The 55,426-nt window shown below is 61.6% G+C and carries 61 protein-coding genes and 1 tRNA gene (2 of these 62 running past the window's edge); 41 read left to right on the forward strand and 21 right to left on the reverse strand.

Translation table 11 applies throughout. The features are described from left to right. Together RJ40_RS06505 and RJ40_RS06510 are read right to left on the reverse strand one after the other, a co-directional pair. Positions 1-42, reverse strand: the beginning of a protein-coding gene (locus RJ40_RS06505; protein WP_265582536.1) for a fibrillarin-like rRNA/tRNA 2'-O-methyltransferase. The gene continues 564 nt to the left of window position 1, outside the view; the window shows 42 of its 606 coding nt (coding positions 1-42); its start codon is at positions 40-42; its stop codon lies beyond the left edge, outside the window. Then, positions 39-884, reverse strand: coding sequence for an NOP5/NOP56 family protein (locus tag RJ40_RS06510; protein ID WP_265582537.1), 846 nt, complete (start codon positions 882-884; stop codon positions 39-41). Before RJ40_RS06510 ends, RJ40_RS06505 begins: the two co-directional genes overlap by 4 nt. A gap of 76 nt (positions 885-960) precedes the next feature. Between RJ40_RS06510 and RJ40_RS06515 the strand changes: the two genes are divergently transcribed. Next, complete coding sequence (locus tag RJ40_RS06515) at positions 961-1,890, forward strand: calcium/sodium antiporter (RefSeq protein ID WP_265582538.1); 930 nt, start codon at positions 961-963, stop codon at positions 1,888-1,890. Here the strand turns inward: RJ40_RS06515 and RJ40_RS06520 are convergent. Further along, a complete protein-coding gene (locus tag RJ40_RS06520; protein ID WP_265582539.1) occupies positions 1,887-3,095 on the reverse strand; it encodes a tripartite tricarboxylate transporter permease in 1,209 nt (402 codons plus the stop codon). The genes RJ40_RS06515 and RJ40_RS06520 overlap by 4 nt on opposite strands. A gap of 84 nt (positions 3,096-3,179) precedes the next feature. On the opposite strand from RJ40_RS06520, the gene RJ40_RS06525 reads away from it, so the two are divergent. The 9 genes from RJ40_RS06525 to RJ40_RS06565 all read left to right on the forward strand — a co-directional run bounded on the left by RJ40_RS06525 (position 3,180) and on the right by RJ40_RS06565 (position 9,712). After that, on the forward strand, positions 3,180-3,878 hold the full coding sequence (locus RJ40_RS06525; RefSeq protein ID WP_265582540.1) for a uroporphyrinogen-III synthase: 699 nt from the start codon (positions 3,180-3,182) through the stop codon (positions 3,876-3,878). Further along, entirely contained in the window at positions 3,871-4,791 is a 921-nt protein-coding gene (locus RJ40_RS06530; RefSeq protein ID WP_265582541.1) for an RNA-guided pseudouridylation complex pseudouridine synthase subunit Cbf5, read from the forward strand. Before RJ40_RS06525 ends, RJ40_RS06530 begins: the two co-directional genes overlap by 8 nt. A 37-nt stretch (positions 4,792-4,828) precedes the next feature. Continuing rightward, a tRNA-Ser gene (locus RJ40_RS06535) sits at positions 4,829-4,913 on the forward strand. Positions 4,914-5,027: 114 nt separating this feature from the next. Then, positions 5,028-5,924, forward strand: a complete 897-nt coding sequence (locus RJ40_RS06540; RefSeq protein WP_265582542.1) for a proline iminopeptidase-family hydrolase — start codon at positions 5,028-5,030, stop codon at positions 5,922-5,924. Continuing rightward, positions 5,924-6,307, forward strand: a complete 384-nt coding sequence (locus tag RJ40_RS06545) for a hypothetical protein (protein ID WP_265582543.1) — start codon at positions 5,924-5,926, stop codon at positions 6,305-6,307. Before RJ40_RS06540 ends, RJ40_RS06545 begins: the two co-directional genes overlap by 1 nt. Before the next feature lie 40 nt (positions 6,308-6,347). Beyond that, positions 6,348-7,559, forward strand: a complete 1,212-nt coding sequence (locus RJ40_RS06550; RefSeq protein ID WP_265582544.1) for a M20 metallopeptidase family protein — start codon at positions 6,348-6,350, stop codon at positions 7,557-7,559. Positions 7,560-7,690: 131 nt separating this feature from the next. Next, on the forward strand, positions 7,691-8,056 hold the full coding sequence (locus tag RJ40_RS06555; RefSeq protein WP_265582545.1) for a VOC family protein: 366 nt from the start codon (positions 7,691-7,693) through the stop codon (positions 8,054-8,056). Between the two features lie 238 nt (positions 8,057-8,294). After that, the gene (locus RJ40_RS06560) at positions 8,295-9,299 is read left to right on the forward strand and encodes a YbgA family protein (protein WP_265582546.1); all 1,005 of its coding nucleotides are present in this window, start codon (positions 8,295-8,297) and stop codon (positions 9,297-9,299) included. Continuing rightward, positions 9,296-9,712 carry a hypothetical protein gene (locus RJ40_RS06565; protein WP_265582547.1) on the forward strand — a complete coding sequence of 139 codons (417 nt, stop codon included), beginning with the start codon at positions 9,296-9,298 and terminating at the stop codon, positions 9,710-9,712. The genes RJ40_RS06560 and RJ40_RS06565 overlap by 4 nt, the downstream gene beginning before the upstream one ends. Here the strand turns inward: RJ40_RS06565 and RJ40_RS06570 are convergent. Then, the gene (locus RJ40_RS06570; RefSeq protein WP_265582548.1) at positions 9,694-10,101 is read right to left on the reverse strand and encodes a rhodanese-like domain-containing protein; all 408 of its coding nucleotides are present in this window, start codon (positions 10,099-10,101) and stop codon (positions 9,694-9,696) included. The two genes, RJ40_RS06565 and RJ40_RS06570, sit on opposite strands and share 19 nt — an antisense overlap. 252 nt (positions 10,102-10,353) lie before the next feature. On the opposite strand from RJ40_RS06570, the gene RJ40_RS06575 reads away from it, so the two are divergent. Both RJ40_RS06575 and RJ40_RS06580 read left to right on the forward strand, forming a co-directional pair. Further along, positions 10,354-11,061, forward strand: a complete 708-nt coding sequence (locus tag RJ40_RS06575) for a DUF1614 domain-containing protein (RefSeq protein WP_265582549.1) — start codon at positions 10,354-10,356, stop codon at positions 11,059-11,061. Between the two features lie 42 nt (positions 11,062-11,103). Then, entirely contained in the window at positions 11,104-11,655 is a 552-nt protein-coding gene (locus RJ40_RS06580; RefSeq protein WP_265582550.1) for an HdeD family acid-resistance protein, read from the forward strand. A gap of 412 nt (positions 11,656-12,067) precedes the next feature. On the opposite strand, the gene RJ40_RS06585 is transcribed toward RJ40_RS06580, so the two are convergent. From RJ40_RS06585 to RJ40_RS06625, 9 genes are read right to left on the reverse strand one after another with little or no spacing between them, the layout of a single operon-like run. Next, a complete protein-coding gene (locus RJ40_RS06585) occupies positions 12,068-12,502 on the reverse strand; it encodes a carboxymuconolactone decarboxylase family protein (RefSeq protein ID WP_265580065.1) in 435 nt (144 codons plus the stop codon). Positions 12,503-12,504: 2 nt separating this feature from the next. Next, complete coding sequence (locus tag RJ40_RS06590; RefSeq protein WP_265580066.1) at positions 12,505-13,443, reverse strand: methanogenesis marker 7 protein; 939 nt, start codon at positions 13,441-13,443, stop codon at positions 12,505-12,507. Then, positions 13,440-14,027 (reverse strand): methanogenesis marker 17 protein, encoded by a 588-nt coding sequence (locus RJ40_RS06595; protein ID WP_265580067.1) that lies wholly within the window; start codon positions 14,025-14,027, stop codon positions 13,440-13,442. Before RJ40_RS06595 ends, RJ40_RS06590 begins: the two co-directional genes overlap by 4 nt. Further along, on the reverse strand, positions 14,028-15,266 hold the full coding sequence (locus tag RJ40_RS06600) for a methanogenesis marker 15 protein (protein WP_265580068.1): 1,239 nt from the start codon (positions 15,264-15,266) through the stop codon (positions 14,028-14,030). Then, positions 15,263-15,715, reverse strand: a complete 453-nt coding sequence (locus tag RJ40_RS06605; RefSeq protein ID WP_265580069.1) for a methanogenesis marker 5 protein — start codon at positions 15,713-15,715, stop codon at positions 15,263-15,265. Before RJ40_RS06605 ends, RJ40_RS06600 begins: the two co-directional genes overlap by 4 nt. Positions 15,716-15,717: 2 nt before the next feature. Beyond that, positions 15,718-16,188 (reverse strand): methanogenesis marker 6 protein, encoded by a 471-nt coding sequence (locus tag RJ40_RS06610; RefSeq protein ID WP_265580070.1) that lies wholly within the window; start codon positions 16,186-16,188, stop codon positions 15,718-15,720. Next, positions 16,181-17,719, reverse strand: a complete 1,539-nt coding sequence (gene mmp3 / locus RJ40_RS06615; RefSeq protein ID WP_265580071.1) for a methyl-coenzyme M reductase-associated protein Mmp3 — start codon at positions 17,717-17,719, stop codon at positions 16,181-16,183. Before mmp3 ends, RJ40_RS06610 begins: the two co-directional genes overlap by 8 nt. 14 nt (positions 17,720-17,733) lie before the next feature. Next, positions 17,734-19,344 carry a methyl coenzyme M reductase system, component A2 gene (atwA, locus tag RJ40_RS06620; protein WP_265580072.1) on the reverse strand — a complete coding sequence of 537 codons (1,611 nt, stop codon included), beginning with the start codon at positions 19,342-19,344 and terminating at the stop codon, positions 17,734-17,736. Between the two features lie 54 nt (positions 19,345-19,398). Further along, positions 19,399-20,226 carry an HAD family hydrolase gene (locus RJ40_RS06625; RefSeq protein WP_265580073.1) on the reverse strand — a complete coding sequence of 276 codons (828 nt, stop codon included), beginning with the start codon at positions 20,224-20,226 and terminating at the stop codon, positions 19,399-19,401. A gap of 53 nt (positions 20,227-20,279) precedes the next feature. Between RJ40_RS06625 and RJ40_RS06630 the strand changes: the two genes are divergently transcribed. The 13 genes from RJ40_RS06630 to dapF all read left to right on the forward strand — a co-directional run bounded on the left by RJ40_RS06630 (position 20,280) and on the right by dapF (position 32,318). Beyond that, positions 20,280-21,242 (forward strand): ribose 1,5-bisphosphate isomerase, encoded by a 963-nt coding sequence (locus tag RJ40_RS06630; RefSeq protein ID WP_265580074.1) that lies wholly within the window; start codon positions 20,280-20,282, stop codon positions 21,240-21,242. Between the two features lie 5 nt (positions 21,243-21,247). Next, positions 21,248-22,447 (forward strand): RuBisCO large subunit C-terminal-like domain-containing protein, encoded by a 1,200-nt coding sequence (locus tag RJ40_RS06635; protein WP_265580075.1) that lies wholly within the window; start codon positions 21,248-21,250, stop codon positions 22,445-22,447. Positions 22,448-22,897: 450 nt separating this feature from the next. After that, the gene (locus tag RJ40_RS06640) at positions 22,898-23,458 is read left to right on the forward strand and encodes a YIP1 family protein (RefSeq protein WP_265580076.1); all 561 of its coding nucleotides are present in this window, start codon (positions 22,898-22,900) and stop codon (positions 23,456-23,458) included. A 37-nt stretch (positions 23,459-23,495) separates the two neighbouring features. After that, positions 23,496-23,987 carry a hypothetical protein gene (locus RJ40_RS06645; protein ID WP_265580077.1) on the forward strand — a complete coding sequence of 164 codons (492 nt, stop codon included), beginning with the start codon at positions 23,496-23,498 and terminating at the stop codon, positions 23,985-23,987. 80 nt (positions 23,988-24,067) lie between these two features. Next, positions 24,068-25,351, forward strand: coding sequence for a condensation protein (locus RJ40_RS06650; RefSeq protein ID WP_265580078.1), 1,284 nt, complete (start codon positions 24,068-24,070; stop codon positions 25,349-25,351). A gap of 399 nt (positions 25,352-25,750) precedes the next feature. Continuing rightward, positions 25,751-26,611: a hypothetical protein gene (locus RJ40_RS06655; RefSeq protein WP_265580079.1), complete on the forward strand. Its 861-nt coding sequence runs from the start codon at positions 25,751-25,753 to the stop codon at positions 26,609-26,611. Between the two features lie 37 nt (positions 26,612-26,648). Then, positions 26,649-27,161 carry a hypothetical protein gene (locus RJ40_RS06660; protein ID WP_265580080.1) on the forward strand — a complete coding sequence of 171 codons (513 nt, stop codon included), beginning with the start codon at positions 26,649-26,651 and terminating at the stop codon, positions 27,159-27,161. Positions 27,162-27,385: 224 nt separating this feature from the next. Beyond that, positions 27,386-28,177, forward strand: coding sequence for a carboxypeptidase regulatory-like domain-containing protein (locus tag RJ40_RS06665; RefSeq protein WP_265580081.1), 792 nt, complete (start codon positions 27,386-27,388; stop codon positions 28,175-28,177). Between the two features lie 71 nt (positions 28,178-28,248). Further along, positions 28,249-28,605: a hypothetical protein gene (locus tag RJ40_RS06670; protein ID WP_265580082.1), complete on the forward strand. Its 357-nt coding sequence runs from the start codon at positions 28,249-28,251 to the stop codon at positions 28,603-28,605. Between the two features lie 44 nt (positions 28,606-28,649). Next, positions 28,650-28,985, forward strand: coding sequence for a hypothetical protein (locus RJ40_RS06675; RefSeq protein ID WP_265580083.1), 336 nt, complete (start codon positions 28,650-28,652; stop codon positions 28,983-28,985). Between the two features lie 154 nt (positions 28,986-29,139). Continuing rightward, complete coding sequence (locus tag RJ40_RS06680) at positions 29,140-29,664, forward strand: hypothetical protein (RefSeq protein WP_265580084.1); 525 nt, start codon at positions 29,140-29,142, stop codon at positions 29,662-29,664. 254 nt (positions 29,665-29,918) lie between these two features. Further along, complete coding sequence (locus tag RJ40_RS06685; RefSeq protein WP_265580086.1) at positions 29,919-31,193, forward strand: uracil-xanthine permease family protein; 1,275 nt, start codon at positions 29,919-29,921, stop codon at positions 31,191-31,193. 303 nt (positions 31,194-31,496) lie between these two features. After that, positions 31,497-32,318, forward strand: a complete 822-nt coding sequence (dapF, locus tag RJ40_RS06690; protein ID WP_265580087.1) for a diaminopimelate epimerase — start codon at positions 31,497-31,499, stop codon at positions 32,316-32,318. A gap of 276 nt (positions 32,319-32,594) precedes the next feature. Here the strand turns inward: dapF and radB are convergent, their stop codons facing one another. Next, entirely contained in the window at positions 32,595-33,272 is a 678-nt protein-coding gene (radB, locus tag RJ40_RS06695) for a DNA repair and recombination protein RadB (RefSeq protein ID WP_265580088.1), read from the reverse strand. After that, on the reverse strand, positions 33,269-34,453 hold the full coding sequence (gene larC, locus RJ40_RS06700) for a nickel pincer cofactor biosynthesis protein LarC (protein WP_265580089.1): 1,185 nt from the start codon (positions 34,451-34,453) through the stop codon (positions 33,269-33,271). Before larC ends, radB begins: the two co-directional genes overlap by 4 nt. Before the next feature lie 44 nt (positions 34,454-34,497). Here larC and RJ40_RS06705 point away from each other — a divergent pair, with 44 nt between their 5' ends. The 3 genes from RJ40_RS06705 (at position 34,498) to RJ40_RS06715 (ending at position 39,296) form a co-directional block, all read left to right on the forward strand. Continuing rightward, positions 34,498-36,915, forward strand: a complete 2,418-nt coding sequence (locus RJ40_RS06705) for a CDC48 family AAA ATPase (RefSeq protein ID WP_265580090.1) — start codon at positions 34,498-34,500, stop codon at positions 36,913-36,915. 115 nt (positions 36,916-37,030) lie between these two features. Continuing rightward, a complete protein-coding gene (locus RJ40_RS06710; RefSeq protein ID WP_265580091.1) occupies positions 37,031-38,575 on the forward strand; it encodes a class I adenylate-forming enzyme family protein in 1,545 nt (514 codons plus the stop codon). 124 nt (positions 38,576-38,699) lie between these two features. Beyond that, the gene (locus RJ40_RS06715; protein WP_265580092.1) at positions 38,700-39,296 is read left to right on the forward strand and encodes an RAD55 family ATPase; all 597 of its coding nucleotides are present in this window, start codon (positions 38,700-38,702) and stop codon (positions 39,294-39,296) included. A gap of 525 nt (positions 39,297-39,821) precedes the next feature. Here the strand turns inward: RJ40_RS06715 and RJ40_RS06720 are convergent. The 3 genes from RJ40_RS06720 to RJ40_RS06730 all read right to left on the reverse strand — a co-directional run bounded on the left by RJ40_RS06720 (position 39,822) and on the right by RJ40_RS06730 (position 42,421). Then, positions 39,822-40,724, reverse strand: coding sequence for a methionine synthase (locus tag RJ40_RS06720; RefSeq protein WP_265580093.1), 903 nt, complete (start codon positions 40,722-40,724; stop codon positions 39,822-39,824). Continuing rightward, complete coding sequence (gene aspS, locus RJ40_RS06725) at positions 40,721-42,010, reverse strand: aspartate--tRNA(Asn) ligase (RefSeq protein WP_265580094.1); 1,290 nt, start codon at positions 42,008-42,010, stop codon at positions 40,721-40,723. The genes RJ40_RS06720 and aspS overlap by 4 nt, the downstream gene beginning before the upstream one ends. Positions 42,011-42,079: 69 nt before the next feature. After that, positions 42,080-42,421, reverse strand: a complete 342-nt coding sequence (locus RJ40_RS06730) for an ArsR/SmtB family transcription factor (protein WP_265580095.1) — start codon at positions 42,419-42,421, stop codon at positions 42,080-42,082. A 95-nt stretch (positions 42,422-42,516) separates the two neighbouring features. Between RJ40_RS06730 and RJ40_RS06735 the strand changes: the two genes are divergently transcribed. The 8 genes from RJ40_RS06735 to RJ40_RS06770 all read left to right on the forward strand — a co-directional run bounded on the left by RJ40_RS06735 (position 42,517) and on the right by RJ40_RS06770 (position 46,493). Beyond that, complete coding sequence (locus RJ40_RS06735) at positions 42,517-42,663, forward strand: hypothetical protein (protein ID WP_265580096.1); 147 nt, start codon at positions 42,517-42,519, stop codon at positions 42,661-42,663. A 24-nt stretch (positions 42,664-42,687) separates the two neighbouring features. Continuing rightward, positions 42,688-43,611, forward strand: coding sequence for a permease (locus RJ40_RS06740; protein ID WP_265580097.1), 924 nt, complete (start codon positions 42,688-42,690; stop codon positions 43,609-43,611). A 35-nt stretch (positions 43,612-43,646) separates the two neighbouring features. Further along, positions 43,647-44,714 carry a permease gene (locus tag RJ40_RS06745; protein ID WP_265580098.1) on the forward strand — a complete coding sequence of 356 codons (1,068 nt, stop codon included), beginning with the start codon at positions 43,647-43,649 and terminating at the stop codon, positions 44,712-44,714. Between the two features lie 3 nt (positions 44,715-44,717). Continuing rightward, positions 44,718-44,987 carry a hypothetical protein gene (locus RJ40_RS06750; RefSeq protein ID WP_322743865.1) on the forward strand — a complete coding sequence of 90 codons (270 nt, stop codon included), beginning with the start codon at positions 44,718-44,720 and terminating at the stop codon, positions 44,985-44,987. Then, a complete protein-coding gene (locus RJ40_RS06755; protein WP_265580099.1) occupies positions 44,974-45,216 on the forward strand; it encodes a thioredoxin family protein in 243 nt (80 codons plus the stop codon). Before RJ40_RS06750 ends, RJ40_RS06755 begins: the two co-directional genes overlap by 14 nt. Next, complete coding sequence (locus RJ40_RS06760; RefSeq protein WP_265580100.1) at positions 45,216-45,668, forward strand: putative zinc-binding protein; 453 nt, start codon at positions 45,216-45,218, stop codon at positions 45,666-45,668. Before RJ40_RS06755 ends, RJ40_RS06760 begins: the two co-directional genes overlap by 1 nt. A gap of 6 nt (positions 45,669-45,674) precedes the next feature. Continuing rightward, positions 45,675-46,010, forward strand: coding sequence for a putative zinc-binding protein (locus RJ40_RS06765; protein WP_265580101.1), 336 nt, complete (start codon positions 45,675-45,677; stop codon positions 46,008-46,010). A gap of 78 nt (positions 46,011-46,088) precedes the next feature. Continuing rightward, positions 46,089-46,493: an arsenate reductase ArsC gene (locus RJ40_RS06770; protein WP_265580102.1), complete on the forward strand. Its 405-nt coding sequence runs from the start codon at positions 46,089-46,091 to the stop codon at positions 46,491-46,493. 269 nt (positions 46,494-46,762) lie between these two features. Here the strand turns inward: RJ40_RS06770 and RJ40_RS06775 are convergent, their stop codons facing one another. Beyond that, positions 46,763-47,656: a cation diffusion facilitator family transporter gene (locus RJ40_RS06775; protein ID WP_265580103.1), complete on the reverse strand. Its 894-nt coding sequence runs from the start codon at positions 47,654-47,656 to the stop codon at positions 46,763-46,765. A 432-nt stretch (positions 47,657-48,088) separates the two neighbouring features. Between RJ40_RS06775 and RJ40_RS06780 the strand changes: the two genes are divergently transcribed. Beyond that, positions 48,089-48,910 (forward strand): MBL fold metallo-hydrolase, encoded by an 822-nt coding sequence (locus RJ40_RS06780; RefSeq protein ID WP_265580104.1) that lies wholly within the window; start codon positions 48,089-48,091, stop codon positions 48,908-48,910. Here RJ40_RS06780 and cofD read toward each other — a convergent pair. Continuing rightward, entirely contained in the window at positions 48,882-49,799 is a 918-nt protein-coding gene (gene cofD, locus RJ40_RS06785) for a 2-phospho-L-lactate transferase (protein ID WP_265580105.1), read from the reverse strand. The two genes, RJ40_RS06780 and cofD, sit on opposite strands and share 29 nt — an antisense overlap. A gap of 49 nt (positions 49,800-49,848) precedes the next feature. Here cofD and RJ40_RS06790 point away from each other — a divergent pair, with 49 nt between their 5' ends. Genes RJ40_RS06790 through RJ40_RS06805 form a run of 4 tightly spaced genes read left to right on the forward strand, consistent with a single transcriptional unit; the run spans position 49,849 to position 54,020 of the window. Then, entirely contained in the window at positions 49,849-51,051 is a 1,203-nt protein-coding gene (locus RJ40_RS06790) for an HD domain-containing protein (protein ID WP_265580106.1), read from the forward strand. Positions 51,052-51,065: 14 nt separating this feature from the next. Beyond that, complete coding sequence (locus RJ40_RS06795; protein WP_265580107.1) at positions 51,066-51,623, forward strand: UbiX family flavin prenyltransferase; 558 nt, start codon at positions 51,066-51,068, stop codon at positions 51,621-51,623. Continuing rightward, positions 51,616-52,857, forward strand: coding sequence for a UbiD family decarboxylase (locus RJ40_RS06800; protein ID WP_265582621.1), 1,242 nt, complete (start codon positions 51,616-51,618; stop codon positions 52,855-52,857). Before RJ40_RS06795 ends, RJ40_RS06800 begins: the two co-directional genes overlap by 8 nt. Continuing rightward, positions 52,857-54,020, forward strand: coding sequence for an aconitase X catalytic domain-containing protein (locus RJ40_RS06805; protein WP_265582622.1), 1,164 nt, complete (start codon positions 52,857-52,859; stop codon positions 54,018-54,020). The genes RJ40_RS06800 and RJ40_RS06805 overlap by 1 nt, the downstream gene beginning before the upstream one ends. Before the next feature lie 232 nt (positions 54,021-54,252). On the opposite strand, the gene RJ40_RS06810 is transcribed toward RJ40_RS06805, so the two are convergent. Further along, on the reverse strand, positions 54,253-55,426 hold the 3' portion of the coding sequence (locus tag RJ40_RS06810; protein WP_265580108.1) for a putative cobaltochelatase. Its footprint extends 872 nt past the window's final position; 1,174 of the gene's 2,046 nt are visible here — the last part of the coding sequence; its start codon lies off the right edge, out of view; the stop codon is at positions 54,253-54,255.

Raw genomic sequence — 55,426 nt, forward strand, 5'->3', positions numbered from 1 at the left:
TCCCTCGCCTGGCGAGACGAGGACACCGTCGAGCCAGATCATGCCAACTCTCCCGCGGCGTCGATCCGCGCCTGCGCCTTATCAAGGAAAGCCTCGTCCAGTTCACCGCGATAACAGTCAATGCGCGCCGCGATGACCAGTTTGGCGGCAAGCACCCGTGCCACCCGCCCCCGAAGGTTCCTGGGGGCATTGTGGACGCGCCGGTGCTGGAAGATCACCCCGTGTTTCGGGGATGGGGCACTGCCCCTGATATGGGCGAAGAGGGCCGAGCGCGCGCCGAGCACCTGGACCGTCGCCCCCGGCATCCTGGAGAGAGGGACAAGCCCTCCCGCAGCGGCCATCAACCTGGCCGCGACCAGGCCGCCGACGAGAGCGCTGGTGTTCGGGAGGACGACGTCCGCCTGCCTGGAAACATCACGCGCCAGACGTCTGCGCATCTCTCCGAGGGCCTCGATCTCCCGGCCCACCTGCCGCAGCGGCGGTGAACGACTCCGCATGATCTTGCCGCCGAGGGCCTTCCCGCCCCGGCGGTATTTCCGGGTGAACCCCGGATCGATGACGGCCTGCCAGTCCACCGCCCGCTCGAGGAGGAGGTTGATGACATGGTCGACCTCGTCGAGAGTCCTGACCATCTGAAGGAGCTCGACGTCCTTTGCAGAGAGGTCTTCCGCGACCTGCGCCCTGGTCAGGGCGATGCAAACGGCCCTGAGCGAGGCGAGATATTCCTGCCGGCCGGAAACGGCGCCGCACTCCTCCGCCACTCTCCAGTCGGGGATGAGGAGTTCGGGGCCAAGGGCCCGGATCCGTCCTGCGAGGGCCTCGGGGTCGGACCCGGCCGGACTGCACCGGCCACCGTCGAGGTCCCCGAACCAGTAGCGCTCCATGGGTACACTGTGGGCATGCAGGGAGCATTAACATAGCAGGCGCGGAAGAGATCTACGGATAGGAATCTGACAGACAATGATCATCGAGGCCATTATCTTCATCATCGGCATCATTCTCCTGGTCAAGGGTGCAGACTATTTTGTCGGCGGAGGGAGCGGGCTTGCGGCACGCTTCGGAGTTTCGGCGGCGACCATCGGGTTCACGGTCATCGCCTTCGGCACCTCGCTCCCCGAATTCGTGGTGAGCGTAAACGCCATCATCTCCCATGACGGGGGGATCGCACTCGGCAACGTGCTGGGCAGCAACATCGCCAACATCGCCCTGGTCCTCGCCCTCTGTGCCATCATCAACCCGAAGATCGTCGGGAGCAGAGCGACCGCAGGGCTGATGCTCAGAGAGACGTGGCTGATGCTCGCCGCCACCGTGCTCTTCCTCCTCCTTGCGATGCGAGGGGCCTTCGACGTCTGGGCGGGGGCCGCGATGCTCATCGCCTTCGTCGCCATCCTTGCGGTCCTCTGGCGGGGTGGCGGGGCCGCGGCCGGAGCCGAAGGTGAGGTCAGGTCACATGGGAGGCGGGACATTATCCTCACTCTCGGGGGACTGCTTGCCGTGATCATCGGTGCGCAACTCGTTGTCGACACCGCGGTGAAGATCGCCGGCGCCCTCGGCGTCCCGACCTTCATCATCGGGCTCTCGATCGTAGCGATCGGCACCTCCCTCCCCGAACTTGCGACCTCGATCGTCGCGATCATGAAGAACGAGGGCGGGATCTCGGTCGGGAACATCCTGGGCAGCAACATCTTCAACCTCCTCTTCGTGATGGGCGTGGGGGCCCTCATCAGCCCGGTGCTGATCGGGAGTCTCACCGATGTGCTCATCACCGCCGCCTTCTCCGCGGCGGTCATCCCCCTCTTCCTGCTCGGCGACCGGATGACCAGACTCTGGGCGGCGGGTCTGCTCGCGGCGTACGCCCTCTATATCGGCGCGATCTTCGGGCTGCTCTAGAAGACCGCCACCCCGAGCGAGGAGAGGATGACCGGGAGCATCACCGCCCCCATACAGGAGACTCTCCTCACCTGGACGAGCGCCGGGACCGTTCCGATCAGGGTCGCCGCCGCAAGGATGAAGAGTCCGAAGGGGCCGCAGAGGAGAAACGAGAGGAGCGTGACCGAGAGGACCACCCCGATATGAAGGGGGGCGAGCCTCACCCTCGCGAAGAGTGCGGCCCCCCTGGAACAGAAGAGCGTGAGGAGATAGGCGACCGTCGCTGCAAGGGCGGCAACGAGCAGGAGAAGAGAGAGCGGCGGGAGATCAAAGGTGGCGAGAGCAACCATCACCCCGTTCCTCGTCCTGCCAAGGGCATACAGGGCCGAAAGTCCGAGGAAGGCGTTGGCGGTGTTCGCGGCGCTGGTGGCAAGAAGATAGCCCCGCCGGTCCTGGCCGTAGTCGATGACCGAGGCGAGGAGGGCGTTGGCGGTGGCATTGGAGAGGCCGGGCAGCCAGCCGACGACCGCCCCCGCAACCGAGCCGGTGAAAGAGCAGCGCAGCACGTCCCGTCTCTCCGGGTACGAGACTTCCCCGGCCTGAGCGGGCATCCGGCCGCCGCTCGCGAAGAGGATGACCGCAACCCCGAAGAGACCGGAGAGGAGGGGCATCAGGACCGAGGTGCTCCCATGCCAGGCGAGAAAGGAATACCTGAAGACGAATAGCCCGAGGAACCCTGAAACCAGGAAGACCGCGGCCGACCATTCGGGGGATTCGGAGAAGACGACCAGAGCACAGGCGACGACAAGGAGGAGGAGCCCGATCCCCCAGTCGATCGCAGGCTGCAGGAGCGGAAGGATGACGAGGAAGAGGAGCGAGAGGGGGAGGGCACAGGCGACGGCACTGGCGCTCCCGAGCGCGGAGATCCGCACCGCCTCCGCACCCCGCCCCTCCAGGCAGAGGGCGTGGGCAGGTAGGACCATCACCGCGGTGTCCGCGTCCGGCACCCCGAGAAAGGTGGACGGGACGCAATCCAGGAAGGTGTGGGTGACGAGGGCGGCGACGAGCGCGGCGGCGAGGGCTTCAGCCCCCAGGGTACCGAGCAGGACGGAAGAGAGGGAGAGAAGGAGGGCGGCCATGGTGTTGACGTGCACGCCGGGCACCAACCCGCTGACCGTTCCCAGCGCCACTCCCGCCAGAATACCGAGGAGGAGGGAGGCGACCACAGAGGAGACTCCACCCCACGTCCATATATATTTCCCGGCCCGGAGGGGAAACGGTGATATCCAGGCCGCACCGAACCTTTCTCGATGTTGATCGCGATCACCCGGCTCCCTGAAAAGGCGGGGAGGGACGCCGCCCTCTGCGCCGAGTTCGGCCATGAGTGTTATACTGTCTCACCACTCAGGGCCGAACTCATCGAAGATGCAATCGCCCGGTTCGTGGCCGAAGCGAACCGAGGCGCCTTCGACTGCATCTTCTTCACCAGCGCCCTCCCGGCAGAGGTCATCGCCCCGAAACTCTCCCTCCCCGACGGCGTGAAGAGTGTCGCCATCGGCCCGCAGACGGCGCGGACCCTTGCGCGGCACGGGATCGAGGCCGAGACTCTTCCCTCCTTCTACTCGGCCGACTTCGCCCCGTACCTCGGCGAGTGGCTGGCAGGGCGGCGGGTCGGGATCCCGCGGGCCGCGGTCCCGAACCCCGGCCTCCTGGACGCGATCCGGTCGGCCGGGGGTGAGGCATGCGAGTACCCCTCCTATCGCCTTATCCCGTCAGGCGAGGCGCTCGACACCGGCCGGGCCGACGCAGTCCTCTTCACCAGCGCCTCCTCGTTCAGGGAGGCGGGGTGGACACGCCGTCCAGGGCAGATCGTCGCCGCCATCGGTCGGGTGACGGCCGCGGCGATGGAGGAAGGGGGTGTCCCCCCCGACGTTGTCGGGGACGGTTCCCTTGCCGGGACGCTTGCGACGCTGAACAAACATGCAGAGGAGAAGAACAACCATGCCTGAACGCCATAGAGTCGCCGGCGTGCCCACCGCCGGACTGGTCGTCGTCGACAAACCGCAGGGGCCGTCCAGCCACCAGGTCTCCGCCTGGGTCGGGGAGATGCTCGGCGTTTCGATCGGGCATGCCGGCACCCTGGACCCGATGGTCTCGGGGGTGCTGGTGATCATGATCGGCCCGGCGGTCAGACTCGCCCCGGTCCTCCTCAAAGAGCGCAAAGAGTATGTCTGTGCCATGCGCCTCCACGGCGACGTGCCCGCTGAGATGGTCGAGGAGATCGCAAAGGAGTTTACCGGCAGGATCTACCAGCGCCCCCCCAGACGGAGTGCGGTGAAGCGGAGCCTGCGGATCAGAAAGATCTACGATCTTGAGATCCTCGATATCGACGGGAGGCTTGTCCTCTTCAGAGTGGTCTGCGACGCGGGGACGTACATCAGGTCGCTCTGCCACCACCTGGGCCAGGCACTCGGGACCGGCGCCCATATGCAGGAACTCCGTCGGACTCGTTCCGGGGTCTTCACCGAAGGGGAAGCACACTCCCTCCATGACCTCAGGGACGCTGTCGAAGCCGCAGAAGAAGGGGACTCCTCGGCACTTGAAGCCTTGATCCTCCCTCCCTCTGCCGGGATCGGCGACCTCCACAGAGTCGTGGTGCGGGACACCGCGGTCGACGCCCTCTGCCATGGGGCCTCCCTCGCGGGGGTGGGCGTAGTCTCAAAGACGAAGTACAAAAAAGGCGAGACGGTCGCGGTCCTCACCGAGAAGAGCGAACTGATCGCCCTGGGCGAGGCGCTTACCAACGCCGACGCCTACGAACCAGGGCAGACCGGTCTGGTCGTCGCACCCAGGACCGTGATGATGCCCCCCGGCACCTACCCCTCTCACTGGACCAGCAGGCCGCAGCAGAAAAAGGGATAGCATTAAAACACCCTGACACAAATAGATTAAGGCACGTGCTGAGGTAGTCTAGTGGTAGGGCGCGGGCCTGGAAAGCCCGTGGGGCGTTGAGCCCCTCGGGAGTTCAAATCTCCCCCTCAGCGTCTTCAAATTAAACTCGATTCTTTTCCTGTTCTGATCCATCCGGTGTTCAATCTTGATCATTTCATTCCCTGATCCGGCATCACCTTCATCATGGCGGCCGCTCAAGGCGGGATATGGATATCCCTGCTGAAGGTTTTGCAGAGGTGCCCGGCGGAAGGATAAAGTTTCATGTTGCCGGGGCAGAACAGAGCGGCACTCCGCTCCTCGTGCTCCACGGTGGTCCCGGTTGCACATGGGACTACCTCGAACCCCTTGCCGTTCTTGGGGGGAGGCCGGTGATCTTCTACGACCAGCTCGGCTGCGGAGACTCGGACCGTCCGGCCGATCCCTCTCTCTGGACATTGGAACGCGCGGTGGACGAACTCGCGGCGGTGCGGGAGGTGCTCGGCCTCGACCGCGTCCACATCCTCGGCCAGTCCTGGGGGACGATGCGCGCCGTCGAATACATGCTTACGCACCGCCCCGCGGGGGTGGAAAGCCTTGTCCTCTCCGCACCCTGCCTCTCGGCATCACGCTGGGCTGCAGACGGAAGGAGATATCTTCAGGCCCTCCCCGAACCCCACAGGCAGGCGATCCTCCGCGCCGAAGAGGCGGGCGTCTACGATGATCCCACCTACCAGGAGGCGATGACGGCCTATTATCGCCGCCATGTCTGCCGCCTCGACCCCTGGCCGGAGTGCCTGATGAGGACATTTGAAAGACTGAACACCGACATCTACCTGCAGATGTGGGGTCCGAGCGAGTTCACCATCACCGGAAGCCTCAGGAACTTCGAGCGTGCCGGCAGACTCCACGAGATCACGGCGCCCACGCTCTTCACCTGCGGGGAGTTCGACGAGGCGACCCCGGCGACGACGGCATACTACCACCACATGATGCAAGGGTCCGAGATCGCCGTCTTCAAGGGTGCGGCGCACGAGCATCACCTGGAAAATACCGGAGAGTATCTTGCCATCGTCAGGGCGTTCCTCTCCAGGGCCGAAGGAGGGGAACACTCCCGCCGATGCTGATGGATCCCGATCATACAATCCCGGCAGACAGCCCCGACCTCGCCCGCACCATCGCCGCACTCGCAAACAGCGGCGGGGGGAGGGTTTTCATCCGCGGCGATACCGATACGGCGCGGACCGCCCTCCTGAACGCCCTCAAGGAGGTCGTGCCGATGCCGACCTGTCCCGAAGGAAACCCCGCCCCCCGTCCGGCACACCAGGGGATCGCCCGCCCGGCAGAGATCTCGATCCAGCAGGTAGGAGAAGAGAACGGTCTGCTGATCATGGTCACCTCCGGCGCCTCACTCTGCACGGTGGACGGGGTAGTCCCTATCTTCGAGAACGGAGTGGTCAGAACCCTCAGCCTCACCGAGGTGGTCAGGCGGGCGGGTTCGGGAGGATAACTCATATACCTCCACGCCAAGAGGGAGGTGGTGATGGCAGGTGCGTGAAGCAGTACGAACCGAGATCGACGACCTGATCAGCCGCAAGCTCCCGGCGCTCGTCGCCCTCTACCAGGACTTCCATGCCGAGCCCGAACTCTCGGGGGATGAGGTGCGGACTGCAGAGCAACTCGCCGAAGAACTCGAAGCCGCGGGTCTCACGGTCACCAGGGAAATCGGGGGGCAGGGGGTCGTCGGGGTGTTCGAGAACGGCCCCGGACCCGTGGTGATGCTCAGGGCCGACATGGATGCCCTCCCGGTCCAGGAGGAGACCGGCCTCCCCTACGCGAGCAGGTGTCCGGGCGTGATGCATGCCTGCGGGCACGACCTCAATATGACCGCCCTCGTCGGGGCGGCGGGCGTGCTTGCCGGCGTGCGGAAGGCATGGTCCGGGACACTCCTTTTCGTCGGTCAGCCTGCCGAGGAGAGGGTCGCGGGGGCGCGGGCGATGCTCAGGGACGGTCTCTTCACCAGGTTCCCGAGGCCCATGTGTGCCGTCGCCGTCCACGCCGGGCCGGACATCCCTTCAGGGATGGTCGGGACACGGAGCGGCGTCCTCTCGGCAGGCGGCGAGTCGATCGACATCACCGTCAAAGGGGTAGGTGGACATGCCGCCCATCCGGATCAGGCGAAGGACACCGTCGTCATCGCCGCCGAGACCGTCCTCGCCCTCCAGACGATCAGGTCCAGGGAGATCGACCCGAACCAGTTCTTCGTGCTCACCGTCGCCGCCGTTCATGGTGGGAGCAAACACAACACCATCCCCGACGAGGTGATGATGAAGGCGAACCTGCGCTATCATCATGAGGCGGTCAGAGAACAGGGGCTTGAGGCCGTCCGCCGGATCACCACGGGGATCGCCAGAACCGCCGGCGTTCCCGAGAACCTGATGCCGGTCGTCACGGTCATCGACGAGTCGGTCCCTCCCCTGGTCACCGACGCCGGACTCACCAACCGGTGCACCGCAACGGTGGAGGAGATCCTCGGCGAGGGGAATGTCATCGAGATCCTACCTCTCCCGGGAAGCGAGGACTTCGCGGTCTACGGGCGAGAAGGGGTGCCGCTCGTCTACTTCAGGGTCGGGACGATGACCGGCGGACAACCCGGGCCGTACCTCCATTCTTCGCGCTTCGCCCCTGACCAGGCCGCGGCAATCAGAAACGCAACGCTGGTCCTCGTTGCCTCGGCCCTCGCCTGCACCGGGAAGGAATAACAGGGGTGGGCGCGGGACCGGGAGGGGTGTCCCTCATCCGCGGTTTTTCGTGCGGAGAGGGATCGGATCGCCGGCGTGGTGCGAGACGACACGACCTCAAAGACTATCATGAATGCGGCAGAGTCAGCCCCATGCCCACAGTCACATGGTTCGAGATCCCTGCCGCCGACACCGGCAGGGCGAAAGAATTTTATCAATCCCTTTTCGGCTGGAATGTCCGGCCGTTCCCGGTAGAGTTCAAGGAAGACTTCTGGATGGTCGAGACCGACGACGGGGTCGGCGGCGATCTTTTCAGGCGGGAATTCCGCGGTCAGCAGATGATGATCTATATCGACGTCCCCTCCATCGAGGCATGCCTCCGGAGGGTCGTCGACCTGGGCGGCCGGGTGCTCACCGGGAAGACCGAGGTGCCGGGGATGGGGTATCTGGCAGTCTGCGAGGATACCGAACAGAACCGTTTCGGGCTCTGGGAGCGCGTGGAAGGATCAGACGAGTGACAGACGTGAAGTCGGCAAGGAGAAGAGAGAGGGGGGGACCGGACCGGGAGCGATCCTCCGGGCCACCGGCGCAAGGTCGGGGCGGTCGATCCGCCTGAGATGCGGGCCTTCTCCCCGAGGACGTCAGCCCGATGATCACAGCAGTCGTTGGAGGAGAAGACTGAGAGTTGCCCGGCCGCCAGGTCCAGGGGAAACGTCTATCTCCCCCGGCCCCATCCACCCCCTCGGGGTGTGGAGCATGCAGACCTTTACGCGGCCGAGGGTGGTGGTGAGCAGGTGCATCGAGTTCGACCACTGCCGGTGGAACGGGGACATGATCAGGAACGAGGTGGTGCAGCGGATGAAAGAACACGTCGAGTTCGTACCGGTCTGCGCTGAATCGGAGATCGGCCTCGGTGTCCCGAGAGAGCCGGTCAGACTGGTGGAAGAGAACGACGAGATCAGGCTCGTGCAGCACGAGACCGACCGCGACGTCACCAAAATGATGACCACCTTCGCCGCCTCATTTCTCGACGAACTCGGAGAGGTGGACGGCTTTCTTCTCAAGTCCAGGTCGCCTTCCTGCGGGACCAGAGGGGTCAAAATATACCGATCTATGGAAGGCGGCGCCTCCAGAGGGACGACGGCCGGGCTCTTCGCGCAGGCGGTCCTCTCCCGCTATCCCGACCTCCCGGTTGAGGACGAGGGGAGGTTGAGGAACCGGCGGATCAGGGAGCACTTCCTCGTCAGGCTCTTCACCCTCGCCAGGTTCAGGGCGGCGAGGGACCGCAGGGAGATGCATGCCCTCGCAGAGTTTCACGCCAGAAACAAACTCCTCCTGATGGCATACAGCCAGAAAGAACTCCAGACGCTCGGGAGGGTGGTGGCAAACCCGGAGAAGCGCCCGGTCGAAGAGGTCATGGAGACCTACGAGGCACTCCTCAGGGCCGCCCTGGAACGGCCACCCAGGGCTGCATCACGGATCAATGTCCTCTTCCATTCACTCGGGTATTTCAAAGATCGTCTCTCCCCGGAAGAGAAGGCCTTCTTCCTTGAGACCGTCGAGCAGTACCGCCGGGACGAAGTGGCGCTCTGCCCGAACCTGACGATCCTGCGCTCATGGATCGTCAGGTTCGGGATCGACTATCTTGCAGATCAGACCTTCTTCTCTCCTCTGCCGCCAGGCCTGATGGAGGTGCCCCCCGACCTCTCGCAGGACCAGAGAGACTACTGGAAAGATGAGCGTGGGGGACGGAGATCGTGAGACAGGATCGAGTCCTGGCCTGCCTCGCCGCCGTCGTCCTTGCGGCCGCACTGATCTCGGGCTGCATCGGAGAGCCCGACGGTTCGCTCCCCCCGCCGGTTGACTTCACCCCTGAAGCGGATGTCGGTGCAGAGGACGAACTCATCATCAGATATTATCCCAACAGCACCGAACCGGCATCGTACACGGTTACCTTCGAGATCGAAGTGAACGGAGAGACCGCGGACGCCGTGGCCGGACGGATCTTCTCCGGGATCTCGGCCGCCGACCCGATCGAACTCCCACCGGTACCTGCCGGGCCCGGTGCCGAGGTGAGCGTGAGGGTCACCATCTTCGACGAATTCAGACGGATCGTGCACAGCGACACCACCACCTTCATCGCCGGCGAAGATCTTCAGGTGACGACCGGATAACCAGCCTCCTTCCAGGCGGCAATCCCCTTCTCCATATTGTAAATCTCGCCAAACCCCTCTTCGGCCATCACCGCCGACGCCTCCGCACTCCTGACGCCGGTCCGGCAGTAGACCAGATAGGCTGTCTCCCGATCGAGGGCCCTGACCTTCTCCCTGAAGTCCGATGCATACCAGTCGATATTGACCGCTCCCTCGATGTGACCGGCGGCAAACTCTTCCGGCGTCCTGACGTCCAGGACCACGAAGCCGGGATCCCCTGCACGCTCCCGGATGAGGGCGTGGGCCTCTTCGACCGAGAGATCGTTCCCTGCAGGTGCTCCCATACATCCTCCGGCCCAGAGTGCCAGCACGAGCAGCAGCAGAGGGGCGGTTCTGTACCGGTGCGACATGATGCACCGATCTCCCCGCCCTGATATAAAGACTCAGGCCGACTCACCCCGCTCGAAGAACCACCCCGTTACAACGAGAAATATCTGATAAAAATCCTGCAAGGATGACGGCATCCAGCGACAAAATCATCGAAGGATCGAATGGGCCCCTCCACCCGGATCGCGGCCATAGGCCGATCTCCTCTCTCACTGGCCCTGAAGATCTCTCATAAAGGGAAGAGTATTATCATAGGTGAGGGGCAGTAGGCGGTGATGATCCTGAGCGGGGTTCCAACCGTCGCCCTCATCCCGATACTCTCGGCAGACCAGATCAGACTTCTCGCCGCGGTCATGGTCCCGATCCTCCTCCTCTACCTCTTCATCCTGATCAGCGAGGAGGCCTTCGAGCTCACCGGCATAAAGATCTCTCACGCGTTTTTTATGACCTTCGGCGCCCTGATTGGGAGTTTCATCGACATCCCCCTGGGGATGATCGACGGGGTGACCCTCGCGGTGAATGTCGGTGGGTGCCTCGTCCCGGTCGCACTCTCCGCCGAGATCCTGATCAAACGGAGGGTGAGCCCCCTGCCGGCCGTTCTTTCGGTGGCGGTGGTGACCGTGGTCTCATACTATTTCTCCTTCCCTATCGCGGGCGAGGGCATCCTGATGCCCTTCTACATCGCCCCGCTCGTCGGGGCGGTCGCCGGAATCCTCTTCACGCGGGCAGGGCCGACCGCAGGTGCCGCTGCCTATATCGGGGGGACGATGGGCACACTCATTGGGGCCGACTTTCTCAACCTGGCAACTCCCGGAACAATCGAGGCGATCGCCGGAGGTGGCCCGGCAGTCCTTTCCATCGGCGGGGCGGGCGTCTTCGACGGGATCTTCCTCACCGGGATCCTCGCCGTCTTCCTTGCGACTCTGGCCGCACGCCGGATCAGACGCTCAACAAAAGACCCGGAGGCACCTCGACACGAATAAATACTCTCTTCTCATTTTTTACGCATAATGGAAGAATTCGAGATGGAGATTGTAGAAATAAACCCGAAGGAATGGGGATCTTTTGTCATACGAGGACTGGCCGCGATCCTCTTCGGGGCGGTGGTCCTTCTCTGGACCGAGATCACCCTCGAAGTCCTGATGATTCTCTTCGGGCTCCTGGTGATCGTCTACGGCGTCACGCTCGCCGCCTTCGGCTCAACACGACCGGTCGGAGAGACGAGGACGACTCTCACCATGCTCATGGGCGTCCTCGTCGTCGTCCTTGGTATCGTGGCGGTCACGATGCCGTACCTTGTTGCAGCTATCATCGTGAGCGTGATAGGCGCACTTGCCCTCATCATGGGTGCCGCCGACCTCGGTATCGCCATCTTTGCGCTGGAAGAACTGTCCCACCGGGTTCTCCTCGCGCTCTCCGGGATCCTTTCCATCATCCTCGGTGCGCTCTTCCTGATCTACCCGCTGATGGGGGGGATCGTCCTGGTCGCCCTGTACCTTGGGATCTTCGCCATCCTCTCCGGGATCCTCTCGGTCGCCGCCGGGATCGCCCTCAGGGGGCAGGCGAAAGAGGCCTGAGTCACTTTTTTAAGAGCGTAAAGAGAAAAACGGCCCTCTCTGATCTGGAGGGGCCGTGCGATCCAATCTCTCTATCCTGGGTTCTGTTGAATTCGGCATGACCCCCGAGTTCAAGCATACGTGATGAATATCTCTCGTTGCAGTTCTCCTGAGTGCAGAGGGATACTTCATTCCTCTCCTCGCAACAGGGCACCTGAAGGATACTGTTCAATTGCTGCCCCCCGGTTATCTTCATCCATGGGGGGTCCGAGGGGCAACGCCCCCCGGTGCGAGACGGCGGTGAAGATTCTACGATCGGGGCGGCACGTCTGATCTTCCGCGTCCGGCGCCTTCCAGTGATGGATGATATGAAATTCCAGCAGGAGGAACCCAAAAGAAGAGCGGATGATTTACCCCGGCCGGGGCGCTGTGCCTACAGGTCTGAAGCCTGAAGATCACAGGAGAGGCAGGCATCTGCCGGCGCCTCTTCGTCCATCACCCGATAGGCATCGGCAAGAACCGAGGCGTTGGACGCAAGGCCGGAGATGAGGATCGTCTCAAGGATCTCATCGCGAGTCGCACCCTTGGCCATGGCCGCCTGGATGTGGTACTCCACGCAGTGGCGACACTTAAGGGCGGCGCCGACGGCAAGGCTGATCAGTTCGATGCACTTGGGGTCAAGGTGACTGGTCTCAAAAACCGAGTTCTTGTACAGCAGGTGGGAGATCAGGACTTCAGGCCGCTCTCCCATCCGCTTGAGGATCAAGGGTGCCCTGCCGAACTCCCCCTCGATCTCAGAAAGCCAGCGTGCTGCAGTCTCCGCGGTGCCCTCCTTGAGGATGGCGGCGAGTTTCTCTTCGTAGTCCATCGTCACACCATGAGATTGGTTTCTGAAAAGGGTTTAATCCTGACCCATATGTAGTTGCGCATCCGTGACGGGAGCACCTCGGCGACATCCCCGACGGTCACGCCCCCTTCGATCTCAATCTCCTTGAGTGACGGTGCATACTCCTCGTACGGAAGTTTCACCCGCAGCCCCGCGATCTGAACCGTGACCGGCGTCGGGTGGGTGACCATATGGACCACAGGCAGTTTCTCCAGGATCACGTCCCTCAACCTGGCCGGCGAGACCGAGAGCGGATCCTTGGCGATCGCCTCCCGCCGCTCGTCGAGCGCCCTGGACACCTCGTCGACCATCGTGTCCAGAGTCGCAAGTTCTTCGGGCTTCTTGGTCCGGTGCATGCACCGCCCCAGGCCCCCGACATATCCCTCAACCGGCGGGTCGACGACCGCCTTCAGTCGCTCAGCATCCGGAGTGCCGGTCAGGACGATCGGGACCGTGATCCCCAGGCGCAGGGCGGGAAACTTCTCCTTGATGCAGGCCTCAAAAGAACCGAGCACATAGACCGCAAGGTCGTGCTCGTTGATCACGTCCCGCTCCTCGACATTGAGGTTTGCGATCCGCTTGCCAAAGCCCCGGGCCAGGCCGACCATATTCGTCTTCGCCCCGGCCCGCCTGAGATACTCGGCCACATCGCAGGAGGCATGGGGAAGGTGATGGATCTCAAGACTCGGCGAGACGACGGCGATCTCGGTGCCCACCAGCGGGGCGACGATCACCTCGCCGCCGAGGGGTTTGCCCACCTCCCGGATCAAGTCGACGTCCTCTCTCGGAACCAGGCACTGGAGGACGACCTCCTGGGCGATCATGTGTTTCTGGACAATATATCCGCCCAGATCTTCGATGAGGTCGACGACCTCGTCGTGGCGGTAGACTCCACCCTTGTAGGTAATAGGAACAAAGATCACAGCACCACCCCGATCTTCTTCAACTGGTCGGCGACGACGGTCTCGACCACCTCCTCGGGGAGGGTGTCCTCGCTCGCCACATAGTAGAAGACCCCCGCCCGGTGGTACTGCCGGCGGACCTTGAAGCCCTCGGGGGCGATGATCTGGAGGGCGTAGACCAGATCCTTATACAGCCCTTCCTCGGGATCGGCAATGGCGATCTCCTCGATCCCCCGCGGGTTCTCGCCGGCGGGCACCGTGACCAGCACCGAGAAGCGGTCGGGCTGATCGACATGCTCCTTGCCGTAGCGTCCCCAGAGGGCTTCGAGCATCGGTGCAAGATAGTTCTCGTTCCCGATCGAGAGGACCGCCCGCCCCTCCTCGTCCACGTTCACATCGGCGGCGTCCCGCACCCTGACCAGACTCCCGATCGGGTGGGTGGTCCCCACCGCCACGAAGAGCGGTACCCCGGGGTCGACGAAGATATGGATCTTCTGGACGATCCTGACCAGGTTGAGGTCAAGGAGGACGTCGTTGGCGACCTCCTCATAGGCCTGCTTTCCCCTCTCCTCGGGAGACTCGACCACGAAGTACTCGATTGCCATCTACTCTCCCCTGATATACCCGGAGGCGAGGAGCGCACTTCCCACCGACCCGATGTACTGGGAATGCGGCGGTACGACGATCTCGGTCTGGAGGAGTTCACCCATCGCACGGACCAACCCCTGGATGAGCGAGGTGCCCCCAACCATGATCACCGGCTCCTTGATATCCACTTCCTGGAGCTGCTGTTCAAAGACCTGCTCGGCCACCGAGTGACAGGCCGCGGCGGCGACGTCCTCGCGGGCGCTCCCCTCGGCGAGGGCGTTGACCAGACTCTGCGTCCCGAAGACAATGCAGTACGAGTTCATCGGGACCGTGTTGCCCATCCCCTTCATCGCGAGGGGACCAAGTTCGGTGATGTCGACCCCGAGCCGCTTTGCGGTCATCTCAAGGAACCGGCCCGACGCCCCGGCGCAGATCCCGCCCATCGTGAAGGTGCCGGGGATCCCGTCCTGGACCGAGATGGCCTTGTTGTCCATCCCGCCGATGTCGATGACCGTCGCCGGACCGTGCTGCCGGTCGGCAAGATAGACCGCACCCTTCGAGTTGACGGTCAGTTCTTCCTGAATGAGTTGCGCATTGAACTTCTTCCCGATGAGATAGCGGCCATACCCGGTCGTTCCGATGGCTTCGATATCGTCTAGCCGGAGACCTGCTTCCTGAAGCGCAAGGTCGACGACCCCGTCGGCACTCTTCAGCACCTCGGTGGTGGGCAGCCACCCGGTCCCGACGATCTCGTTGTCCTTCATCACCACCGCCTTGGTGGTCGAAGAACCTGAATCGATCCCGAGGGTGATCCCTTCCTGCACCTCTCGGGCAAGCAGGGCCCGTCGCCTCGCGATGGTGGTGAGGGCCTCCATCCTGGTGAGGAGAGTGCCCGAGGTCGTCCGTTCGGTGAAGGAGTACGAGACCACCGGGAGGGCCGAGTTCTCGTGGATGTACCGGCGCAGTTCATTCCTGACGATCGCCGCCTCCGCACACCTGAAACAGGTGGCGATGAAGACGGCGTCGGCGTCGATCCGTCCTTCGACCAGGGCCTTTGCCCGGGCGATCGCGAGTTTGAGGTCAGGACTCCTCACATCGAGCCCGAACTCGGAGAAACCCTGCTGCACGTCGGAGAGGGCGATGTCGGGGAAGAATACCTCGGCGTCCACCATCGAGGCCGCATCGTAGATCTCCTTCTGGACACCCGAGTATTCGGGGCCACAGGAGAGTTGGGCGATCCGCACCTTCTCGGTCACGCCGACTCCTCCATCTTCAGTCCGGTCAGGAACTCTTTGACCGCCGCGACAAAACCGACGCCTTCCTCGTCGCTCGTCGGGTATGCAACATCGAGGACCGGGATCCCTTTGTTTCTGAGATGGAACTGGATCAACTCGTTCGTCCTGGCACATCCCATGCACCCGAAGGCATAGTCGGGGTCTTTGATGATGATCGCCGCCTCGGCCTCCTCGATGAGGGGGCCATACACGGCCATCCGTCCCCGCACCCCTGACGGCACCTCGACCGCCGCCCATTTCAACCCTTTCTTCGGTTCTTCCGGGGTGATCTGGAGCGGGGGGCTCTCAAACCCGGGGGTCTGAATCCGTTCTCGTATACCGATCGCCGATCCCAGGGGCTCGTGCCCGAACCTGGCGACCATATCGGAGAGGATGAGGCTCGTCGCCGGATAGATAAACACCTTCACCATTCTTAGGGCTCCTCTGCTTCGATCAATTCCTTCAGTTTCTTCAGGTCGAGCGGGTGTGCCCGCCCTTCTTCCGGCCGTCTGGCAGCGGCCTTTCCTGTTTCTTCGGCGTCCATCCGGGCCACGCGCTCAAGCCCGTGCGAGATGTACCTGACCCGCTGCATCTCGAACTCGTGCCCGAGATACCCGGGCCGCGCTCCGCCCAGGTTTGCCCGGCACCGGCGCTCGTCGCCTGGCGGAAAGCCCCGGTCCTTGATGAATATATGCGTCGGATCGAACTCCCGGATCGCTTCGATGAGGGGTTCGACCTCCTCAGGTGTTCCGGTCACCTGGAGACCAAAGCAGGTCTCCTTGATCATGACCCCTGCAGAGATCTCATAGGCCCTCACCGCGAGATCCTTGGCGGTGAGGAGCGGCGACTCGACGAAGACATACTTCGTGACCGTCCCTTGATATTTCGGGATGTACTCAGCCATATTTCCGCACCTCCCTGATATAGACCTTCTCTCCCTCGGTAAACGCGGTCAGTTTCTCCATGTCGAGCACCCTCCCGATGATGTTCGTGCCGTCAAAGGGTTCTGAGGTCGGCCCGAACTCCGAGTTGTCGCTCGCCCGAGCCCCGACCATCCCCACACCCCGGCGGGACTCGTTGGTCATTGCAAGCAAACCGGCGGGCACGAGATCGTGCGGCGTGTTCTCGGGGATGATGTTGATCTTCTTTTTGATCTTCGGCTTGAAGAGGACGACGTCCTCGAAGGCGAAGATGACCGGCATCGATCCGACAAAATGAGTCTTCAGGCCGGTGGCACGCCTGAAGATGTCGCAGGTCAGAGGGGCGGCCTCATCGTCGAGGGTGATGGTGACGACCTTCTCCACCGGCAGGACCGAGAGGGTCACCGCCCCGGCGGCAAGGGCCTCGAGGGTGGTCCCGGGGTTCTGCCCCACGACCACGAGGTCGTCGCCCTCACCGTCCAGCGTGACCTCGATCCCGCGCCTCTCCGCGATGGCCAGGGCATCGGAGAGGGAGAGACCCACCAGGTCGAAACGCGGCGGATCAACCGAGATCGCAAAACGCTGTCCTTTTCCTGCGAGTTTGACCAGTTCGATCCCGTGGACGACCTGGCCGACAAGGGTGTGGGCCGGATGGCTCGGTACCTCCTCGCGATAGATATAGACCGCACCACGGGAACTTCCGGCCGTCCGCACGGTCACCGCACCCTCGTGTCTGGGCCTCGTCAGGTCTGTCGGGACATCCATCGGGACCATCGTCTCGTCCCTGATATGAGTGCTCGCCGCCCGCCCGACCGAGAACGAACCTGCCTCAAGGGAGAGGAGGAGGTGTTCGACACTCGCGGCGGTGGTGGTGTCCGAACGTCCGTCGGCAAAACCCTCGGCACTGATCTCGACCCTGGTGACAACCTCGGCACCCTCCTCAAGGGGAGTCGCCGGATCGGCGGTCACAAAAGAGGTGGTGCGGTCGGCCCAGGAGACGATGCGCTCGATCCCGGTGATCTCGTCGCCCTGGGTCCAGTGGTCGATGACACCCCGACCAGAGACAACATGGCCGATCACCCCACCGTCGGCACCGGCCCCGAAGTCGGCCCGGTGATCGGTACGGCAGAAGAGGAGGAGCGACTTCACCGGGTCGTATCCGGCACACCCGAGAACCACGTCCCCGCGGCCGTACCGGTGAGGAGTGCGGTCAGGTTTCACTCCGGAGACAAACGGTCCGAACGCGGCGGCATATCGGTCGCTCCACCGCAGGACTCGCGGTCCGGCCTCGCGCAGGGCCGCACCGTCGCCAAAATATTCAGTATAAAGAGGGGTGATCTCGACCACGACCTCGCCGGCCGTCGTCATAAAGCGGATATGCTCGGTCCGGGCCGCTTCACGGGTCGCCGGCCTGATCACTGCGACGACGAACTCCCGCTCCCGGTCAGGGAGGAGGTCGCCGAGCGTCGCGCCCTCCGGGAGATCCACCTGCCTGCCGTCAAGCAGGATCTGCATGCTCTTCTCCTCCTTTATGTCGTGGGCTTGCCCATAATCTCGCGTTCTTCCTCGGTCAGTCTGGCGAGCACTTCCTCGGGTTCGCCGAGGGCGATGATCTTTCCGCCCCGCATCAGGGCGATCCGGTCGCAGATGTCGTGCACGAACTCCATGTCATGCGAGACCACGATAAAGGTCTCGTCCATCTCCTCGCGGGCATGCATGATCGAGTGCTTCACGTCGACCTTGGTGATGGCGTCCATCGTCCCGGTCGGTTCGTCCAGGATGACGATCCGCGGTTCTCTGATCAGCACCTGTGCCAGGGCGACGCGATGACGTTCACCTTCGGAGAGTTCGCTCGGCCGGCGGTCCAGGATATCCCTGCTCTTCTCCTCAGGGAACCCGGCCATCTTCAGGGTGATGACCGCCTTCCTCACTGCAAGTTCCTTGGGGAACTCAAGCCCGATGGCGTCGGTGAGGTTGTCGAGGACCGTCCGGTGGGGATAGAGATCATACTCCTGATGGAGGAGCCCGATATAGCCCTTGGCCCGACCGCGGAACTCGATGCCGGGTTTGGTCATGTCCACCCATCCCTCGCCGATCCGCACATTCATCTCGCCGCCGGTCGGTTCGATGATGCCTGAGATCATCCTGGAGAGCGTGGTCTTCCCGGCGCCGCTCTTCCCGATGATCCCGAAGACCTCCTTCTCCTTCACCTCAAAGGTGACGCCGTCGACGGCCTTGACCATGCCCCGGTCGACTGAGAGATAACGCTTGATGACATCTCGCGCCACCAGCACGTTTTCACCGAGTTCGGCTTCCTCGTACGTCTCGGTGTCGGAGTAACCCTCCATGAAGCGAGCAATGACCTCTTCAGGCTTACCGAGGATCTCGATCTCACCGTCCTTGAGCATGATCGCCCGGTCGGCGACGTCTTCGATGACCTGGGAGAAGTGTGAGGTGACCATCATGCCCATGTCGTTCTTCTCCGCCGCCCCCTTGAGCATCCGGTGGACCAGAGCCGCCGTGCCGGGATCCAGGGTGCCGGTCGGTTCGTCGGCAAAGAGAGTAAACGGTTCCTTGGCAAGTTGCCTGGCAAGCACCACCCGCTGCTTCTCGCCGCCGGAGAGGTCACGGGCGATGTGCATCATCCGGTGGGAGAGACGGACCTCGTCGAGGAGGTCGGCGGCGCGGTTGACCGCCTGCGCCGGGGGATATTTGATGTCCTCAAGGGCATGGAGGACATTCTCGATTACCCGGTCGTTCCCGTACAGCGCAAAGGTACGCTGGAACATGATCGCGGTCCTCGCCATGACCCGCCTCTTCATCGGTTCGTTCTCGGGATCCCAGAGGTCGACGTCGACCGGAACCATCGTCTGGCCGCACTTCGGACATTTCTCTCCGGCCTTGCTCGGGACATCCACCCATCCGCACCCGTCACAGGCAGCGACATGGTAGATCACCTTTCCTTCTGTCGGAGGTTGATCGACGCCCCTGATGAGGTGGAGGAGGACCGTCTTCCCCGATCCGCTCCGGCCGATGATCCCGACGATCTCTCCCTCCTCAACCTCAAAATTGATATTGTTGAGCGCCCTCTTCTCTCCAAAATCCATGCAGAGGTTCTCGACTGTGATCAACGCGGTCATGCTCTACTCCTTTGATTCCTCAAACGTACTCTTGAGGTCAGACCATATTATCCTTTATATTGAGACAATATCACCATCAGAGAGTTCCTGCACAATTGGAACGACTTCCCTGACATTTTTGATGATATAACCGGCCGCTCGCGTCAGTTGCTCTGGCTTGTCTCTCGACTGCTGTTCTGAAAGAATACTGACGTCTGCCCGCCTGAACGCCTTCAGGTCGTTGATACCGTCCCCAACCATCACTACTGTCTCATAGCACTCCTGGAGATCCTCGACAAGTTGTGCCTTGAGCGTGGGTGTGGCGATCCCGTGGACCTGGTCACGCGGGATGCCGAGGTGATCGGCGATCCGTTCGAGTTTGGCGGCCCGGTCACCAGAGGCGATGTAGGTCGCGACCCCCAGTCCGTGGAGTGCCTCGATCGTCTCTTTCGCCCCCTCGAAGGGTCGCCCGCCGGCGGTGACCGTGAACTCGATCCCCCGCTTCGAGAGGTTGAGGATGGCGCCCGAGTCCATCACTACAAGATCCTCCTCCTTCATGATTCCCCAGACGTCCCTGATGCAGGCCTGGAGATCCCCGACCAGGGCCTCGCGGTCACCGTACAGCAGGGATGCAAGTTCTTCGTGCGGCGTGACCTGTCGGAGACAGGAGACCCCGAAACCGACATTCCGCTCACAGAGATACTCGGAGAGGAACTGATCGTCGGGTGCTCCCATCACGTCCCTGCTGTGGGCGTTGAGCGCGATGAGCACCCGGGCGGGATCGCGGCAGGTGAGCAGGGTCGTCTCGACGTCGGGGAGGACTTCCCCGGTCCCGACGTCCCGTGCCGTCCGGTAACTCCGCAGGAGGGTGCCGGCACTGTCAAATACCACTGCAATGCTCATGATACTCACAGGTTAACCTTATGTGATGGGATATTCATCTACTCCCATTAAGTATGTTGCTGAACGAGACCGCCGATCAGATCCGATCGATGAAAATCCGGGGCGCCGGACGGATCGCCCGTACGGCGGCTGCCGCCCTGAGAGACTATGCAGAAACTTTTGAAGGTTCTGATCTCGGATCATTCAGACATGGTATGGACGAAGCGGCCTGCACCCTGCTGGCCACCAGACCGACGGCTGTCTCCCTCCCCAATGCCGTCCGCTTTGTGATGAAGGCGATGGACGGGACAGGCACGGTTCCCGAAGCACAGAGTGCGATCACAAAGGCGGCCGACTCCTTCCTCCTCTCCTCGAAGCATGCGGTCGAGTGGATCGGCGAGATCGGTGCCCGCCATATCTCGGACGGCGACGTCGTCCTCACCCATTGCAACTCGGAGGCGGCCCTGGCCTGCATCCTTACCGCTCACCGGCAGGGCAAAAATCTGGAAGTCTTTGCAACGGAGGTGCGCCCGAGAAATCAGGGGCTGCTCACGATCCGAACCCTGAACGATGCCGGCGTGAAGACAAACTATATCGTCGACTCGGCGGTCCGCTCCTTTATCAACGATGTCGACCTGGTCATCACCGGGGCTGATGCGGTGACGGTGAACGGGGCGGTGGTGAACAAGATCGGCACCTCCCAGATCGCCCTGGCCGCCCATGAGGCGCGGACGACGATGCTGGTGGCGGCGGAGACCTACAAGTTCGCGCCACGATCGATCCTGGGGGAGCGGATCGAGATCGAGGAGCGGCAGACCGACGAGGTGCTGGACCCCGCGGTGGCGGCGACGCTCCCGCATGTGCGGGTCAGAAACCCGGCCTTCGACGTCACACCGGCACGGTACGTGGACGAGATCGTGACCGAGATGGGGGCGATCCCGCCGACGATGGCCTATATCATCATCAGAGATCATCTGGGCTGGGGGATCGAGGAGTTCCACAAGGATTTTGAGTTTAACGAGAGAATGCAGGAGTGAGAAAGATGCAGGACGTTACCGCAACCTACTATTTCCGGCCGCGGGCCGACACCACGCCCGAACAGGCGGCGCAGGCGATCGTCGAGGAGGAGACGACCGGGACCTGGACCGACATCACGACCACCACCGAGTACGTCCGCCGTCTCGACGGGGAGGTGCTCGCCCTCGAACCTTCAGGCAACGGGTATGTGACGCAGGTTCGGTACCCGGCCGAGATCTTCGAGGCGGGCAATGTCCCGCAGTACCTCTCGGTGATCGCGGGCAACCTCTTCGGTCTCGGACGCCTGGAGGCGGTGAGGCTCCTTGACGTCGACTTCCCCGAGTCGCTGGTCCCGTTCAAGGGCCCGAAGTTCGGGCTCGAAGGAGTGAGAAAACTCATCGGGACGACCGACCGGCCGCATGTGGGCACGATCATCAAGCCGAAGGTCGGGCTCAACCCGAAGGACACCGCCGAGGTGGCTTACCGGGCGGCGATCGGCGGGGTGGACCTGATCAAGGACGACGAGACCCTGACCGACCAGACCTTCTGCCCGCTCGACGAGCGTCTCCAGGCGGTGATGGAGCGACTCGACGAGGCGAAGGAGGAGACCGGGCGGCAGGTGCTGTATGCGGTGAACATCTCCGCAAGAGCAGACGAGATCGTGGCGCGGGCCGAGCATGCTCTGGACCTGGGAGCGAACATGCTGATGATCGACGTGATCACCTGCGGGTTCACCGCCCTCCAGGCCCTGGCCGAGGCGCCGTCGGTGAAGGTGCCCATCCATGTCCACCGCACGATGCACGGGGCGATCACCCGCAACCCCGAGCACGGGATCGCGATGCGCCCGATCGCACGGATCGTGCGGATGCTCGGCGGCGACCAACTCCACACCGGCACGGTCTCGGGCAAGATGAGCCATGACGTCTCCGAGTTGAAGGGCGACAACCTCGCCCTCACCGAGCCGTACTTCGGGCTCGAACCCACCTTCCCGGTGGCGAGCGGCGGCCTCCACCCCGGCAAGGTGGCGGCAGAGATCGAAAACCTCGGCACCAACATCGTCCTCCAGGCGGGCGGCGGGATCCACGGCCACCCGGAAGGCACCGAGGCCGGGGCGAGGGCGATGCGCCAGGCGGTCGATGCGTTTATGCAGGGGATATCTGCGGAGGAGTACGCGAAGGAGCACTACGAACTGGCGCGGGCGCTGGAGAAGTGGGGGAACCGGTGAATCTCTAAGGTTCCCTTTTTTTGCGGGAGATGTGGCCGCTCTTTTTTTGATTTTTTGACTCTTTTGAATCAGGCATGAGCCGATAGCATACCTCAGGCATACACGATGAAAATCTCATGCCGCAGATCTCCGGAGCATGGAAGGATCGATCCTTGATCCTTCCCCCTGGAACAGGACAAATGGTAGAGACGCTGTTCCATCGCCGCCCCCCCTATCTTCACCGTGGGGGGTTCCGGGGGGCGCTTGCCCCCCGGCGCGAGATTGCGGTGAAGATTTTGCGATAGGGGCGGCACGTCTGATCATCATACCTTCGCAGCCGCTCGCACCGGGGACAGAGCTCCCCCGAGCAGAACCCGAAGTGTAGAGGATCAGAATAGAACCAGTATATAATAGAAAGAAGATATTTCCAACCATCGAGAATCAATTGATCCCGCAGATGAGGTGTGAATCATGTCAGGAGATCTGCCGATAAAAAATTTCTTCACCAGGCCCGGGTGCCTTTTCGATCAACTCCGGATAAAATCACTTCAGGAGGATCTCCTCTTCTTTTTCACCGTCGTTCTTGCGGCATCAATCCTTTCCACACTCGGGACTTTCCTGTTGTATCCGGATCACGAACCCGCTGGACTCCACCTTATCGGGGGCATGGTGTTCGGCGCATTCGGTCCACTCCAGAGTCTGATCACCTGGGTTGTCATACTCCTGAGCGTCAGTCTCGTCGAGCACTTTTTCCTGCTTTTTGTCGATGAACATCAGGGTTTTGAGAGGACCATGAAGTCGGCAATCTATGCTCTTTTACCAACCGTTCTTTTCTGGTGGACAGCGGTCATTCTGAAAGTCCCCTATGCAGGTCTGCTGCTTCTCCTCTGTTTCACCCTGATCACCTATTTCGGCGTACGAAAATTCCATGAAAAGTCAAAAGACCGCGCTGCATTTGTCTCTCTTGCAACCAGTGCAGTGCTCCTGATCCTCTTCTCAAGGTGGATCTCTGTTCCGGGGTTTGGATTGTGACGGTGATGCATCGCACATGATGAAAGGAGGAAAAAATATGGATCAAACAAACCTGAGAAGGGGAAAAATCCTCGTTCTGGTTGCGGCGGCCCTTGTTGCAGCCGTCATCGTCAGCGTTCTTCTCATCGATCTGAACAGAAAAGCAGAGATCGAGGAACAAAAAGAGGCCATCCGTCAGGTCATCCCGGGGATCGATGAGAAGGATCTGGACGCACTCCTATCCATGCAGGTCTATGCCGCCTACGGACAGATCCGGAAGGGCCAGAACCTCCCGGTCACGCTCAAAGCCGCAGACGCCGTTCTCGAAGATCAACACCGCTTCTATCCTGAGGGTCCGATCTTCGGCTATGGTATCAATTATCTGGGTTGCATCATGATATTTCTCGACGAAAATGTGTCGGAGGATCGGGCGACCATGGACGAGATCTATCAGATCATCGACTCACACGCAAATGCAACAGAGCCCGGCAACACCCCGGTGCTCTTCATCCGTAATCCACAGTTCCAGCTCGACATGGAAAAAGTGTGAATAATCCCCTGAATCCATTTTTCTCACCGTCATCAGAGATCCAGGAAAGCACATATCTCCCCCCGGAGAGATTACACTCTATGTCCCTCCACCCGGCACCCGCCTTCGACCTCTTCAACGTCTACTTCGAGCGCCTCTACGATCCCACGATGCATCTCATCCTCGCCTTCGACGGCGAGGTCGACGAAGCGATCCTCAAAGAGGCCACCCTCCGTCTCCTCGCCGCCAACCCCTATCTCAGGTCGAGGTTTGCCGAGGAAGGGGACGGCATGCCCTGCTGGGAGGAGATTGCAGAGGAGGAGTGGGAGCGGGCCTTCGTGTTCCTCCCACCCGGAGAGCCCATCATACCACCGGCCTCCCTCGACGTCCGCAGGGGGCCCCAGGTGCGGGTGAGCCTCACACGACAGGAAGACGACGACCAGGTCGTCGTCACCTCTCACCACGGCTTCTGCGACGCGAAGGGTCTCATCGACCTCGCACGCCACCTCTTCGAGGTCTACCGGGAGATCAAAGAAGATCCCGACTTCAGGCCTGCACCCCTCGGGTGGTACGACCGGGGGACGGAGCAGATCCTCGCCCGGTTCACCGCAGAGGAGATCAGGCAGGCCCGCGACGAGGAGGAGTCCTTCGTCGACCGGTGGCGCTTCCCGGCCGAGAGGCGGGGGCGAGGGACGCCCACGATCGCGTACCGGACGCTCCCCGCCGAGCGACTCAGGCGGGCAAAAGAGTTTGGCAGACGGCATGGCGCCACGGTGAACGACATCATGATCGGCGCCTTCTTCCTCGCCCTCCAGAAGATACGAGACAACCCCTCAGACCTCGACGCCCCCCGTTCCATCCTCACCTCGGCAGACCTCCGCCGCCACCTCGACCACCCGGACGCGTGCCCGCCCATGAACCTCTCAATCGCCTACGAGGTCACCTTCACCGCCGGAGAAGGTGCCGGCCTTGAGGACGTCATCGGGCAGGTCACCGCGGTGACGAAACAGCGCAAGGCCGACGGCCTCGGCATCGGGTGCATCCTCTTCTACGACGAGATCTATGCAGGCGGCATGCCGGGGGTCAGGGTGTTCTTCGACGAGATGATCCGAAAGTACGAGGAGACCGGCCTCAAGAACCCGGTCTTCTCCAACATCGGCATCCTCGACGCCGAAGAGTTCCTGCCGGTGGACGGGAAGGACGGGGCACCCCTCGACCTCAGGGATATCAGATTCCTCCCCTGCGTCTGTTGGCCGTACGGGTTTCTCATCTCCCTCTCCACCTTCCGCGAGTCGATGACGATCGTCACGGGTTATGAGATGGGGCCGTACTCTGAGGAGACGGTCGAGCGGTTCCTCGACGCGGTGGTGGAGTACCTGCCCTGAACCGCGTGTGCGAGAACGAAATATTGTAGAACCAAGCATGTGTCGAGATCGGCGACTCAGGTACGATGGTCTCTACATAGTTCAATCGAGGACTGATCTATTTTTAGCGGGAAATATGCCCGCTCATTTTTTTTTTGTGTTTCCAGGCCCTGAGATCCTCGTAAGAATTAGATGAACAGCTCACAAGCCACATATAATTAATAAAACATATTTCTGCCCGTGGAGATCAGAATGGTCTCCCGAGTGGGGCCCTCAACACAAGCAAGCACTGAAGGAACCCCTAAAACCCCGGAAGCAATTGATCTTTCCGATCCACTTGGAATTAAAGGTTTGGTTGATGCCTCCGGGAAAACATGAAAGGAGGAAAAAACTATAGAAAAAATGAGATGGACATTTTCCATGCTTATAGCAATGCTGCTGATAGGCATGGCAATTGTGCCGAGCGTTAGCGCAGAAGAGATGGAAACGAATCAAACTCAAAATATCGATGGTCTCCAACCATCAGTAGAAAGCCACATTTATTACGTCAAAGACGACGGCCAATTTAGCCGCCAACATACAAAAGAAGAATATTACGCTGAAAATCAAGAGTATTTCAAATTCCTTTCTGAAGAAATGGGGGAAGACATTGCATACAAGATACTCGACAGGGAATATGAAGAATCAAAGATAATTCCACCTGGAATTCGAGAAGGAATGAACGCACTCAATACTGATGAGTCAGGCTATCAAATCGTTCAGGTAAGAGATGATCCCGTATTCATGTGGCCATATAATAACCACCATCCTACTCCAAATGGTATTGTTGGATGTATCAATGTTATATTCTATAATAAAGACCGATCTGAGTTCGCATATGATCTCAAAAAAACAGCGGGCTGGGAAGGCACTACTGGATCGCCTGAATGGAGTGGTCGTGGAGAGAGTTTGTCTAATTTCGAGTGGACCCAGGCTTCACCGTTAGATAGGAACGCTCACATTCAAGATGGGGACTTTTATCGTGATCGCTACCACCTCATACTGTTCGACGGATATCCATCTCAGGATCTAGATTGGTGTTATGGAAATTGTCATTACGAGAAATGGGACGGCGACCAAATTACACATGTGGCATATCCAAATTGTCTTAACGACGGACGAGACCACCTCGTAGATGCTGTTGAAAATAAGCTCGACTGGTCTTCATCGGGAACCGTTGACTTAAGCAACAGTTGGTCAGGAATGTTCAATGGACGTGCTGCTCTGATCGAACTCCGATAATAACCAATTTTATTTTTTTTAAGGAGAATCGAAAGAAATGAAAAAAATATACACCACTATTCGCCCCTATGCCACCCCCATCCTCATTGGCATCGCAATGCTCGGGTTATTTTATGTACCTGACCTCATCATTCTCCCTCTGTTAGACTTCCTGGATCTATCCCTTCACTTCAGACTCATGACAACCCTCGTCATGTCCTTCATATTCTTCGCCCCGATGATCCTCGCATTCTTTGGGTTAAGAGGGACAAAAGCACCGATAGCGTTTTTCGTTCCATTTATCGCATTCGGCGTTATTAAACAGGTTTTTCGTGCCGTTGGCTATGGTGATATTACCTTGATCTTTAGCCCGTCCTTTCTCCTCACCGGGTTCATGATGGGAGCAGGCCTCGGACTCATCGGACTTGGCGGGAACCAATACCAGAAAAACAAGTGGATATCACTCTTATTAGTCATTGGTGGCGTGATTCTGATGATATTGAAGGGTCCAAATATTTTGTACTTCACCTGGTACATTTTAACCGGCGACTCCTCTGTTATTCCAGTATAACTGCTCTGGATCTAAAAATGAAGGCCCCCAAAATTATCACGACAGAAGAGGACATGCATTATAGTAAGGACAATCTTTGCGGCCCCTTATGGAAAAAAGATCACCCGAACAGCACCTGAAGTGCAGAGAACCCACACAGAACACAAATATAAAATAAAGAAGATAGTCTGGTCTGTGGAGATCGGTTCTGTCCCGGAGCGCCTCCACATACCCAGAACGTGGCGATGACGAAATATTTGATCAGACCCGAAATTACCTGCGAGGTTTGTCCTCACCGATCTTCTCACGGAGAACTCTCAATATTCATCTCTCTCGCCATCCTCCTCGCGCTGATCGCGCTCCCCGCATCATGCTCGGCCCTTCCTTCAGGAGAACAGGCAACCATCACCATAACCTCCCCCACTGACGGGGCTGAGGTCTGGATCGACGTCGTCCCGCCTCACGTCGCCGTCATCGGGGAGGTCAGCGCCCCTTCGGGCATACAGTCCGTGCATGTCCGGAGTGGCGTGGGAGAGGTCTCGTGCGGGAACGGGACGAAGTTCGCATGCTCGGTGCCGGTCGCAACCGGCGAGAACACCCTCACCGTCATCGCCGTCGACACGCTCGGACACCGGGCAGAAAAAAGTTTGAACGTGACCGTCCGTATCGGTCTGCCCCCGCCTCCGGCGATCACCGTCTCGGGCAGGGTGACCGATCCCGGCGGCACCCCGATCGCCGGTGCGACGGTGAGATTTGAGTCGGAATTTTCGCTCGATAATGATCCGATCTCGGTGACGACCATGACAGACGATGACGGGCACTATTTGATCGAAGACGCGATCGGGTACCAGCAGAATCTCACCGTCAGCAAGGAGGGCTATCTCCCCCTCCAGCGCGAAATCATCTTTGAAAACCTTACAAACACACTCGACCTCGAACTGGAACCCCGAAGTCGAACAACGCCCGGATTTGATCTCCGGGTCGGCATCCCCGCACTCCTCGGGGCATTGTTGGTCTATCTGGTCAGGAGAAGGTGAAGACACGCAGGTGTCGGGAAAGAAGAGGACCAACCGGACGGAACCGCACACACCGACATGGAAGACACACGATGATGGACGACATCCCGCAACCCGTAAAGATCCTCGGACTCATCGCGGCACTCTTTACCCTCGGCGTCCTCTCATTCGGCATAACCCTCACCGCCGGAGCGCCGGTCGAGAGCGGTGATCCGCCGGCAGGAATCGTCGAAGATGGGGTGAGTTATCAGGTCGAGTGGACGTCGGAGGTGGAACCCGACGTCACCGTTTCCCTGAACAGCACCATCAACCGGGGATCGATATGGATGTCCGGCGAGTGGCGGCATACGTGCGGAATATACAGTGTCGCCACCTCTGCATCGTCGGACAGCACACAGAAATCAGGGTCGACACCCCCGAGAGATCCTTCATCATCTACCCCTATCTGAAGAATCCAGAGTACTTCGGCGGCCGCTCATACCCGGAGCGCGGCATGGTGATCAGAGAGACGGCCGATGAATACTACAAGAGCGTGGCATGGGTGTGGGCCTTCACAAAACTCGGCGCCACCGTAACCAGGGCATCCCATTATGCCATATGGGATCTCCGCCTCCCTTCTGATCGTTCCTGCCAGATCACCATCACCGACGCAGTAGACACGATCTGGGGTGAGGAGATCGCACAGAGATGGGACATGACCATCGACGCCCTCCCCAACCCTGAAGAGTTGAGCGACGAGGAACTGGCACGGCACGGGATCAGGCAGGAGAACTGGGGCCAGTACTTTGCGACCGGGGCCATCCCCCTGACTCCAGATGGGAAAAAATGACGGGCCATCTTCAAAATCAAGAATAGTGATCCTGAATATTAGAAAAGCAGACCCGAAAAAATAAATCCCATCACTGTGAAGAAGAGGTCTGGTATATGCCTGACCGCCTCATCGATCCCCGCTCAGGAGAACCGCACCCGCGAGGCACAATGTTATGAAGAAAGAATATGTCGCCGTCCTCGTTGTCTCATGTTTCCTGGCCGTAATGGTCGGCCTATTCGTTGCCGGCCAGGATCTCAGGAGTACACACCATACCAGGACCGACAGGACCGATACCCTCAGCGACGAGACATGGTACGATGTGGTCGAAAAGATCCAGGAGCGAGATGAGGTCGTCTGCACCTACGGCACCCTCCCCGACCTCAACAACGAGACACCCCGTCGGGCCTGGATCAGTCGCCTCCAGGCCTATACGGAGATCCAGAAAAAAGAGATGATGCCATACCTCTACCCGCACGGTCCGATACTCAGTCTCGGGTACGATGTCCAGGGATATGTGAAGGTCATGGTCCGCGAGAACTACACCGTCAGCGGGAACGAGACCGGGACATGGTACCGGATACTCAAACAATACGGTGATGAGTGCGGGATCGAGGAGATCCCGGTGAAAGTCGTCGCCACATCCGACCACACTCCAGAGATCAACATACCGGTCACGCTCCAGACTCAGCAGAAGTAAGGAGCTCATCGGTTCATTGACCAATCTCGCACCTGACTCCCACGGCTCCGACCTCACCCCTATGGTCAGCCGGATCTTTTTGTCACTGCAGAACAGAACAAAAATCCATAAAATAACATAAAAAATCATTTCGAAAACGTTATAGGGATTCAATCTCAAACTCCAGGATGGATGAACCTGGAATAAATATCTTATTCCATTTAATCCGTTTTTTCGTTTCATTTTGAGATCTGCGCATCTCAGGAGTAACAGAGATGGACTTCACATACGGAATAGATGATAAACCAGAGTTCGGGAAACTCCTCCTCTTCGGACTGCAATGGCTGGCCGTCAGTGTCCCGGCCATCCTCATCATAGGAGGAGTCGTAGCTGCGTTCGAACCTGACGGATCGGCCATCGCCTACCTGCAAAAACTCTTCCTTCTCATTGCCCTGGTGCTACTGGTCCAGGTACTCTGGGGACATCGGCTCCCCCTCGTCGTCGGACCGGCCACCGTCCTCCTCATCGGCGTCATCGCCAGCATGAGCCAGGGCGTCGGCGTCATCAACTCGTCCCTGGTGATCGGCGGCGTGGTCCTTGCCGTCCTGGCCGCCACCGGCCTCTTCAAGTACCTGAAACCACTCTTCACCCCCAGGGTGATCGTGGTCATCCTCATGCTCATCGCCTTCACCCTGGCACCGGTGATCCTCAACCTGATCACCGGAGAAGGTGCGGTCCCCGTCGTCTACAACTTCGTCTTCGCGCTGGTCCTTGCACTGGTGGTTTTCATTGCCAACGGCCTCCTGAAAGGCGTATGGAAATCGACCCTTGCAATGTGGGCGCTCCTCCTCGGTAGCCTCACCTACTTCGGACTTTTCGGCACGTTCATACCCCCATCTGCAGAGACGGCGTTTCTTGCTCTGCCAGGAGAACTCATCGCACCGCTTGTGGCACCTGAAGCCAGCGTCCTGATCGCCTTCCTGATCTGTTTCCTGGCACTTGCCATCAATGAACTGGGTTCCATCCAGTCGGTGGGCAGTCTCCTGAAGGCCGAGAACATGGACACGCGGGTGAACCGCGGGATGACTGTCACCGGAGCGGGCAATGCGCTCTCCGGTCTCGCAGGAGTGATTGGCCCGGTGGACTTTTCGCTCAGTCCGGGGGTGATCGCAGCCACCGGGTGTGCATCACGCTTTGCCCTCGTTCCGGCCGCACTCGCACTGATGGCAATCGGATTTTCGCCACTCCTCATCGGATACCTTGGCTGTATCCCCTCGCCGGTCATCGGGGTGGTCCTGACCTATGTCATGACCGCTCAGATTGCAGCTGGACTTATGCTCGGAGATGAGAACAACGCATTCAAGTCCTTTGACGACGGCGTGATCATCGGGATGCCGCTCCTGGTGGGCACCGTTGTGGCCTTCATACCGCCGGCACTGGCTGCTCAATTCTCCGCCGCCACCCGCCCCCTGCTTGCAAACGGGTTTGTCGCGGGGGTGGTCCTGGTGTTGATCCTCGAACATCTCGTCTACCGGAAAAGACCCGAGTAATGACTCACAGAGGGGGAACACACCCTCTCTTCGGTTTACCTCCTGATCGATGATCCACTCCGGCATTTACCGTTCCCCGGTCTTCCCGCATGAAGATAGGAGAGTGGGCGGTGCCACACTCTTCATGATCGCGTCCCGGCAATGATATGATATGCAAACCTGGAGCAACTGAAGAGGATGTTGGAGCATAAGGGTTACAAAAAAGTATCCAGAATTCGAGTGATGACTCTCCAGTATGCTCTATTTTGACCTTCACCGACCCGAATGGTTACAGCCAAATCCCCCCACACCCCAGTATATTCTATGGAGATCACGTTCACCAAACTCCACGGCAATGGCAACGACTTCATTCTCATCGATGAGATGAACGGACCGGTCATCCCCGACGAGATGAAAGGGCCCTTCGCCGCCCTTTACTGCGACCGTCGCTTCGGGATCGGCGGCGACGGTGTCCTCTTCATCTCCCCCTCCACGATCGCAGACGTGAAGATGCGCCTCTTCCAGCCTGACGAGAGCGAGGCCGAGATGTGCGGGAACGGGATCCGGTGCCTGGCAAAGTACACCCACGACGCCGGGTACGCCCGGGACACCTGCACCGTCGAGACTCTCGCCGGCGTCATGCCGGTGGAGATGGGCTACGACGATGAAGGCGAGTTCTGGGCGACGATCGAGATGGTCGACCCGGCCTTCGAGCGCTCAACCGTCCCGGCGACCGGGGAGGGAGAGTACAGAGAAGAGATCGGCGGTTTCACCGTCCACGCCGCAAACACCGGTGTCCCCCACGCCGTGGTCTTCGTCGACGACCTCGAAACCGTCGAGATCATGGCCGTCGCACCTCCTATCCGCTGGCACCCCACCTTCCCGAAGGGCGCGAATGTCAACTTCGTGCAGATCGACGACGAGGGTTCGCTCAGGATCAGAACCTTCGAGCGGGGCGTCGAGGGCGAGACCGAGTCCTGCGGCACCGGGGCGACAGCGTCAGCCGTCGTCGCCCACCACCTCGGGCTCGTCGGCAACGAGGTCAGGGTCGAGACTCCCGGCGGTCCCCTCGTGATCGGGTGCGGCGAGAAGACCACGATGACCGGTCCTGCGGCAACGGTCTTCTCAGGCGTTATCGAAGGGTAAAGGGATTCAAAAACCACGACTGTATCGGGTGGGAACACCAACCCTCGCAGCCACCGCCTATCCTCACCTGTGGTGGGTCCGGGAGGTCTCCCCCCGGCGTGCGAGAGTGACAAAAATTCTTCGTTTTTCTGTGGGGCGGCACGTCTGATCGACGTGCCTTTCCATACGCTCAATTTCTCAAAACAGTGGAGCGTTTAGCGGCCCATCGCCGCTTCTGACCTCGCGCCAGGATTTAGACAGGAAGGCAGAGGAGAGATCGTGAAGAGGTCGGCGTCGTCACCGCTCGACCTTTCGGATCCCCTCATTGGTAATCACGTAGTCGAAACAGATGTCTGCAGGACGTGACCGGTGTTTTTCGAGCACCACCCGCCGAACACCGTCCTTCCGCTTCTCGATGCGCAGGATCGCCTTGCAGATATGACCAAGAGCCGTCCCGCCCAGCCCGAAGTAGACATCGGTGTCGATGTCCTGGTAGACCTGGTTGGTGATCAGCACCGGCACCTCATAGCGCTTCGCATATCCAAGGAGGAGCACCATATGCCTGGAAAGCGTTCTGAGGCCATCCCTCTTGGTTCCGAGTTCAGAGCGGTACAGGGCGGTGGCGGAGTCCATCACGATCAGCCCCACCTCCCGCGCCCGCAGGAGGGCCTCGCACTCATTGATCATCATCCCTTCCTGGACGAAGTCGACCGGTTCATAGAGATACAACCGCTCGGCCAGGGCCTCGACCTCACCGCCGGCGATCTGCTCGAACCGCTCGGTCGAGAAGCCCTCGGTATCGATGTACACCACCGCCTCCCCCGCCCGCAGACAGGCGACCGCCGCCATCACCGCAAGCGTCGACTTGCCAGAACCGGGTTCGCCGTAGACCTGGGTGATCGTACGTCGCTCCAGCCCACCGCCGAGAAGATCGTCGAGGGGGGCCGAACCGGTGCTCGCCTTTGAGAGTTTCATTCATCGGCCCCTGCAAGCCTCTTCCAGGCCGCCGCCTCAACGAGGCGGGCGACCGTCCTGACCGGGACATCCAGAGAAGAGGCCCAGGCCCGCACCTCGTCGGACTCGGCCTTCACCGAGGAGACCGTCCCCCCCAGATATCCGACCTTCACATGAACCGTCCGCCGCTCACCCCGCACCTCGGCCTCGACCGACACCTCCCGGCGTTCCAGGACGCTCCGGTGGACCGAAGGGATGCACCGCACCCCGAGCGTGCCGAGTTCTCTGGCAAGGATCCCGGTGAGGGCCGGGACATCGGCCGGACGACAGACCACCCTGACCAGATGGCCGGCCCGTCCCTTCTTCATCACCGCCGGGAGCACCGAGACGTCCCGTGCACCGGCCGCAAAGAGCAGGTCCATGCAATGACCGAGCACTTCACCGGTCACGTCGTCCACGTTGGTCTCCAGCACGTCCACCTCATCTGCGAGGGCCGGCCTTGCCAGTTCAAGGAGGACGGCCCTGAGCACATTGGGCGTCTTCTCGGGATCCCGCGTCCCGGCACCATACCCGACGCCCACAACCCTCGCCGGGCCGAGGTCGGCGGGCCTGACACTTGCAAACTCGGCCATGAGCGCCGCACCCGTCGGGGTGCAGAGTTCACCGTCTCCGACCCCGAACCTGGTCTCAAGTTCTGACGCCACCATGACCGCGAGGGTCGCCGGCGCCGGGACCGGGATCAACCCGTGGGCCGCCATGACCTTCCCCGAACCGAGGGCGACCGGCATCACCGCAACACCGTCGACGGCGAGAGTCTCCAGGGCCGTGCATGCCCCGACCACATCGGCGATCGCATCGTCGGCGCCGACCTCATGGAAGTGAGCGTGTTCGCCGTGGATGCTCTCCTCGGCCTCTGCGATCCTGTGAAAAACCCTCTTCGCCCGTTCGACCGCCGCCCGCGGCGCGTCGGCACCCTCCACGATCTCGAGCACCTGATGGAGATCTCGGTGGGCCGGACCGGCCCGGGTCTCCACCCGCACCGCCGAGATCCCGCACCTCTTCACACGGGAAAAGAGCGGGTCGACCACCACCGAGGCCATCGCCCTCCTGACAGTCACCTCGTCTGCGCCGACGGCAAGGAGCGCTCCGATGGTCATGTCGCCTGCCGCACCGTGGAAGGGGTCAAAGAGAAGAATTCGCATACTGTGGCAGTACTTATAAATCAGGGCGTATATGATTGTAACGAATGCCTGAAATGTATCTGAAAGTCGACAGGGCATATCCGGAAGACCAGGGCGGAGGGAAGGCGCGCCTGGATCCCGACACCATGCTCCAACTGCGACTCTCACCCGGCGACCTCGTCGAGGTCGTCGGGAAACGCCGGACCATTGCCAAGGTCTGGCGGGCGATGGTCTCCGACTGGCAGCAGGGAAAGATGCGGATCGACAAGTTCACCCGGGAGAACGCGGAGGTCGCGGTCGGGGACAAAGTCCTCGTGCGAAAGGTCGAGACAGAGATCGAGGTAGAACGAGTCGTCCTCGCACCGCCTGAAGACCTGCCCCGCCAGGTCCCGATCAACTACCAGAGTGTCGTCAACCACCTCATCGACTTCCCGATCGCCAGGAACGACTCGGTCCCGATCCAGGCCGGGCTCCCGTTCATGCAGCCTCAGATCGTGGCTTTCAAGGCGGTCGTCGTTGAGCCTGAAGATGCCATCATCATCACCAAGAATACCAAGGTCGAATTTTCCGAAAAACCGGCGGCCGGATTCGAAGGCACCAAAAGACTATCATACGAGGATATCGGCGGCCTCAAAGACGAACTGCAGCGGGTGCGGGAGACGATCGAACTTCCGATGCGCCATCCCGAACTCTTCCGAAAACTCGGGATCGATCCGCCCAAGGGCGTGCTCCTGTATGGTCCGCCGGGTACCGGCAAGACGCTCATCGCCAAGGCGGTCGCCTCGGAGAGCGGGGCGCACTTCATCTCCATCGCAGGCCCCGAGGTGATCTCCAAATATTACGGCGAGTCGGAACAGCGGCTGCGCGAGGTCTTTGACGATGCCCGACAGAACGCACCGTCGATCGTCTTCATCGACGAACTCGACTCCATCGCTCCAAAGCGTGAGGAGGTCACCGGCGAGGTCGAGCGGCGGGTGGTCGCTCAACTTCTCACCATGATGGACGGACTTGAGGAGCGGGGGCAGGTCGTCGTGATCGGGGCGACGAACCGCCTCGACGCCATCGATGCAGCACTCCGGCGGCCGGGACGTTTCGACCGGGAGATCGAGATCGCGGTCCCGAACGAACGGGACCGGACCGAGGTTCTCAAGATCCACACCAGGGGGATGCCTCTTGCCGAGGATGTCAACATCGAGGATCTGGCCAGACAGACCCACGGTTTTGTCGGCGCCGACCTCGCCGCGCTTGCACGCGAGGGGGCGATCCGGGCGCTCCGTCGTTACATGCCCATGATCGACCTCGAAGAAGACGAGATCCCACAAGAAGTCCTGGATAAGATGGAGGTGCAGGCCGGCGACTTCCGTGAGTCGCTCCGCGACGTCTCGCCCAGTGCCATGCGTGAGGTGCTGCTCGAGGTCTCCCATGTGTCCTGGGACGATGTCGGAGGACTGGAGTCTGAGAAGGAGGAGGTCCGAGAGGCCGTCGAGTACCCGCTCACCGACCGGGTACGGTTTGAAGACCTGGGGATCGAACCGCCGCGGGGCGTGCTCCTGTACGGACCGCCCGGTACCGGCAAGACCCTTATCGCCAAAGCGGTCACCTCGGAGAGCGGGGCGAACTTCATCCCGGTCAGGGGCCCGCAACTCCTCTCCAAATGGGTCGGTGAGTCTGAACGGGCGGTGCGCGAGATCTTCAAGAAGGCCAGGCAGGTGGCCCCGGCCATCATCTTCTTCGACGAACTCGACGCCCTCGCCCCGGCCAGGGGAGGGGGGGCGGAGAGTCATGTGGTCGAGAGTGTGCTCAACCAGATCCTGACCGAGATGGACGGACTCACGGAGAGAGGCGACGTGGTGGTGATGGGGGCGACGAATCGACCCGACATCGTCGACCCTGCGCTGCTCAGGCCGGGCCGTTTTGACCGTCTCCTCTATATCGGGGCCCCGGACCGGAAGGGCCGGGCAAAGATCCTCGGGATCCACACGCGTCACATGCCACTCGATGGTTCGGTGATGAACGAGGCCGTAGCAATGACCGAGGGGCTCGACTCCTCGGCAATCGAGGAGGGGATCGCCGCCATGCCGCAGGAAGGGTCACCTGCCATCGCAAACTTCAGGGACGCCTTCTCGGGAGTCTCGAAGGGAGCAGGCGAGCCCCTGTCGATCGGGGCGCGTCGGAGGCTCATCACCGACCTGCTCGTTGCACGCGGCACGCCGCTCGCCGATCCGGTGCGTGACGAGATCGTCTGGGCCATTGCCAAGATGACCGAGGGCTATGTCGGTTCCGACCTCGAGGCCCTCTGCCGCGAGGCCGGGATGCTCGCGATGCGGGAGAAGAACCCGGTCGTGACGAGAGAACATCTTGAAAAGGCGGCCAAAAAGGTACACCCGACCATGAACGAACGGATCAAAGACTATTATGGGCGGGTGCGGGAGCACTTCAAGGGCGGTCTCCCCGAACAGGTCCAGCCTCCAGAATATCAGTGACCGGGGAACCCCTCCGCCCCCTCTTCTTTCAGCCGAACCCTTGAAGGGGTACAGCATATATCAGGATGTACATACATATTCATTGAAGCAAGTATATGGATATCAGGAGTCACCCATGCACAACATAACCACCTTCCTTGACGTACACGCCAGAACCCGCGATGGGCCGGCGTTTGTATTCGCAAAAGATGGGAGGGCCTATACCTATGCAGACCTGCGGGATGCCGCAGCCGCGATCGCCGGAGGCCTAACAGCCCTCGGCGTAGCGAGAGGCGACCGGGTTTGCATATACCTTGAGACCTCCCCCGAATATCTCCTCTCGTACCTGGCGATCTGGCGGATCGGAGCGGTCGCTGTTCCGACCAACGCCGTCTACCATGAAGATGAGGTGGCATATGCTCTCAACGACTCCGGCGCCGTGGCAGTGATCACCGATGAGGCACATGCATCCACAGTGAGGGCGGTGCAGGGAGCATGTCCGGCCCTCAGACACACCTGCGTCGTCGGGATTGCCGGAGAAGGAGAGACAGCATGGGACGATCTCCTCAACGCCGACCCCCTCAGGCGGGCGGTCGGATGCCGGCCAGACGATCTCTGTCAACTCCAGTATACCTCAGGGACCACCGGGCGGCCGAAGGGTGCGATGCTGACGCAGGGCAACTGGATGAACGCCCTCGCAACCCAGGAGGAGGTGCTCGGCCTCACCGGGGACGATGTTTACCTCGGGATCTATCCGATGGGGCATGTCGGTCTCTCGTGGGGCCTCGCAGCCCTCAAGGCCGGCGGCACCTGGATCTGTATGGACCGCTTCGACCTGGAGACCTACCTCGGTCTCGCACAGGAGTACGGGGCTACCGTGCTCGCGTCGATGCCGCCGGTGATCCATTCACTGATCCGGGCCGGCCCCGAAACTGAAGAAGCCCTGAAGAGTGCGCGGTCGGTCATATCAGGGGGAGGGCCGCTCCTCCCCGTAATATGGGAAGAGTTCGACCGTCGCTTCGGGATCCCGATCGTGAACGCCTACGGGCTCTCAGAGACGATCGTTGTCGGTTCGGGAACCGCGACCACGCCCGACAACTACGGACTCCACAAGGGGTATCGCTCGGTCGGGGCCCCGGTCGGGTACGCAGAGGTGAAGATTGTCGCTGAAGACGACTCGAACCGCGAACTCCCGGCGGGCGAGGTGGGCGAGATCGCGCTGAGGGGGCCTTCCGTCGCACTGGGTTACTGGGGGATGCCCGAGGCGACAGAAGAGGCCTTCCGCTCTGACGGTTGGTTCCTGACCGGCGACCTCGGGTACCAGGACGAGGACGGGGTGCTCTTCGTCACCGACCGGAAGAAGGATATGATCATCATGTCGGGCTGGAAGATCTATCCGACCGAGGTGGAGAACGTGATCGTCGACCACCCCAAGATCGCAGACGTCGCGGTCTTCGCCCGTCCTGACGAACGCCGGGGCGAGGTTCCTGTGGCGGCCGTGGTGATGAACGCGGGCCAGTCGATCACCATGGACGAACTGGACCGATTTTGCAGAGAGCGGCTTGCCGGCTATAAGGTGCCTCGCAATCTGGTCGTCCTCGACCACCTCCCCAGGGTCAGCGGGTGGAAACTCCTCAGACGGACGCTTCGAGAAGAGCACCCGGCAAATCCGACAGAATAATCTCATTTTTAAGAGGGAATTAAAGCCCTGATCCTGATCGATGGGAAGAGTTCAAAAAGAGGCATGCGAAATAACCTAATACAATCTATTGCTGCACATCGCGATGTGTGGTGCGGAGGAAAGCGTGGAAAAAGAAGATTTACGATCTACCGGGCTCATAGGTCTCGATCTCGCCCTTGAAGGAGGCATTCCCAGAGGGTCTGTCATCATCGTCGCCGGCACACCAACCGACGGTCTCGACCTCTTCGGCATTCAGTTCTGGCGGGGCGGAGAAGAGGAGACCGAGACGAGTGGATCATACCTGATGATCGACGACGAACCTTCGGAAAAGATGTACGACGCACGCAAGGTCATGAACATAGACATGCCTGCAATCGCCCAGGGGGAGCGGGTCGTCCTCGACTCGCTCTCGACCATCATCCTCAGGGACGGCGTCGGTGCCGCCCTCGAACTGATCCGCGAACTGAAAAAGAAGGCACGCGCAGAAGGCTCGAATATCCTCCTTCTCCTCTATAAGGGAGTCCACACCAGAGAAGAAGAGATCAGGTTGACAAGAGCAGCCGACGGATATATAGAACTTCTCCAGCGGATTGCCGGTTCTGAAGTTGAGCGGATGCTCGGAATTTTCAAAATGCATGGCCTGAATATCCCCAACCAGCTCGTGCCATACAATATTCTGGACGACGGCCTCGAACTCTCCACCACCAAACGGGTGGTCTGAGGTCAGAACCCTCTATTTTTGATTCTGAGCATATCCGACTCTGTTGCATTCCTCTTCTGGAGTGACCATGAGGGGCTGCTCACACCCTTGCCCCTCCGTGATGGACCGGCAGAGGACGGGAACCCCCTCTGAACGATTCCCCGCCCGCCTTCCCACCCTATCTTCATCCCGGGGGTCCGGGGGCAGCGCCCACGGCGCGATGGATGAGGGAAGGCACGTCGATCAGACGGCCCGCCCACATATGAGGATAGGTGGGGGCGGCGATTGAGCGGCGTCCTCCCCGCCGCCATGTCGTGAAGAGAGGGAAGGTCACGAGGAGAGGAAGCAAGGATTCCCTCAACACCCAGAAGATTTCCTCAGAACAATGTTCATCCGGTATGCCTGAGACATACTCCCGGCTCATGCTCGATTCAACAGAGCCAGACAAAAGATCCTGAAGGGTGTGTTGCCGTCCCCGGTTCAATCTTCACGCGAGGGATGGGCGGTCCCCCACAAAGAGATCGGCCCAGAGGATTTTTACACAGCTTATTTTTCGTATTCAGGCCTGAGCCGATCGGCCGCCTTCGTCATGGCTGTGAGTTTCTGGAAGGCCACCTCGCGCTCAAGCATACGGAGTCCGCAGTCAGGATCGACGAGCATGTTCTCGGCACCGAAGAGATCGATCCCCTTCTGGAGACGTTTCTCGACGGTCTCGATACTCTCGACACCGGGGTCGGCCGAGGCGATGCACCCGTAGCCGATCGGGCGCCCTCTGAGATCTTTTCCCGAGAGGATCTCAAGGTTCTCCTGGTTTTCCGAGAACTCAAAGTCGAAGACGGAGACCTGGGTCTTGAGCACCTCGTCGACGACCTCACCAAGGTTCCCGCAGACATGGAGGCAGGAGGGGATCCTGAGGACCGAGGCGATGAGGTCGACCGCCTGCCGGCCGACCGCAAGGTCCGCGGCGCCGGTCGAAAAGATCGGTTCGTCGATCTGGACCATCGTCACCCCCGCGGCTTCAAGGGCCCGCGCCTCCGAAACCAGTGCCTGGGCCAGGTCAAGGACCAGTTCCTCCCTGCCGCGGTAATTCGGGGTCTCGATCCGCAACCCATGGGCAAGAGTGGAGGGACCGGTGATGATCCCCTTCACCTTAGCATGTTGGGAGAGCGCATATTTTGTATCGGCAACGGTGAGGGGCTTTGCCGGCGGCTGGACCCGCCCCACGACGCTCTGCCCCTTGATCCCGGGCAGGTGGGAGACAAAGGCGGTGATCATGTCGCCCCGCACCTGCCCGTCAGAGATGATGTCCACCCCGGCCCTGACCTGGTCGGCGACCGCTGTCTCGACCGCACCCCTGAGCGGGTCGAGAAGCGAGCGCAGACCCCCGGTCTTCACGACCGGGTAACTCCCGACAACGGTCGTCGGCAGAACCTTGGTGATAAAGTTCATGGCACTACTCTGTGTCTGTCACGCGGGAAGAGCACGGCCTCCCTGATATTTTTGAGACCGAGCATCGTCATGATCACCCGCTCCATACCCAGGCCCCAACCCGCGTGCGGGGGCATCCCGTACTTGAACGGTCTGAGGTAGAACTCGAAGCTCTCAGGGCTTAACCCCTTCGCTTTGATCTGCTCGACGAGCAGGTCGTGCTGGTGGATACGCTGAGCACCGGAGGAGAGTTCCATCCTGGGGTGCATCATGTCGAAGGCCCTGCAGATGGAGGGGTCGTCCTCGTACGGCATGGCATAGTACGGCTTGATCGCCGTAGGCCAGTCGGTGATGAAGTAGTGCTGACCCATCTCCTCACCGATCGCTCTCTCGGCCGCGGTCGAGAGGTCGTCCCCGTACTTGATCGGCTCGTCCACCTTTGCGGCGGCGATCTCGATCGCCTCGGCGTATGGGAGTCTCGGGAACGGCGTTGTCAGAACCTCAAGTTCGACGCCGAGGTCGGCGAGGGCGTCGGCACACCGGTCGGCGACGGTGGCGTACAGGTGGGCAACCAGGTCTTCGAGGAGGACCATCACGTCTTTGTCGTCGGCGAACGAGACCTCGACATCGATGGAGGTGGCCTCGTTGAGATGCCTGACCGTGTTGTGCTCCTCGGCCCGGAAGATCGGCCCGACCTCGAAGACCTTCTCGAACCCGCCGGCCATCATCATCTGCTTGTAGAGTTGAGGGCTCTGGTTGAGGAAGGCCTCCTTCTCAAAGTAGGCGATCGGGAAGAGTTCGGTCCCGCCCTCGGTCGCTGCGGCGACAACCTTGGGGGTGGCGATGTTGTAGAACCCGCGCTGGCTGAGGAAGTCGTAGGTGGCGGTGGTGACGGTGCTGCGGATCTTGAAGATCGCAGCGACTCTCGGCTTCCTCACGTCGAGGAACCTGGCGTCGAGCCTGGTGTCCAGGTCGGCCGGCACCTTCTCCACGACATCGAGAGGAAGAGGAGTGGCGCAGGGCGAGACGATCTCAAAGGTTTCGGGAGTGATCTCTCTGCCCCCCGGTGCCTTGGCGATGGCCTTGACCGGTCCGGCGACCCGGACGACCGACTCTCTGGAGACCTCCTTCGCAGCCTGGAGGACTGTCTCGGATGCCTTCTTCTTGACAACGGTCGTCTGGACGATCCCGGTCCTGTCGCGGATGAGGAAGAAGGTGAGACCGCCGAGGTCACGGATCTCGTGGACCCAGCCCATGACCTCTGCTCGCTCTGTTTCTGGTGTTACCTCGCTGATTGGGACGCGCATGTATAATCCTGTATTTATTGGGACGGGGGGGATATGGTCTTTATGATAGAGGGAACGACCCGGTGTGGGTCAGGTCTCCTCAAGAAAAGAAAGCGCCCTGCCGCCCGCCGGGGTGAGCGAGTAGATGATCCAGGTGCCCTGCTGTTCGCCTGTGATCAGGTCGGCTTTTTTGAGCACATTGAGGTGATAGGAGAGGCGTGAGTCGGCGATCCCGAGCACCTCACGGATCACACAGACACAGAGGGGTCCGGGAGCCAGGAGGAGGAGGATCTTCAAGCGCATCGGGTCTGCAAGGGCCTTGAATCGGCCGGAGAGATGGTCGAGATCGTCATCGTCAGGGATCAGGCCCTTAAGTCCTTCGATACCGCCGATCTTTGCAAGGTCATCTTCAAGAGGTTCGGGAATTGCCATGGTCTATTTCAAAATGATATGAAATGGGTAACTCTATATAGGTTCGGGCCATGACATTATTTCAACAATTGTTGAAACAACAGGAGCAACTGATCATGGACACACCAGAGAAGAACGAGAAGAAATGCGACATCATGGGAAAGATCATGGGGGCACTGAAGTCCGAAGGGAGCGGCGGGTGTTGCTGCTGTGGGACGAAGATCATGCCGAAGAGTGAGAAATCAGAAGAGAAAAAGGAGTAACGGCACCGGAGCGGGAGCGGGAGCGTGGACTTCACATCAGCCATCACGACGGCCGCAGGGTTCTTCGCCGTCATCACTGCAGAACTCGTCCTTCTCTTCATCGGGATCTCCTTCCTGGTCGGACTCATCCACGAGTACGTCCCTGAAGAGCGGATGCGGCGGGTGCTTGCAGGTCGCGGTCATGGTGCAGGCAATTTCATCGGCGCAGGCTTCGGGGCGCTCACCCCCTTCTGCTCATGCTCCACCATCCCGATCCTCCTCGGCCTCCTGGACGCGGGCATCCCCTTCGGCGTGTGCATGTCCTTCCTCATCGCCTCGCCCCTCCTCAACCCGGTCATCCTCTCCCTCCTCGCGGCGCTGGTCGGCGTCGTCCCGACCGCCATCTACGCGGGGATCACCTTCCTGGCGGCGGCCGGGCTCGGCGCCCTCCTCGGGAAACTCGGGTACGAGCGGTATGTCAAAGATGTGATGGTGGAGCGGGACGGGGAGGAGGCGTGCGCCGGCGGCGCGGAGAGCGGCCACGGCCCCAGGGTCAGGCGGGCACTTGACTTCTCGCTTGCGCTCTTCCGCCACGTCCTCCCGTACCTCGTCCTGGGCGCCGGGATCGGAGCCTTCATCTACGGGTTCGTCCCCGAAGACTTCATCGTCAACCTCGCCGGCCCTCAGAATCCCCTCGCCATCCCGGTCGCGGCCCTCATCGGGATCCCGATGTACATCAGGGCCGAGACGATCATCCCGATCTCGGCCGTACTCCTGGAGAAGGGGATGGGTATCGGGGCGGTGATGGCCCTGATCATCGGCGGGGCCGGGGCAAGCATCCCTGAGGTGACCCTGCTCTCGGCGATCTTCGAACGGCGCCTGGTCGGCGTCTTCGTCGGGGTAATTCTCACCGTCGCCATCGCCACCGGCATCGCCTTCTCCATCCTCGCAGCAGGAGGAGTGCTCTAAAATATCCATAGACAGAACCAGGAGAGAAAACAGTCATGACAGACCCAATCACCGGCGCCCTCCTTGCAGGCGCCGACACACTCATCGGTTATCTCGCAGAACACGTCCTCACCTGCCTGGTCCCGGCCTTCTTCATCGCGGGAGCGATCGCCGCCTTTGTGAAGAAGGACGCGATCCTGAAGTACTTCAGTCCTGACGCCAAGAAGAGCGTCAGTTACGGGATCGCATCGATCTCGGGAACGGTGCTCGCCGTCTGCTCGTGTACGATCCTCCCGATGTTCGCCGGGATCTACAAAAAAGGGAGCGGCATCGGACCGGCGATCACCTTCCTGTACGCGGGCCCGGCGATCAACGTGCTTGCAATCATCTACACCGCGAAAGTGCTCGGCTTCGACCTCGGCCTGGCCAGGGCGATCTCGGCCGTGCTTCTTGCCATCGTCATCGGCCTCATCATGGCGGCGATCTTCAGGAAGCACGACGAGACAGTGAGGGCGACGGCACCGGCGCGGGCCTACGGGAGCGACGGAGACGAGCGGCCGCGCTGGGCGACCCTCGGGTTCTTCGCCGCGCTCGTCGGCATCCTCATCGTCGGGGCCTCGCAACTCCCCTGGACAATCAAGTTCCCGGTCGTCTACCTCCTCACCCTCGGCGTCGCCGTCCTGCTCATCTACTTCTTCGAGCGCGACGAGGTGACCGACTGGGGCTACGAGACCTGGGATCTGACAAAAAAGATCTTCCCGATCCTGTTGATCGGTACCTTTGCCCTGGGGATGCTCGCCTATTTCCTCCCGCCCGAGACCTTCGCCCCGTACTTCGGGGAGACCTCGATCGGGTCGACCCTGCTTGCCGCAGTGGTCGGCGGGATCCTGTACATGCCCACCCTCCTGGAGGTCCCGATCATCGGCACGACCTTCGGCTACACCTCAGGCGTGATGGCCGGCGGGCCCGCGCTCGCGCTCCTCCTTGCCGGGCCGAGCGTGAGTCTGCCCTCGCTGATGGTCATCTACCGGGTGATGGGGGCGAAGAAGACGGCCGTGTACGCCGTGCTCGTCATCCTCTTCTCGGCCCTGGCCGGGTTCGTGTACGGCACCATCGTGGGGTAGATCATGAAAGAAGACAAACCATGCTGTGCAGCAGAGGCCCTCAGACGCATCAGACAGGTGGACGTCGGGGGCATCGTCGTCGGGCTTTCGATGCTCGATAAGGTGATCGCAGACGTGGAAGCGCTCGGGATCACCTCGGAGCCCGGACTCACCGAAGAGTTGGTGAAGCGAACAAAGATCTACAACTATATCCCGAAGAGCGCGGAGCAGATGTACGGTGAAGCGCTCCTCGGAATCTATCAAAAAGAGGCGAACAACCATGGTAAAGATTGAAGTGTTTGGCACAGGCTGCGCAAAGTGCAAGCGGACGGCAAAGAATGTTGAGAAGGCGGTGGCCGAGACGGGTGTCCAGGCCGAGGTTGTCAAGGTCGAGGAGATCAACGCGATCACCGACCGCGGCGTCATGCTCACCCCGGCCCTTGCGGTCGACGGCGAGATGAAGGTCGAGGGCCGCGTCCCGACGGTCGACGAGATCAAGGAGATCCTCTCGGAGGTGGCCTGATGGCGGAGTGCAGCTGCGGGTGCGGCGGCGGCGAGGGCGAGGGACCGAAGCGGATCATCTTCGCCTGCGCCGGCGCCTCCAATGTCGGGCAGATCACCAACCTCGCCGCGATCCAGCTCGCGGTCGAGGGCTTCGGCAGCCCGGCCTGCACGGCGCAGCTCGCCACCGGGGCCGGGCCGGTGAAGACAAAGTGCGGCGAGGCCGACGAGGTCGTCGTCCTCGACGGTTGCCCGGTCGCCTGCGCCTCGAAGATTGCCGAGGCCCAGGGGATCGCACCCGACCAGGTGATCATCGTCACCAAAGAAGGGGTCGCCAAGTCCTCTGACCTCGCCATCTCGGACGAGGAGATCGAGTGCATCGTCTCCGCGGCCTGGGAAGGGAAGGGAAAGCCAGGGCAGCAGGAAAACTGCGGCTGTGGCGGGGGCTGCGGCTGCGGCTGTAACGAGGAGTGAACCTCCATGGACGGCGTGGTGCTGGTGACCTGTTCGGGCGTCTCAAACACCGGAAAGTTGACGACGCAGGCGGCGGCGACCTTCAGGCAGCGCCACCCCTCGGCCCTCGATGACGTCGTCCAGGCCGGAGACCTGGCACCGGCGGCCGTCCCTGCGGGCGGTCGGGTGATCGCCCTCGACGGCTGCACCGACGCCTGCGGACGAAAGAAACTCGTAAATCTCGGGATCGTGCCTGACGTCCATATCGTGGCGACCGATCTCGGGGTCGTCAAGAACGGTATGGCAGAGGTGCGGTACGACGAGATCGCACGGGTCGTTGCAGTTCTGCGGGAGACGGTCTGAGAAGGGCCGTCGCCGTTCATCTCTCTTTTCTCGCAGGAGAGGCGCGATTATTATAACAGACCGCGACAAGGGGGGTGCATGAAAGAGAAGGTGCTCTTCATCTGCACCCACAATGCCGCCCGTTCCCAGATGGCCGAGGGGTATCTGAGGGGGCGCTATGGGGAGCGGTACGAGGTATATTCTGCCGGCACCGCCCCCGCCGAAGAGATCGACCCGAGGGCCGTGACGGTGATGGCCGAGATCGGGATCGACCTCTCCGGCCAGGAGACAAAGGCCCTCTCGGTCTATTTTCATCAGGAGATGGACTTTGTGGTGACCGTCTGCGAGGGAGGGATCTGCCCGATGTTTCCCTGGGCAAAGACCGTCATCCACGAGGAGTTCCCCGACCCGCGGGCCTTTTCCGGGAGCGATGATGAGGTGCTCGACGGGTTCAGAAAGGTGAGAGACGATATCATCAGGTGGATCGACGGGCGGTTCGGGTGAACCGGGGCGTCGGGAGGGGGAGGGATTTTCGATGTGCATGGCCGAGTGTCCCCATAGCCGACTACTCGCCATCTCTTCTCTACCCCTACTGGCGGGCGACAGGATTCGGTCGAGAGACGGGGCAACCGTCTCATCTGATCCCCCTGCCGTCCCCCCTCAATCGCCACACAGTGGGGATTCAGGGAACCCGAACCCCTTATCGCGAGGATAGGAGCGTGCGAGATTCTGCGGATAAATGATATGATTGCTCCCACTTGATCCACTCCCCCTCACTCCCCCTTCCCCTTCAATCTCCTGAGCAGCGCAGACTCAGGGCAGGGTTCGGGCTCGAACTCGAGGATGCTGTACTGGACGTCATACCGCCTGAGCCTTCTCCTGATCTCCCTCTTTATCTCCTCGATCTCCACGATATCGTCGGTGCAGGCGACGACATGGGCGTCGAGGACGTTGATGTGCGAGCAGAGCGCCCAGAGATGGACATTATGCACCTCCTCCACGCCGTCCACGCTCTCCATCGCCGTCACCACCTCGTCGAAGTCGATCCCTGAGGGCACGAACTGGAGGAGGATCCCGACCGTCTCCCGCAGAAGCGAGATCGAACCGAGGAGGATCAGGAGGGCAATCCCGATGCTGAGAAGGGGGTCGACGATCGTCTGGCCGGTGACGGCGATCCAGACCGCGGCGACGACGACCGCCACCGAGGAGAGGGTGTCGCCGACGACGTGGAGATAGGCGCTGCGGACGTTGAGGTCTTCTGCCCCGTGCAGTCTCCAGGCGACATAGAGGTTCACCAAAAGCCCGACCGTTCCCACCGCGGCCATAAGGGGCCCGGCGACCGGCACCGGATCGGCGAGACGCCTGAAGGCTTCCCAGACGACCGTGCTCGCGAGAACGACAAGGAGCAGTCCGTTGACGAAGGCGACGAAGACTTCCACCCGGTGATACCCCCAGGTCCGCGTCCTGGTGGGCAGGCGCTCGGCGATGACCACCGCACCCAGGGAGAGGAGGAGGGCGAGGACGTCCCTGAACATGTGCCCCGCGTCCCCTATGAGGGCAAGCGATCCCGAGAACACCCCGGCCACCGCCTCGACCGCAAGATACCCTGCGGTGAGGATGACGGCGACCTTCAGGGCCGCCCGCTCGCCGCCCCGCCTGAGTGGCATGCCGGGGTGTGTGGGTTCCTGTGGGTATGAACCTGCCCCCGGCGGTGAAGATCCTGCGGGGGGGCGGCACTGTGACCTCATACGGCCCCCTCACAATTTCCGATCACATGCCTTCCCACATCCCCGCGCCGGGGCGCTGCCCCCGGACCCCCGGGATGAAGATAGGACCGGGAAGGCCGCGACCGAGATCCCGATCACTCTCCTCACAGCAAAACAACAGATGAGAAACATCGCCTCTCACCGCCCCACCCCTATCTTCATCGTGGGGGGTTCCGGGGGGTGCAACCCCCCGGCGCGAGACGGCGGTGAAATTCCTATAATGGGGGGCGGCATTATGATCTCATACTCTTCCCCTCAAGACTTCTGATTCCCACACCCACTCCTCCAGGCCCTTCACCACACCTTTATCAAACCGCCTTCCCCACCATCCCCATGGACATCACCCCCCTCTGCGACAACACCGTCCTCACCGACCACTATTATCTCGGCGAACCCGGCCTTTCCATCCACATCAGGGACCGGGACACCGAGGTGCTCTTCGACCTCGGATACTCGGACGTCTTCCTCAGAAACGCCCTCGCGATGGGGATTGCGCCCTGCGACGCCGATTATGTCGTCTTCTCCCACTGCCACCTCGACCATACCTGGGGACTCGGTCCGCTCCTCCGCCACCTCGTCACCGCAGGGAACAAGAAGAGACCCGAGTTCCTCGCCCACCCCGCGCTCTTCAGGAGCGTGCAGTTCGACGGCGACGAGATCGGGATGGTCGCCTCAGAGGAGACGCTTGCCCGCTACGGGAGGGTGCGGCTCTCGCGCACACCTCACCGGATCACCGACGAGATCGTCTTCCTCGGCGAGATACCCCGGCGCTTCGCCTTCGAGGGGAGGGACGCCATCGGGACGTCGGAGGGCGCGCCCGACCTGGTTCCCGACGACACCGCCCTTGCCTGCCGCACCGACGAAGGACTGGTGGTCGTCACGGGTTGCGCCCATACCGGGATCTGCTCGACGGTCGAGTACGCACGGGAGGTCTCTGGAGAAAAAAAGGTGGCGGACGTTATCGGAGGCTTCCACCTCCTCGACGCATCGTCCGAACAGATCGAGGCGACCTGCCGCTATTTCAGAGACCTCGGCGCGGAGCGGATCCACCCCTGCCACTGCACCGGCCTGCCCGCAACCGTCGCCCTCGCGGGGGCGGCGAACGTCTGCGAGACCGGGGTCGGGCTCAGGCTCTCCTTTGAACAGCGCTCCTGACCACCGCCATCAGTTCCCAGGCAAGGGCCTCGGCCTTCCCCTCGTTGGACATCAGGGTGTCGAGGCGCATCGCACCCGGCACCTCGGTCTCGTCCCGCCGGTCCTGGACAAAGACGTCCACGAAGTCTTTGTAGAGTTCGTAGGTTCCTGCCGACGAGGGCTCCATCCCCCACGCTTCCATCAGGGCGGCGGCCGGGCCTGAGACCGGGCGGTCCCCGATGAAGGGAGAGACGGCGATGACGAACTGATCCTTCAACACCTCCCTCACCCCTGCACACTCCAGGATCGGCGAAATACTTGTCACCGGGTTGGACGGCCCGATGATTACAGCGTCGGCCTCGCGGATCGCGGTCAGGGCCTCGGGCGTCGCCTTTGGCGCGGCCTCCCCTTTCCTGATCACGCCCTCGATCGGCACCTCGCCGCGGTGGCCCACCCAGTACTGCTGGAAATGCATCGGCCCCTCCGGCGTCTCCACATAGGTCGTCACCTCGGCGTCGGTCATCGGGAGGACGCGGGCCTGGACTCCCAGCGCCCCGGCCAGGGCCGCCGTCGCCCCGGTAAGCGTGGCGCCGTCCCAGAGCATCCGCGCCCTCGCGATATGGACCGCCCGGTCCTTGTCACCGATGCCGATAAACTCGTCATGGGTGAACTGCTCCAGGAACTTGTGGGTCGAGAAGGTGTCGCCCCTGATCCCCCACCAGGTGTCGGTGTTCAGGAGTCCGGCAAAGAGGTAGAGCACGGTGTCGATGTCGGGAGACATGTGGTTGCCCGAGACCCACATGTCCTCCGCCGTGTTGACGATGACCGCAATCTGATCGTCGTTGACGAGATTGCGCATCCCGCGCAGGAGTTTCGGGGTGCCGGTCCCGCCTGAAAGGAACGTAATCATAGAGAATAGTTTAATTGTCCATACATGAAGATTTTTAACTGAACGCCTGATGAAAATCATCAAAGACCCGGTACATGGCGACGTGGAAGTGGGAGAGACCGCGCTCACCCTCCTGGACTCGCCGGTGCTCCAACGTCTCCGCCACATCAGGCAACTCGGCTTCGCCCACCTCGTCTATCCTGGCGCCAACCACACGCGCTTCGAGCATTCGCTCGGGACAATGCACCTGGCGACCACCCTCGCTCGCCACCTCGACCTGGCCCCTGACGAGACCGACCTGGTCACCGCCGCCGCACTCCTGCACGACATCGGCCACGGCCCCTTCTCCCATGTGAGCGAGGCTTTCATGGTCGAACTGCTCGGATGGGGCCACGAGGAGGTGGAGCGGCTCCTGGCCACCGGGGCGACCGCCGCACTCCTCGACGCCTGCGGGCTCGACCCGGACGAGGTGGCGGCGGTCATCAACGGCCGTCACCGGTTCGCCGGGCTCATCCATGGCGACCTGGACGTGGACCGCATGGACTATCTGCTACGCGACGCCCACTATACCGGCGTCCCCTACGGGCTTGTCGACGCCGGACGACTCGTCCGCTCGACGGTGCTTACCGAGAACGGTGTGGGCCTCGACTTCAGCGGGATCAACGCCGCCGAGTCGCTGCTCATCGCCAGAACCCTGATGCGCCCGGTCGTCTACTATCACCACGTCTCCAGGATCGCAACCAGCATGTTCCACCTCGCCCTCCTCTCCCACCTGGAGGGGACCGGCGAGGACGTAGGCGCCTTGATGCGGATGGACGATGCCGCCCTCTTCACCCGCCTCCTCGGCTCGCCGGACGCGGTGGCCAGAGACCTCGCGGCGCGTTTGTATACGAGGCGGCTCTATAAGCGGGCGGCATATGTAGGACGAGACCGGGTGAATGCCGCGGCCGTGCAGGGCCGGACCTCGATGAGAGAGAGCAGGCAGATCGCGAGGGCAGTCGCGGAGACCGCCGGCGTCGAGCCCTGGACGGTGCTCGTCGACATCCCACCCTTCCCGACCGACATGTCGATGGGAGTGCGGGTGCGCGACCGCGACGCCCTGGTCGGGCTCGAAGAGGTCTCGCCCCTGCTCACCACCCTGAACGAGACGCGCCGGCAGCAGTGGCGGCTCGGCGTCTACACCGTGCGGGACCAGCGGGAGGTGGTGGAGCAGGCGGCGACCGAGGTGCTCCACATCAAGAGGCCGACCCAGCAGGACCGGCTGCCGATCTGAGGAGAACAAGAGAGATGAAGAAGAAATATGTTGTCGGGGTGACCGGGGCAAGCGGGATCGTCTATGCCCGCCGCCTCCTCGAGGTGCTCAGCGAGCAGGCGACGGTATATCTTGTAGTTTCTGAAATTGCAGAGGAGATCGCACGCCACGAAGGGATCGACCTCTCCGACCTCCCGGTGATCAGGGAGGACAACCACAACCTGGCCGCCGAGATCGCCAGTGGGTCGTTCAGGTACGACGGGATGGTCATCGTCCCGTGCTCGATGAAGACCCTGGCCTCGGTCAGCACCGGGCTTTCGAGCACCCTCATCGCCAGAGCCGCCGACGTCTGTCTCAAGGAAAGGCGGCGGTGCATCCTGGTCCTGCGGGAGATGCCGCTCTCCAGGGTCCATCTCAAGAACATGCTCGCCGTCGACGAGGCCGGCGCAACGGTGATGGTGGCTAGTCCCCCATTCTATGGGAGACCACAGACGATCGACGACCTGGTGGATATGGTGGTGGCGCGGATCCTCGACCACCTGGGAGTCGATCACGATATCGGGACACGATGGAGTGGATATGATGATGCGTAAGTTTATCGACGAGATGCGGGAGCAGGGACTGGTCGACGAGATCGAGCGGCCGGTCTCGACCAGGTTCGAGGCGGCGCAGATGGCGGTGAAGACCGACCGGGTCCTTTACTTCCATGACTGCGACGGGAAAGAGGCGGTGATGAACCTCACCGCCGACCGCAGGGCCCTTGCAGCGGCCCTCGGCGCCGACGAGAAGGGACTGATCCGGCGGCTTGCCGCGGCGACGTATGAGGGCAACCTCAAACCGATGGGCAGACTCGAAATGCGCCCGGCCGACTTTTCAGAGTTCCCGGTGATGACCTTTTACCCGAAGGACGGCGGCCCGTATATCACCGCAGGGATCGTCTTCTCCCGCCTCGACGGCGTGGAGAACGCCTCCATCCACCGGATGATGGTCACCGGCAAGGACCGGGTGGCCGCACGCCTGGTGGAAGGCCGGCACACCTACGTGATGCACCGGGAGGCCCTGGCGCGGGGCGAGCGCCTGCCGGTCGCGGTGGTGATCGGGGCGCACCCGGCGGTGACCTTTGCGAGTTGCACCCGCGTGCCGGAAGGCCGGGAACTCCAGTTCGCCGCAGAACTCCTCGGCGGCGACCTCCCGGTCTGGGAATGCCCCAACGGCGTCCTGGTCCCTGAGGCAGAGATCGTCCTTGAAGGTTATATCGGGAACGAGACCGCCGAGGAAGGGCCGTTCGTCGACATCACCGGCACCTACGACTTCGAACGGATTCAGCCGGTCATCGAGTTCACCGGGATGTGGACGAAAGAGAACCCGGTCTACCACTCCATCCTTCCCGGCGGGAGCGAGCACCGTCTCCTGATGGGAGTCCCGTACGAGCCCAAGATCTACCGGGCGGTGGCAGGGGTGACGACGGTCAGGAACGTCGTCCTCACCACCGGCGGCTGCGGTTACCTCCACGGGATCGTGCAGGTCCGCAAGAACACGCAGGGCGACGGGAAGAACGCGATCATGGCGGCTTTCGCGGCGCACACCTCCCTCAAGCATGTGGTGGTCGTCGACGAGGACATCGACCCCTTCGACCCCGAGGACGTGGAGTACGCCATCGCCACCAGGGTACGGGGCGACCGCGACCTCCTGGTGGTCGCCGGGGTGCGGGGCTCCTCCCTCGACCCCTGCCGCGAGGGCGACGGGACGAACGTGAAGATCGGGGTCGACGCCACGATGACCCTGGGAGAAGAAGAGAAATTTGTACGTGCAGGATGGGATGAATGATGCAACTGGAACCGGAAGACGAGCAGATCCTCAATGGTGAATATGGCGAAACCCGCCAGAAGATGATGGAACTCCTGGTCGGCCTCGGGAAGGTCTTCGGGGCCGACGAACTCATCCCGATCACGAGCGCCCAGGTGAGCGGAGCCTCGTACAAGACCATCGGGAAGTGGGGGCTCGAGTGGCTGCGCAAGATGGACGCGAAGGTCGTGGTCCCGACAGTCCTCAACCCGATCGGGATGGACCGGCTGCGCTGGAAGGAGATGGAGATCCCTGAGGACTTCGCGGCAAAGCAGAAAGAGGTGGTCGAGGCCTACGAACACCTCGGGATCGAACTCGAGTGCACCTGCACGCCGTATTATCTCTCCATCACCCAGTTCGGCGAGCACCTGGCATGGGCCGAGTCCTCCGCGGTCTGCTATGCCAACTCGGTCATCGGGGCGCGGACCAACCGCGAGGGCGGGCCGGCGGCCCTGGCCGCGGGGATCATCGGGAAGACTCCCTTCTACGGGCTGCACATCTTCAAGAACCGTCAGCCCGACGTCGGGGTCGTCATCGATGATCCCTCAGACCTGAAGGACGCCGCGGACTTCGGCGCACTCGGGTATGTGGCCGGCAAGAGCATCGGGAACAGGATCCCCTTCTTCACCGGGATCAGGCCCAACCGCGACCAGCTCAAGGCGATGGGCGCGGCGATGGCGGCGAGCGGGGCGGTGGCCCTCTTCCATGTGGACACCATTACGCCCGAGACCCGCTTCCCGGCCTTCAAAAAAGATGTTCCCGATACGATCGAGGTGAGCATGGCCGAGGTGCGCGAGGTCTTCTCGGCGATGGACGTCGACGCCGTCGCCGTCGGGTGCCCGCACCTCTCCCCGGAGGAACTCGAAACCCTCAGCAGTATGCTGATCGGCAAGACGGTGACAAAACCGTTCTTCGTCTTCGCGGCCCGCGGGGTCATCGCCGACCACCCGCAGGCGGTCAGCGCGATCGAGCGGAGCGGGGCAAAGGTCTATGCCGACACCTGCGTCGTCGTCTCCCCGGCCCTGGACCGCTACGACCGGATCATGGTCAACTCGGGCAAGGCCCTCGCGTATGTCCCGACAATGTGCGGGGCGGTGGCCAGGATCGGCACCCTCGAAGAGTGCGTGACCGTCGCCACGTCGTGAAACAAGAGTTCCAGAGAGAACAGAGAACCATTTTTCTTTTTTTGTTGGGGGGACAGATCTCAACATTTGCCTTCCCCCACCATCGCACCGGGGGCGCTGCCCCCGGACCCACGGGATGTCGATAGGGACGGGAAGGTGAAGTGAAAACCATAATGAGAGGGCGGCCCGCCCCCCCACGCAGAACGATCGTCAGAACGATTCTACAAAACTCGAAAATCCTCGCTCCCCTGATTCACCTCATCCTCCACGGCGAAGCCACCGCCGTCTGTTCACGGGCGGCGATATCCCTGAGACCCTCGGGAGTGAGGTCGCCGATGCGGTAGTACCGCCCCCCCGCCTGCTCGGCGATATCCCGGCAGTACCCGAGCCTGATCCCGAAGGGCGTCCTTCCGGTCGTCTCGGTGTCGATGACGACGGTGCGGATCCCGTTCGCCCTGATCTCTCCGGCGAGACCGATGATCTCGTCCCTGACCTCGCTTCCCCCCGGGCTGTTTGCGCGGCCGTCCGAGATCAGCACCATCATCGGGATCACCTCCCCGTTCTTTCTCCGTTCGTTGATGAGGGCCTCGAGCCCCTTCGAGAGTCCGGCCTGGAGGGGGGTTCTGCCCCCGGTCGGCAGGTCTTCAAGCCGTTTTCGTGCGAGGTCGACGCTCGAAGAGAGAGGGAGGAGGAGGTCGGCCTCGGTCCCCTTGAAGGCCACCAGCCCGATCCGGTCGCGGTGCTGGTACGAATCGAGGAGCATCGAGAGGACCGCCCCTTTCGCCGCCTCCATCCTCTTCTCGGCCCCCATGGAACCGCTCGCATCGACGACGAAAAGACACGAAGTCGAGACCCGGCCGACCCTGACCCGCTCTCTGAGGTCGCCTTCCTGAATCGCGACGGCAAGCCCGTTGTGTTCCCGGCGGCGCTGGTACGGTGCCGCCGCCCTGAGCGTGGCGTCGAGGGCGATGTCCCCGGTGCCGTTCGGGTACCGCGAGGAGAGCACCGTGCCCGCGCGGGTTGCGGAGAGGGTCTCCACCCGTCTCCCCCTCAGGTTCCGTCGTCTCACCCGGTCGCGCCGCCGGGACATCTCCACGCCGGAAGGATCGATCGGGGTGCCGATATCATAGACCTGCTCTTCGACCTCGCCGCCCCGGGGAGGAGGAGTGTCGGGCATCCCCCCCTGCTCACCCTCGCCGCCCTCCTGCTCGGGCGGCCTCTCGTCCGCCTCTCCCTGATGCCGGGACCGTTCCTCGCGCTGCTGCTCAGCATGCTCCATCGCCTCGTCGAGGTGTTCCCGGTCAAGTTTCGGTTCTTCGAAGGGCTTCTTCCGCATCCTGTGGGGCAGGGCAAGTTCCATCGCCTCCCTGACATCCTCGGCATCGACCTCGGTACGTCCGTCGAAAGCGGCGATCGTCTTTGCCGTT

It is taken from the genome of Methanofollis aquaemaris (assembly GCF_017357525.1).
Lineage (GTDB): Archaea > Halobacteriota > Methanomicrobia > Methanomicrobiales > Methanofollaceae > Methanofollis > Methanofollis aquaemaris.

What these genes read in the sequence shown, in the direction of transcription:
- RJ40_RS06545 (WP_265582543.1), top strand. Translation starts at nt 5,924, where the DNA reads ATGGATCCCGATCATACAATCCCGGCAGACAGCCCCGACCTCGCCCGC.
- RJ40_RS06650 (WP_265580078.1), top strand. Translation starts at nt 24,068, where the DNA reads ATGTCCCTCCACCCGGCACCCGCCTTCGACCTCTTCAACGTCTACTTC.
- RJ40_RS06515 (WP_265582538.1), top strand. Translation starts at nt 961, where the DNA reads ATGATCATCGAGGCCATTATCTTCATCATCGGCATCATTCTCCTGGTC.
- larC (WP_265580089.1), bottom strand. Translation starts at nt 34,453, where the DNA reads ATGCGAATTCTTCTCTTTGACCCCTTCCACGGTGCGGCAGGCGACATG.
- atwA (WP_265580072.1), bottom strand. Translation starts at nt 19,344, where the DNA reads ATGACCGCGTTGATCACAGTCGAGAACCTCTGCATGGATTTTGGAGAG.
- mmp3 (WP_265580071.1), bottom strand. Translation starts at nt 17,719, where the DNA reads ATGCAGATCCTGCTTGACGGCAGGCAGGTGGATCTCCCGGAGGGCGCG.
- RJ40_RS06595 (WP_265580067.1), bottom strand. Translation starts at nt 14,027, where the DNA reads ATGGCAATCGAGTACTTCGTGGTCGAGTCTCCCGAGGAGAGGGGAAAG.
- RJ40_RS06635 (WP_265580075.1), top strand. Translation starts at nt 21,248, where the DNA reads ATGCAGGACGTTACCGCAACCTACTATTTCCGGCCGCGGGCCGACACC.
- RJ40_RS06710 (WP_265580091.1), top strand. Translation starts at nt 37,031, where the DNA reads ATGCACAACATAACCACCTTCCTTGACGTACACGCCAGAACCCGCGAT.
- RJ40_RS06760 (WP_265580100.1), top strand. Translation starts at nt 45,216, where the DNA reads ATGGCGGAGTGCAGCTGCGGGTGCGGCGGCGGCGAGGGCGAGGGACCG.
- RJ40_RS06770 (WP_265580102.1), top strand. Translation starts at nt 46,089, where the DNA reads ATGAAAGAGAAGGTGCTCTTCATCTGCACCCACAATGCCGCCCGTTCC.
- RJ40_RS06625 (WP_265580073.1), bottom strand. Translation starts at nt 20,226, where the DNA reads ATGAGCATTGCAGTGGTATTTGACAGTGCCGGCACCCTCCTGCGGAGT.
- RJ40_RS06685 (WP_265580086.1), top strand. Translation starts at nt 29,919, where the DNA reads ATGGACTTCACATACGGAATAGATGATAAACCAGAGTTCGGGAAACTC.
- RJ40_RS06765 (WP_265580101.1), top strand. Translation starts at nt 45,675, where the DNA reads ATGGACGGCGTGGTGCTGGTGACCTGTTCGGGCGTCTCAAACACCGGA.
- RJ40_RS06750 (WP_322743865.1), top strand. Translation starts at nt 44,718, where the DNA reads ATGAAAGAAGACAAACCATGCTGTGCAGCAGAGGCCCTCAGACGCATC.
- RJ40_RS06720 (WP_265580093.1), bottom strand. Translation starts at nt 40,724, where the DNA reads ATGAACTTTATCACCAAGGTTCTGCCGACGACCGTTGTCGGGAGTTAC.
- radB (WP_265580088.1), bottom strand. Translation starts at nt 33,272, where the DNA reads ATGAAACTCTCAAAGGCGAGCACCGGTTCGGCCCCCCTCGACGATCTT.
- RJ40_RS06630 (WP_265580074.1), top strand. Translation starts at nt 20,280, where the DNA reads ATGTTGCTGAACGAGACCGCCGATCAGATCCGATCGATGAAAATCCGG.
- RJ40_RS06670 (WP_265580082.1), top strand. Translation starts at nt 28,249, where the DNA reads ATGATGGACGACATCCCGCAACCCGTAAAGATCCTCGGACTCATCGCG.
- RJ40_RS06605 (WP_265580069.1), bottom strand. Translation starts at nt 15,715, where the DNA reads ATGGTGAAGGTGTTTATCTATCCGGCGACGAGCCTCATCCTCTCCGAT.
- dapF (WP_265580087.1), top strand. Translation starts at nt 31,497, where the DNA reads ATGGAGATCACGTTCACCAAACTCCACGGCAATGGCAACGACTTCATT.
- RJ40_RS06795 (WP_265580107.1), top strand. Translation starts at nt 51,066, where the DNA reads ATGAAGAAGAAATATGTTGTCGGGGTGACCGGGGCAAGCGGGATCGTC.
- RJ40_RS06780 (WP_265580104.1), top strand. Translation starts at nt 48,089, where the DNA reads ATGGACATCACCCCCCTCTGCGACAACACCGTCCTCACCGACCACTAT.
- RJ40_RS06570 (WP_265582548.1), bottom strand. Translation starts at nt 10,101, where the DNA reads ATGTCGCACCGGTACAGAACCGCCCCTCTGCTGCTGCTCGTGCTGGCA.
- RJ40_RS06645 (WP_265580077.1), top strand. Translation starts at nt 23,496, where the DNA reads ATGGATCAAACAAACCTGAGAAGGGGAAAAATCCTCGTTCTGGTTGCG.
- RJ40_RS06775 (WP_265580103.1), bottom strand. Translation starts at nt 47,656, where the DNA reads ATGCCACTCAGGCGGGGCGGCGAGCGGGCGGCCCTGAAGGTCGCCGTC.
- RJ40_RS06665 (WP_265580081.1), top strand. Translation starts at nt 27,386, where the DNA reads ATGACGAAATATTTGATCAGACCCGAAATTACCTGCGAGGTTTGTCCT.
- RJ40_RS06560 (WP_265582546.1), top strand. Translation starts at nt 8,295, where the DNA reads ATGCAGACCTTTACGCGGCCGAGGGTGGTGGTGAGCAGGTGCATCGAG.
- cofD (WP_265580105.1), bottom strand. Translation starts at nt 49,799, where the DNA reads ATGATTACGTTCCTTTCAGGCGGGACCGGCACCCCGAAACTCCTGCGC.
- RJ40_RS06610 (WP_265580070.1), bottom strand. Translation starts at nt 16,188, where the DNA reads ATGGCTGAGTACATCCCGAAATATCAAGGGACGGTCACGAAGTATGTC.
- RJ40_RS06640 (WP_265580076.1), top strand. Translation starts at nt 22,898, where the DNA reads ATGTCAGGAGATCTGCCGATAAAAAATTTCTTCACCAGGCCCGGGTGC.
- RJ40_RS06745 (WP_265580098.1), top strand. Translation starts at nt 43,647, where the DNA reads ATGACAGACCCAATCACCGGCGCCCTCCTTGCAGGCGCCGACACACTC.
- RJ40_RS06575 (WP_265582549.1), top strand. Translation starts at nt 10,354, where the DNA reads ATGATCCTGAGCGGGGTTCCAACCGTCGCCCTCATCCCGATACTCTCG.
- RJ40_RS06680 (WP_265580084.1), top strand. Translation starts at nt 29,140, where the DNA reads ATGAAGAAAGAATATGTCGCCGTCCTCGTTGTCTCATGTTTCCTGGCC.
- RJ40_RS06705 (WP_265580090.1), top strand. Translation starts at nt 34,498, where the DNA reads ATGCCTGAAATGTATCTGAAAGTCGACAGGGCATATCCGGAAGACCAG.
- RJ40_RS06660 (WP_265580080.1), top strand. Translation starts at nt 26,649, where the DNA reads ATGAAAAAAATATACACCACTATTCGCCCCTATGCCACCCCCATCCTC.
- RJ40_RS06735 (WP_265580096.1), top strand. Translation starts at nt 42,517, where the DNA reads ATGGACACACCAGAGAAGAACGAGAAGAAATGCGACATCATGGGAAAG.
- aspS (WP_265580094.1), bottom strand. Translation starts at nt 42,010, where the DNA reads ATGCGCGTCCCAATCAGCGAGGTAACACCAGAAACAGAGCGAGCAGAG.
- RJ40_RS06555 (WP_265582545.1), top strand. Translation starts at nt 7,691, where the DNA reads ATGCCCACAGTCACATGGTTCGAGATCCCTGCCGCCGACACCGGCAGG.
- RJ40_RS06655 (WP_265580079.1), top strand. Translation starts at nt 25,751, where the DNA reads ATGCTTATAGCAATGCTGCTGATAGGCATGGCAATTGTGCCGAGCGTT.
- RJ40_RS06730 (WP_265580095.1), bottom strand. Translation starts at nt 42,421, where the DNA reads ATGGCAATTCCCGAACCTCTTGAAGATGACCTTGCAAAGATCGGCGGT.
- RJ40_RS06585 (WP_265580065.1), bottom strand. Translation starts at nt 12,502, where the DNA reads ATGGACTACGAAGAGAAACTCGCCGCCATCCTCAAGGAGGGCACCGCG.
- RJ40_RS06530 (WP_265582541.1), top strand. Translation starts at nt 3,871, where the DNA reads ATGCCTGAACGCCATAGAGTCGCCGGCGTGCCCACCGCCGGACTGGTC.
- RJ40_RS06800 (WP_265582621.1), top strand. Translation starts at nt 51,616, where the DNA reads ATGCGTAAGTTTATCGACGAGATGCGGGAGCAGGGACTGGTCGACGAG.
- RJ40_RS06805 (WP_265582622.1), top strand. Translation starts at nt 52,857, where the DNA reads ATGCAACTGGAACCGGAAGACGAGCAGATCCTCAATGGTGAATATGGC.
- RJ40_RS06675 (WP_265580083.1), top strand. Translation starts at nt 28,650, where the DNA reads ATGGTGATCAGAGAGACGGCCGATGAATACTACAAGAGCGTGGCATGG.
- RJ40_RS06525 (WP_265582540.1), top strand. Translation starts at nt 3,180, where the DNA reads ATGTTGATCGCGATCACCCGGCTCCCTGAAAAGGCGGGGAGGGACGCC.
- RJ40_RS06540 (WP_265582542.1), top strand. Translation starts at nt 5,028, where the DNA reads ATGGATATCCCTGCTGAAGGTTTTGCAGAGGTGCCCGGCGGAAGGATA.
- RJ40_RS06510 (WP_265582537.1), bottom strand. Translation starts at nt 884, where the DNA reads ATGGAGCGCTACTGGTTCGGGGACCTCGACGGTGGCCGGTGCAGTCCG.
- RJ40_RS06790 (WP_265580106.1), top strand. Translation starts at nt 49,849, where the DNA reads ATGAAAATCATCAAAGACCCGGTACATGGCGACGTGGAAGTGGGAGAG.
- RJ40_RS06755 (WP_265580099.1), top strand. Translation starts at nt 44,974, where the DNA reads ATGGTAAAGATTGAAGTGTTTGGCACAGGCTGCGCAAAGTGCAAGCGG.
- RJ40_RS06580 (WP_265582550.1), top strand. Translation starts at nt 11,104, where the DNA reads ATGGAGATTGTAGAAATAAACCCGAAGGAATGGGGATCTTTTGTCATA.